This is a genomic window from Legionella sainthelensi, from assembly GCF_900637685.1.
GTDB classification, from domain to species: domain Bacteria; phylum Pseudomonadota; class Gammaproteobacteria; order Legionellales; family Legionellaceae; genus Legionella; species Legionella sainthelensi.
Genome location: NZ_LR134388.1, coordinates 1,704,215 through 1,761,885, shown reverse-complemented (window position 1 = coordinate 1,761,885; position 57,671 = coordinate 1,704,215). Strand labels below are relative to the sequence as shown.

The window sequence follows — 57,671 nt, the reverse complement described above, 5'->3', positions numbered from 1 at the left end:
TGCAAAACTCATTATTCTTTGCGGTCATGGGAGTACCACCGAAAACAATCCCTACGCATCTGCTCTCGATTGTGGTGCTTGTGGTGGAAATCATGGCGGAACCAATGCCAAGCTTTTAGCCAGAATCCTCAATAAAATAGACGTTCGAAGAGCATTAGAAGAGAAAGGAATTCATATTCCAATGGACACGCTTTTTTATGCTGCACTTCACAATACCACCACCGATTCTATTGAACTTTATAACTTGAACACAGTCAAAGTTCTTTATCCAAATCTAGTCAATCAGTTACGTGTTGATTTGGAGGAGGCAAAATCGAGCAATAATTTAGAGCGAGGTCGAAAATTAAATTCAGCTCATCCAGAACAAGACATTCAGCGAAGAAGCCAGGATTGGTCGGAGACACGTCCTGAATGGGGGCTAGCACGCAATGCTGCTTTTATTGTGGCGCCACGCTCCTTAACAAAAAACATCAATCTTGATGGCCGATGCTTTTTACATTCTTATGATTGGTCAAAAGACCCAGAGGGTAGTTTCCTAGAAACAATTCTCACTGCACCCATGGTGGTTGCCCAATGGATTAATACCCAATATTTGTTCTCAACCCTGGATAATGTGGCCTACGGAAGTGGCAGCAAAATCACCCACAATGTCACCGGTAAAATGGGCATCATGCAAGGAAATGGCAGTGATTTAATGCATGGACTTCCTTTGCAATCGGTAATGAGTAGTGATGAGAGCACCTACCATCAGCCGCAACGTTTGCTGACCGTAGTTTATGCACCACAGGAACTGGTATCAAAGATTATCGAGCGACAAGCTATTTTAAAGACCTTGTTCTTCAATGAATGGGTTCATCTCATTGTCATTGACCCCAGTGATGGTCGAGCTTACAAATTGAATCAAAATGGCAATTGGATTTTAGCACACTAAAAACGAGGAGAAAAAATGAAAGTTATTAAAGTTCAAGAACGAAAGGATATTGGTATTAACCTCCATCCTATGAAAAAAATAGAAATCATCGTTTCTGGCGAGCATGAACAGCTCATCAGCTCCATGATGGAAGAGGCAAAAGTTACCGGATTTACCTTATTCAGAAACATCTCAGGTAAAGGCCATAATGGATTTCATGAAGGAAAAATATTATTCAACGACAGGGCCTCACTGATTATGTTTCTTGCCGTAGCTCCGGAGGAAGCTATAGCAACTCTAGCCTTAGGCATGAAAACTTTATTTCAACAGAACTCTGGTGTCATGTTTGTTTCTGATGTTGATGTAGCCCGAATGGATTATTTCCACTCAGTCACTGGAGCTTAATCATGGACTATCGCAATCAGTCGGTTTTGCTTGCCTCAAAACATGAGAAAGAAAAAGCAATTGCTGAAGTATTTTTTAATAAACTCTCGTGCACACTGGATGTGCACGATTTTGATACCGACCAATTTGGGACCTTTACTGGTGAAATTGCAAGAACATTAAGTCCCTATGGCACCTGTATTTTAAAAGCAAGGAGTGCTGCAGAGCACTATGGTTATGATTTAGCGGTTGCCAGTGAGGGAAGTTTTGGTCCGCATCCCGCATTTCCCTTTATTCCCAGTGACCATGAAATCATGGTATTTTTAGATCGCAAAAACAAGTGGGTGATTGCAGAGCAATATACTACACCCAAAACAAATTATCGCATGATCACCATAACCCCAAAAACAGAGCTTGATAATTTTTTAGAAAAAGCAGGCTTTCCCGAGCACGCACTCACCCTGCAAACCAATAGTGATAAAAAGGTGATTGCAAAGGGGATTAGAGACGTCCAATCGCTCGAGACCGCCCTGTCCCTTGGTTTTCAACAGGAAAAAGAGCTTTTTCTCGCCACGGATATGAGAGCCATGATGAATCCTTTGAGGATGGAGGCGATTTCTATACTCGCTGAAAAATTAGTCAATCGAATTCAATGTTGTTGCCCCAACTGCTTCACTCCTGGCTTTGGGTTTAAAAAAACCTCAGGCAGTCTTCCTTGCAATGACTGCTCATCCCCGACTTCCTTATACCAACAAGAAGTTTGGGGCTGCATCCAATGTGATTATCAGGAGAAACACCCCAGAAAAGATGGTTTAGAAGCAGCTGAGCCTCAATATTGTGATTATTGTAATCCTTAAATTGAGATACAAAATCCCTAGTTGGCATCGTTATGGGCTATCAAAGTGATTGGCCAATACTTTGTGAGAGCGCAAAAACTTTAAATGGATTAGAGGTTAATTTTGAAACAGAAACTTGTATCGGCACATGGGACACCAGATAAACTCCATGACTATCACGGTTAACTTTCTGGTGACGACTATTCAGGGCTTAGTGTAGCTATAATATGCAATGTTCTTCGTGTTGATGAAATTGACAAAACAAGATCCACTTACATTCCCTGGACTTATAGAATAGGAAAGTTGGGGAAACGATCCCCAACTGCCCCAAGATTTCCTTTAATAAGGTTTTTTATTAGAGTCAGAAGACAAAGTAATTTCATCGGCAATGTCACTATCATCGGGGGAGGTTAACTTTTTAAGTGTTTCTCTCCAATTTTTTGCATTTTCGTCTAATTTACCTACCACTGTATCATCTTTAAAAAAGGTATCTTTACTCTTTAAAGCACTTAATTGCTTTTTTCGTTCAGAAAGAATCACATCTTCAACTATTTCTCTTTTCAAAGCAGGTCTTTTTAACTCTAGATGCGGATAACTTTCAATTCTACCAATTGTTTTCCCATTTTCATCTCGGTTACGAGCAATATGCATCAGTTTTTCTCTGTCGAGGTTTAATTCCTTTGGATCAATTCCAAATAACTCCATCACTGTTAAAGCAGCATCAGCGATTAACTCCGGTGTGCGCTCTTCAAGAGGAGGCAAATCAGTTGCCCAATAGTATTTATTATCATAAAAGGAGGTAGTTAATTTATTATATAGACTTGCAATAAAATTTGGCGTCACATTGTCGTAAAAATATTTTACTCGAGTATTTCTTGAGTCAATGTTTTGTCCGGATCCAAAAATTCCGCTGCGTAAGTTATTATTTTTCATACGCAAAGTTTCTATATTTTGAGGTTTGTTTTTAATCATAATTTCAAAAGGAGAAGGATCACCGGCTTTAAAAGAAAAAGCCTTTTTTAAAGTATCTTTATCAGGAGACAATGCAGATTCATGCAAAAACTCGAAATAAAGCGCTTTCATAATACTTCTTTTATTTATTTCTTGTTTTGACATATTGTCATCGATTTTTATTGAGGGAAGAATAATTTCCTTAATTGTTGTTGCAAATCGTTGATATGCTTCTTCTCTGCTACAGTTATGCAATTCACAATATCTGTCGTCAAAAGAAATCATTCTTCTATTATGATTAACATCATGAACCCAAAAATCTTTTGGAGTATTATAATAACCATCAGCAAATATAGTTTTTGTACTCATTCCTGTAAATGCTAAAGTAGGGTAAGCCCTTAAACTAATCAAGTCTTCTAAACTAAGAACTCTCGATGAAGGTATGACTATTATTCCATCTTTGTGTTTCATTGATAATTCATAATGGGTATATCTGTCTGCGTGATAGAGAGGGTTGTTATGATTATGTGCAATTCTTTCTACAGTATCAAAAAAGTCCATAGCTTTGGAAATAGCTTCTAATGTAGGCTGATAAGGATATCTACCTGTAGTAGGTGGTCTATGAGGATACCCTGCTTTAATCTCTTTCTCATCAAGTTCGACTTCAAGTGCTACATGGCGTAAAGCAAGTAATACTTGCGAATACTGGTTCTCTAAAGCACCGCTTAACGCTGAATTTGATGTGATATCATGATTAATTAAATCTTGAATGAAAGGATGATTTAAAGTTTGTATTAATTCTTGGACAACTTCTTCAAATTCAGGCATAGAAGCTAATGGTCCATCTTTATCCAATCTTTCTTTTAGGCGTCTATAAACCTTTGCCGGATCAGCAAATATTTCAGCTTCAAATTTATATTTATTTTGATCATTACTTGTCATTTTTTCATACTCGCATTTGTTAATTTTCTAGAGCGTTATCGAGAAGCGTTTACATAATTTACTCGAGTTATTAAATTTAAACTTATTGACCAAAATAATTCCAATTAATAATATTTATATGACATATGAATTTTACTTATAATGCATCAACCCTTTTCGAAATTGTTCTAAAGCGGCAGAAAAGCAATAAAAAATATTAACTTAGGTATGCTGGGAACAAACGTTGAATTATCTCCTAGAGCATTATCCTCATATTCAACATCCTGAAACCATAACCATCCTTTGTTCTTCTGATTTATTTGTTAACTTCAGTTAGAGTTATCAATTTTTTAATTCATCCAAACATAGCTTTTTTATCTAAATTTCTGGGTCGCTAGTCATATTAAAAAAATTGATATGAGATATAAATATTATCAATTTTACTTAAATCGATCTTTGTGAATAAAATATGTACACAATTTACAAATAGGTGTTGAAATGACTGGAATGAACAAACTACTAGATAATCAAAATGATTCACAATACATATTAGATCGAAAATTTAAATATATTTTTCGAGGCTATAACGAGCTGGAATTTCCTTTTCCAGAAATTGCTCCTACCTTTGCAGATATGCAAGAAGCAATTTCACAGCAATTGGAAAATATAGAAAAAACCTTAAAAAATCTTTCCCAGGATAATAAACATCACATGTTCTATAAATCAGTATTAACTGACAGCCAGGATAAATTTCTTCAAATCCAAAAAAGAATGATAGAACTAGCACAAGGAGTAGAGGTTAACAAGCAATCAGAAGTAGATTCCCCCGTCCAAAGAGTGACAATAAAATTTCCTTATGGAGCATGCATAAGACTTTGTGCTGAGTATAGCGAACTATGTGATTATTACTACAGATCCAATGAACGTTTCAATAAATTTGGCCCTTCTTCGCTTTATTTCCAAGAAGCATCTCTCAATACTCAACCCCTCAATGAAAAGGAGTATCTTAAAGTTTTGGAACAACAGGATTATATTACCGCATTTCATGAAGTCCTGGCTAAGGCGACTGACAAAGATAAAGAATTACTCATTGAAGCTAAAGCAAATAATTATAGCTTCCAAGAAAGAACTCCTTTAATAAAAGAAATTTATAAAGAAATGTCACTTCCATTTTTGTTTCAATCCGTTCGATACAAACATCACCTTGAAGAAGATCTCCTTCCTTTAGACATTATTTTATTTCCTACTATGAAACCATTGAGTATCGAGAACTTTTCTGAATTTCGCCCTTATAATTTTTATCCATTAGGAATTGTTCCTGATAAAATTTTTGCTGATGAATTTCATCTAACTGCTAGTGATTTTTTCTACCATGATGTAAAACATTCACTTGATATGGTTTCGAGAAATTGGACAGTTTACCTGGAGCATGACTTTAGTTTTACAGAAGCAAAACGACATTTTATTCAAACAAAAAAAACTTTAGATGATTGTATTCAAGAAGAATTAAACAATATTCAACTTAACGAAAAACAAACACGGGACTTAAGACATGCGATAAAAGCCATTCTTTTTGAAATTTATCATGAAGAAGGCTATGCCTATGATTACAACTCAATGATACGCGCTTTAGAAGAACCCAATCCCTTTTATGGTGAGCAGTTAGTTGAATTTTTAAAACAAAAGTTAAATGAAATTTACTTTTTTTTCCCTAAAAACTCAGTACCTGATGAAGAATTAAATTTTCCTATTGAGAGATTAGATGAAGCAAAAAAACTACTATTAACTTCATTGTATAAAGCTCAGGAAATTGCAAGCTCCAAAGGTTATGAGGTGCCTGAGTTTCGATGGGGGATTGCTCGAGGTAAAACACAAATAAACCCTTATCAAAAACTTAAAAATGAAGATGAATATAAAACAGTGCCAAAAAATATAGGAAATATATGTTTGACTAAAGAGAGCACCCCTCAATTAAGAAGTAAATTTTTCGAGATGAAGGACCGTTTAACCGCTTCGTCGAAAACTGAAAACGTTGATATAGTGTCTACACCGTATAAGAAAAACAATTAATGCTTAAAAAGAACAAAAGAATCAACTAAAATTTAACCTACCTCCTACGTGCCGCGGCTTGTCCGTGGCATCCAGCAGCACTCAATTATTGGTAAATTAGCTCATGCCATTCTGATTAAATTCTTCAATCACATTTGATTTCCATTGTCTTGGCCAATTTTTAAAATATTTTTCGCGACGAGCTGCGTCAATAAACAATACATGTGATTCATAATAGAGCAGCATGTGGATGTTATATTTGGCTGTCAAGTGAAGAATAAATTTATTTTGTGTTCCCAAGTGCGCTTAATAAGATCAGAGGTAGCACCTACATCAAGATGGCTTTTAAGTTGACTTGCTAGAATAGAAACAATCAATATCCGAATGCCCCATTTTAGAGTTGCTTTTTCTTGGGATAGCAGAAACAGATGATTTTTTCACTGCCGTCAATAAAGCGCTATGCTAAATCAGGCTCTTGTGGACGCGGTTTAAAAATATACATTAATTTGTTTTTAGAGAGCATCGATTGAATTGTTGATAAATCGAAAAATCTACCGGTAAGTCCCGCTAACGACAGCCTGCACGTATACGATATAAGATAGCCTCAACGATCGGGTTTATCATAAACTCCATGCTGAAGCATGGCTCTCCCTTAGTTTGAACCATAGCTCACGGTCTAAGCATTGCAAGCTCGTTTTATACTTGGTGTTGGAGCTGGTATATGATGAGCTTGCTCTTATATTTGTGGTTTAGAGGCCTACTTTTACTCGCATTCAAAACATCCCATTCGAGTTAGCTGAGTTTACAGGAATTGCTTGCGTTACATCCCAGTGCTCTACAACTTTTCCATTCTCTAATCTAAATAGGTCTACAATCGCATCACCCAGAGTCCCAGGAACTAAAATAGAATGTACATGAAAAAAAACATAATCCCCATCTGCTATCACTCGTTTAATCGTTACATGGGATTTAGGAAAATTGTTTTGTAAATATTCAATATAATGTTTTAAACCATCGGAACCGTCTTTGCCCTCAGGATCGTGTTCAATGTATACCGTTCCAATATATTCGGAAGCTAAATTAAAGTCTTTTTTATTCACAATCGCTTCAAAAAATGCTGTAGCAATTTCTCTATTGGTATGTGGTTTATTATGTGCATATGAGTCAGTGCTAAGAATAAAAAGTAGTGTTGTTATTATGGCTAAATAACTTTTAATAAGCATAGTGTCTTTCCTTATCGTTATAAAAGAATTTGAGCTTAAAATGAATTATGAAAGTGTGCAATTAGTTACCAAATAGTAACTATCATTAAAAACCTGCTGCTTATTATCTTAAAGATGTATAAATAGTCCTAAAAAAGCTGTTAGGGATTTTAATAGGATAGAAATGATCGCTCTTTGTAAAAACAACACTCCTGGAGGGAAAATCATGATGACTATGCTAAAGCGGAAACCTGCGTCTTATCAATTTTCTGTTGAAAATCATTCGCTATTCAGCTATTTCCGGAGGCATTAATCCTTTAAGGTTGGCCCATAATTCTTAATTAAAGTAGAGAGAACCTTTTTATTTATTGATATTCATATAGTTTATTAGCCAATTAGATGTTACAATAAATGGTCGGTATATTTTAAATATACCCTCTATTATCTTCTTATTGCCTATTCTAGGGAAATTCATTTTTATCCTGCAATTTTCTTTTTATTACCTCATAGTCATTAGGAGCAATTAGCTATTTATATAGGATATCTATGAGCTACCAAACGTGCCATTATTGTTTAGAAATTAAAAATGATTTTTCCTTAAGAGGTAAATCCCGAGCTAAAAATGGAAAATTCCTTTGCTATCACCTCTGCCCATCATGCACCCAAAAATTAATTAGTATTAATAGTTTCTCTGATAAAGAAGGCCGTCAATTGTTTATAAATACAGTAAAGGAAAACGCTCAAAAATTCCCTATATATATTGATGAATAATTCTTTTACCCTAAAAGGGTAAATATTTAAACAATACACTCATTTAAAGGGGTATTGTCTACAAACAACATGCACCGCTGTACAAAAATTAAAAAAGAGTGCCCTATTAATAAGAACTGGTTCGAAATTCCTTTTCTATCTGATTCGTTTTGTTATTAGTAATTTGGCCATTGTAATTACCAAATTCCCCCTTCTGCTGAGTGAGCATCCAAATAAAAAGAGAGTCTAAATTATTTCCAGAGGACTGATTAATTTCAATCTTATCAAAATATATTTTTGCAGTATAAGTAAACAGTTTATTCTCGATATGAAATTCAATAGGCGCACGATAAGTACAAACTAAGAAAGGTATAATATGATTAAGGAAAATAAGAAAATAAGAAAATAAGAAAATAATATGTTTATACAGTCCTTTGATTGAGTATAGCATAAATAGTTCAAGTGACCATGTTTAAACAGCACACCCTACAATAAGCTTGACTTTTAACCTAAAGAATAGTATTATGGTCTCAGCTAGAAAATGTCTATTTTATACTCTCCAAATCGTCGTTTTATTCATTTAATCCCTCGTTCTGTAGTTTTTAATTCTTGACCGGTTTCCGGCTAAATTCGCCTATACGGGCATTATAATAAACACTTAAGGATACTTATGTCTAAAACAGTAAACGGAGTCGTTAAATGGTTTAACGAATCTAAAGGATTTGGTTTTATTGAGCAAGAAGCAGGGCCGGATGTATTTGCTCACTTTAAAGAAATTTTAAGTTCTGGTTTTAAAACCCTCACAGAAGGTCAGCGAGTACAATTCATTGTGACGCAAGGAGCAAAAGGTCTTCAAGCACAAAATATAGTAGCTCTTTAATTTAAGTGGTTCATATTATTTACCACTATATCTCTCTGTAGTTGTAGTGGTTCTTGGAGGACACGACAGTGAGGCAAAATAAAATTTACGTAGGCAACTTACCCTTTGGAATTACTGAAGAGACGCTACAAGAAAAATTTGCTAAATATGGTAAGATAGCCGAACTTCTTTTAATTAAAGATCGCTTTACTGGTCACATCAAAGATTTTGGCTTTATAACCTTTAGCTCGCAACAAGAAGCTCAATCCTCTCTAGATATGAATGGTAAAGTGCTGGAAGGACGTCCATTAAGAGTAACTATGGCCCAAGAAAACTACACCCCACGTAAACGTCGTCGATAAATTGATACCAATGCATGCCCAAGCGTTTCATCCACTTTACTACCCTACCATGGCATTTCTTTCGAGTGTAGCCTATGTTTCCAGAATGCAGGATAAGCGCCGCTAAATCCTACTTCACTCTGGGGTGCGAACAAGAAAGATTTGCCGACCCAGCCCTACAGGATTAAGCATTTCCTACTAGCTACAGCATCACGATATTCGTCCACTGAACCAAGCATCCAAATGAGTGATCTGATTCACTAATTAAATAAAAATATCTTCCAAATAGTTTCCTTTGAAACTATTTCTTAGTAAACTAAAGTGAATTTCAAAAGGTAAAAACATGGAAAAAAAGAAAAAAATCGAACCTAGTCAATTAAAGTCGCATATTGGTTATCGAATGCGAGTCGTCTCAAACGCAGTCTCTCATTCATTTGCACGCAAGCTTGCGGCAAGCGAAGTAACAGTCGCTGAGTGGGTTATTTTACGGGAGATGTACTCGGGAGAAATCACGACTTCACCAAGTGCTGTTGCAGCCATCACTGGGCTAACACGTGGAGCCGTCTCAAAACTTATAGACCGACTGTTGGCGAAGAACCTTGTTAGTCGTATGGAGGCAATAAGAGATCGCCGATATCAAGAGATAAAACTCACTGCAAAGGCAATCAAGCTTATACCAAAACTAGCTGCTATTGCTGACGAAAACGACACCCATTTTTTTTCAGTATTAACATCACCAGAGAGAAAAAATCTCTTTGAAATCTTGAGTAAACTGGCTGATTTACATGAGCTCAATAAAAACCCTATCGAATAAAAAAGGAGAACAACAATGAATCAAATTATAGAAAAACTAACAGAAGCACAAAAGTATGCAATATCCATTCGTCCAAAGATTGGAGGATTTCCGGTACTTGCAGAGGTCCTGCGACAGGCTGGCGTTACAACGAATTACTGGGCGTTGCCTTCTTGTCAATCAATTTATATTATGAATGAAGGCGCAGTCCTTCAACTGGGTCCTCCTCTTGTCACGGGTACCCACAAAGTTCCGAAATTCGATCGAACTGCACTCATTGCAGCAATTAGAGCCGATCAAGAAGGTAAAAGTACCTTCCCCGAATTTTTACAGTCTGCCTGGAATGCCGGAGTGGTTAGCTATAATGTAGATTTTGTTGGACGCGAAGTCGTTTACTATGGAGTCAATGGTGAGAAATATATGGAGGAATATTCTGCCGTTGAGGTGAAAAGATGACATAAGATAAATATAGAATTTCAGACTCTAATGAACTGAGCATCAGAGTCAACCTCAAAGGTTTAAACAACATCGGCTCTAAGAAAAAATTTGTCTATTGCCTAACAACAATCACTATTGTAAAAGGCACAGGCTATTGAATCATCAGAATCATTTCCAATAACTAACCTCAGTTCATAAGAGTCACTTTTTCGCCAAAATGTGGCACTGAATCACCACGTTCTTGATTTATTTTAGACTGTGCCGAAATAGTAAAAAACAATACATGTTGTCTTAGTTGCCTGTAGTTATCTCCATAAAGGCAGAAAGGAATCGAAAGAAACTCCTTTTTCTGCTAGTAAAGGCTAGATTCTACGGATATATTCTTTTCTCTTAGGATAAGGTGGTGAATATAAGAAATTTGCATCAAGTTTTAAGTAAAAATTTTTATATTGACATTTCTTTAGAGATTCAATGAACTGTTCTAAATATTCTTCTGCCAATCTACTTTTATCCTGACTCTCTTCTAAAGACCTTCTTTTGAGGGTTTTTGTATTTAAAAAAATATGGCATCTTAATCGGTTTATCCAAACATCTTGATGTTTCATTAAATCTTGATATTTTTCTTCTGAATTTTTATATTCAGTGGATTCTTTATATTTAGTAAAAATTTCAAGTACTTCCATGTTAGGAGGTAAACCTCTTTGCAATACTCTTAGTACTTTTAAATTCCTGGTTCGCTCCTCTCTTCAGAATTTACTAAAGCCTGGAAAACAGTTTTTAACTGTCTTAGAGGTTTGGTGTTTGGACACGACAGTTTTATTGTTTATCAATCATAAAAAAATCAATAAATTACATTTAGAGAATATAGACTCTTTAATTCCTCAGGCCATAAATTTTTAGCTAAATAAATTTCATTATGCTATGTAAGCCTTCTGTGACTCCATTAAATTTACTAAAATCACACTTTCTAGTGACGCCATCTTCCTAAGCACCAAGACTCTTACTCAATGAAACCAAGTCCTTAAAACACTTTACTTCAATTCGATCAGCATGTTCTCGTTTATTGGATCGTTTTGCAGTGAGATTGTCTTGATATTCTATTTATTGATAACTACTATTAATAATAATTGATTTATTTTTAATTGTATTGGTGTATTTTAATACATAACTTAATACTTAACTTATGCGTGTAGGAGATTCCTCATGAATTCAGATATCGAATTAAATGCAATGGGAACAATCAATCAGACTTCAAGTAATGAGATGAATACCACTGAGCAAGAGACTCATGTAGATCCCCAAGATGTATCTAAATACAAAAAAATCAGTGCTTTCATTCCTAAATTAATTACAACAATCGAACAGCTGGAACAATTAGATCAAAATACAGAAATGAACATAGATTTAAAAAAATCAAGAAAACGATTATCTTCCATTGCAACTGAAAATCTAAATCCAAATGCAGACGATATTGAAGAGTTCATCAATGTCCTTTCAAGCGCTCTTTATGGGTTAAGCACGGGATTGCGTATCATCAATATAGAAGAAATGACCAAAGAAAAGAAAAATCAGGCCGTCGATCTGCTCGCCGATATCGCCTTAATTCAGGAGGATATTGCCAAATTAGCCAGCTAAGCAGAGACCATGTCATGAGCGCATATCTATTTATGGCATTATGGCAACTCAAATCCCATGATTTAGCCTGCCAATACAAGAGTTAGATGGGAGTGTTACCATGCCTACCGTAAAAAAGCTTGATTGGAACAAAGTAGCACGAGCTGCAAATAAGGCAGGAATGGCCGCAAGAGCAGCTCTGACATCCCCAATGATCGCTTTAGGCAATGCAGCCAATACAGCTTATGAGGGAACGATCGATGCATTAAGTAATGCTGCTCAATGGACCAAAGATACCGGTTGGCCCGCAGTTAAAAAAGCCGCCATTTCGGCCTATGAGGGTACCCGCGATGCATTGAGTCATGCTGCCCAATGGACCAAAGATACTGGTTGGCCCGCAGTTAAAAAAGCAGGAATAGCAACTGCGGCAGTAGCTGGGGCCGTGATTGCCGCTCCTTTTATTGCTGTAGGTGTTGCTGCTAAATGGACCAAAGATACCGGTTGGCCCGCAGTTAAAAAAGCCGCCATTTCGGCCTACGAGGGTACCCGCGATGCATTAAGTAATGCTGCCCAATGGACTAAAGATACCGGTTGGCCCGCAGTTAAAAAAGCCGCCATTTCGGCCTATGAGGGTACCCGCGATGCATTAAGTAATGCTGCCCAATGGACCAAAGATACTGGTTGGCCCGCAGTTAAAAAAGCAGGAATAGCAACTGCGGCAGTAGCTGGGGCCGTGATTGCCGCTCCTTTTATTGCTGTAGGTGTTGCTGCTAAATGGACCAAAGATACCGGTTGGCCCGCAGTTAAAAAAGCCGCCATTTCGGCCTACGAGGGTACCCGCGATGCATTAAGTAATGCTGCCCAATGGACTAAAGATACCGGTTGGCCCACAGTTAAAAAAGCCGCCATTTCGGCCTACGAGGGTACCCGCGATGCATTAAGTAATGCTGCCCAATGGACTAAAGATACCGGTTGGCCCGCAGTTAAAAAAGCCGCCATTTCGGCCTATGAGGGTACCCGCGATGCATTAAGTAATGCTGCCCAATGGACTAAAGATACCGGTTGGCCCGCAGTTAAAAAAGCAGGAATAGCAACTGCGGCAGTAGCTGGGGCCGTGATTGCCGCTCCTTTTATTGCTGTAGGTGTTGCTGCTAAATGGACCAAAGATACTGGTTGGCCTGCACTTAAAACAGCCGCCATTTCCGCCTATGAGGGTACCCGCGATGCATTAAGTCATGCCGCCCAATGGACTAAAGATACCGGTTGGCCCGCAGTTAAAAAAGCCGCCATTTCGGCCTATGAGGGTACCCGCGATGCATTAAGTAATGCTGCCCAATGGACTAAAGATACCGGTTGGCCCACAGTTAAAAAAGCCGCCATTTCGGCCTATGAGGGTACCCGCGATGCATTAAGTAATGCTGCCCAATGGACTAAAGATACCGGTTGGCCCGCAGTTAAAAAAGCAGGAATAGCAACTGCGGCAGTAGCTGGGGCCGTGATTGCCGCTCCTTTTATTGCTGTAGGTGTTGCTGCTAAATGGACCAAAGATACCGGTTGGCCCGCAGTTAAAAAAGCCGCCATTTCGGCCTACGAGGGTACCCGCGATGCATTAAGTCATGCTGCCCAATGGACTAAAGATACCGGTTGGCCCGCAGTTAAAAAAGCCGCCATTTCGGCCTATGAGGGTACCCGCGATGCATTAAGTCATGCCGCCCAATGGACTAAAGATACCGGTTGGCCCGCAGTTAAAAAAGCCGCCATTTCGGCCTATGAGGGTACCCGCGATGCATTAAGTAATGCTGCCCAATGGACTAAAGATACCGGTTGGCCCACAGTTAAAAAAGCCGCCATTTCCGCCTATGAGGGTACCCGCGATGCATTAAGTCATGCCGCCCAATGGACTAAAGATACCGGTTGGCCCGCAGTTAAAAAAGCCGCCATTTCGGCCTATGAGGGTACCCGCGATGCATTAAGTAATGCTGCCCAATGGACTAAAGATACCGGTTGGCCCGCAGTTAAAAAAGCAGGAATAGCAACTGCGGCAGTAGCTGGGGCCGTGATTGCCGCTCCTTTTATTGCTGTAGGTGTTGCTGCTAAATGGACCAAAGATACCGGTTGGCCTGCACTTAAAAAAGCCGCCATTTCCGCCTACGAGGGTACCCGCGATGCATTAAATAATGCTGCCCAATGGACCAAAGATACCGGTTGGCCCACAGTTAAAAAAGCCGCCATTTCGGCCTATGAGGGTACCCGCGATGCATTAAGTAATGCTGCCCAATGGACTAAAGATACCGGTTGGCCCGCAGTTAAAAAAGCCGCCATTTCGGCCTATGAGGGTACCCGCGATGCATTAAGTAATGCTGCCCAATGGACTAAAGATACCGGTTGGCCCACAGTTAAAAAAGCCGCCATTTCGGCCTACGAGAGTACCCGCGATGCATTAAGTAATGCTGCCCAATGGACTAAAGATACCGGTTGGCCCGCAGTTAAAAAAGCCGCCATTTCGGCCTACGAGGGTACCCGCGATGCATTAAGTAATGCTGCCCAATGGACTAAAGATACCGGTTGGCCCGCAGTTAAAAAAGCCGCCATTTCGGCCTATGAGGGTACCCGCGATGCATTAAGTAATGCTGCCCAATGGACTAAAGATACCGGTTGGCCCGCAGTTAAAAAAGCAGGAATAGCAACTGCGGCAGTAGCTGGGGCCGTGATTGCCGCTCCTTTTATTGCTGTAGGTGTTGCTGCTAAATGGACCAAAGATACTGGTTGGCCTGCACTTAAAACAGCCGCCATTTCCGCCTATGAGGGTACCCGCGATGCATTAAGTCATGCCGCCCAATGGACTAAAGATACCGGTTGGCCCGCAGTTAAAAAAGCCGCCATTTCGGCCTATGAGGGTACCCGCGATGCATTAAGTAATGCTGCCCAATGGACCAAAGATACCGGTTGGCCTGCACTTAAAAAAGCCGCCATTTCGGCCTACGAGGGTACCCGCGATGCATTAAGTCATGCCGCCCAATGGACCAAAGATACCGGTTGGCCCGCAGTTAAAAAAGCCGCCATTTCCGCCTACGAGGGTACCCGCGATGCATTGAGTAATGCCGCCCAATGGACTAAAGATACCGGCTGGCCCGCAGTTAAAAAAGCCGCCATTTCGGCCTACGAAGGTACCCGCGATGCATTAAGTAATGCCGCCCAATGGACCAAAGATACCGGTTGGCCAGGATTAAAAAATACTGCAGAAGAAGCATTTAAATCAGCCCGAGATTTTTTCAGTCGTAAAGCTTCAGAAATAAGCGATAAGAGTATTGAGTTATACAATAAAGTTATCGATAAAATAGATAAGTCTTTAGATGATTATTTAGCTGAGGATAACATAAACCTATCAACACCATCTGGAAGCACTACCTTAAGCAGCCCTCTTTCCAGTACTAGATCTGAAAGATCTACTTTAACAAGCACATCATTGCAAACTCAGGAAAGAGATAAAGATAGTGACAAGGAGGTGGGTAAAGATAAGGACAACGGTAACGATTTATTAACCCGAAGACTTGGCTAATTTCGCATTTTAGGCTAGTTAATTTGCACCTTCATCTTAGGTGTAATACTTCAACTTGATCTGGGTTTATTGAGATCAACAAAAAAATTAATGGTTCGATATAGGATAAGTTTTCTCCCTAAAAATTAAATGCACTCCCACAAGCACTCACATTTAGTTTCCCGACTTATTTTAATTAAGATACCAAGAATCTCGTTTCTTTATCCAATGAAGACAGTGGGATACTCTTCTTTCATTCAAGATGAGTTAATTAAATTCCGCCAGTATTCTCCGCTGGAGGAGCAGGTGCCTCTACAGGTATATTAGGTTTTTGAGCTTCATTAGATACAGAAGAGTAATGTGAATAATAATAAACAAGAATAATAGCAATAACTACAATGATAATAATTGAAATAATACCCCTGTATTCATTTTCCCTGTCTTTCTTTTTCATAATTGTCCTCAGAATCTACCAATTTTCTTTAATTATAGTATTGATTTGAGCAGCAACCATCACTTATTGAATAACCTCAATTCATCAAGTAATTAATCCTTTAGTCACCTAATATTATAGTTATAAAGAATAATTATTTTCTGGTTAAATATCATTTTTTAATTAAGGCCCCGTCATAAATTAAAGAACCAGGATAAAGACTACTTCATCCCCTGCACTCCCTATTACTACCTGCTAAACTCAACCTTAGCATGGTCTATTGAGTTTATTAAAATTTAATCTATTATAAAAATAAGGTTTATTAACATTTCGCTCTATGCCCTGACATTCTGAGGCTTGTCCAAATTGGAGAATAAGCATGGATGCATCAAAATTTTGTAGACATTGTGGAAATAACCTGACAGAAGATGCTCAGTTTTGCAGTAAATGTGGAGCACCAGTAGAAACTAACTCCTCTTTTCCTCAGATAAAAAAGTCATATCCTAACCAAGAAATCCATCAGAAATCACCTCTTCTAGTGCTTATTTTAGGATTATTTTTAGGGGTTATCGGTATTCACCGAATCTATGTAGGAAAAATATATACTGGCTTACTTATGCTCATTACATTAGGAGGACTCGGTATTTGGTATTTAGTAGATTTAATCCTGATAGTTACTAACAAATTTGAAGATAAAAACGGGAACTCGATTCAACTCACCCAAAATCCATCTTCATTTAAAAAAGCACTACTGGTAATGGGGGCTGTTTTTGCTTGGTTATTAGTGTTTGTTGGTACGATATTTATAATCGTATTACTCCTTACAAGTGGCTTGATTTACTCCATTAATCATCAACTCAACGCATTAAAGACAGGTGATATTGAAAAAGCATACTCCTATACTTCAAAAGATTTCCAAAAAGCGACCTCCCTTTCTGATTTTAAAAAATTTATCGATCAGTATCCTTCATTAAAAATAACAAGGGTGCATTTTTTAACGAACGAATTATTGAAAATAATGTGGGCTTTGTGAAAGGAACATTGACTGCGAAAGATGGTGCAAAAACACCGGTGGAATATCGTTTAATATGGGAAGATGGGGTATGGAAAATTTTAAACATTAAGGTAAGTTATACGGGAGCAGGAATAGATATAGATCATAATGTGCTCAAGCCTTCAAGCTCGTTAACACCTCAGGAATCCACATGGATCGATTTCGATAATAAAGCCAATAGATACTCACTTAAATACCCGAATAACTGGGAGTATATTAAATCAGGGAAAGGAACAGTTCTCTTTAAAGGTAAAAAAAGCTCTGATTCTTATCATACAACGATTACTATACGTACTCTTTTAACAAAAAAGAATAAAGGTCAATATTCAACCATTCAAGAATTAAAAGATGATTTAAAAACACTGGTTTTTAAGAATACCACAGAACCCAAATTATTAGATCAAGGGGTGATGGAACTACCTCAAAATCCTAAAAGATTTCATGGGGAATATTTATTATTCACTTACAAATATAAGAATAAAGAGTTCAAGCAAATGGATACAATCATTCTAAGGGACGATGGATTAGCATTTTATACTTGGAGTTATACATCACTAATGAAACAATATAACTCTGATCTTCCAATTGCTAAAAGAATGTATGAATCGTGGATTATTTATTGAGTTATCTCCTTTTTATATCATGCATGTGCATTGTTACTAGTTAATTCAATTTTTCCCTTATTGCAAACAAAAGCACTGTTGTGCTGCTACAAGTTTGTGACGCAAACTTTTATACAGTTCAGGTAATCGTATTTGTTAGTTGTGAGACATACCCTAATTCTGTGCCATACCTATAGCGATACCCATGCGCATTAACAATATTAGTGCCCATGAATGCCCTATTTCGTTGATGAGATATTGGAGTTTCTTCTGGTAATGGATTTATATGTTTCTCTACAGAGACTAATTCGCCAGTTAGAGGAGCTTCATTAATGATAGGATTCACCTGCTCGATTAGTCTTATATCGTGGGTACAGTATTATCTGCTTTCAGAACAACACCATCATCAGGAATAAGATTTTTAACATCGAAAATTTGCTCTTTGTGATTACTTATAATAGACCATTTAGGTGAGAGCATTTTTTAATGCTCTCAGAGTAGCCTCTGTTCTTAACTCCGGGATGAATCCTGGAACAGCTTTAAACGCCTCAATTTTATCAGAAAGATACAATGATAGAATGGTTGCTATTATTAAGAATTAAAATTAAAAATTTATAAATTGTCGCGCTAATATGGAATACCAATGTACTGATTCAGCATCTATAAGTTTATTTAAACTCCTTTTCATTTATTATTTTGTAAGGACCACTTTGACTTCGTATACTGCTAGTGCATGCCATTGCCTCATAATACGGTCTTTATTTCTGAGTTTTCAGCAGACGTGCGTGACCGAAGACAGCTCTTCTGTTTAGTCTATAGCCTTGAAGATTTAAAGAGGAACCCTATCATAAATGGCATAGATAAATTAGACTCCGTCAAACAATCGTCTAGGTACTGGCGAGCAACACGAACAAAGCGTGGACAAATCCCTGATGAGTGACAAGACGTCTGAAATTAGAAATCGTAATTTTGTGTTCGATCAACGCCTTGAGTATGCATGAGGCAAGATTAAAGCAGCCAATCACAAAAGGCTAATCCTTAAGAAAGAAGCGATGATTGAACCAAGCTAATGATTTCTTCTACCTATTCTTGAGACCGTTTAGTCACCTTTGGTAATTTTTTGCCTGGAATCATTGGGTAGCATGTATTTCTAAAGGATGGAAAAATTTAATAATTAATATAAAACCAATGGGTTACATGATAACTCGCTTGTTAATACCCTAAACTTGCTCCATAATTTTTATCTCATGTGAACTACCAATTTACTTTGCAACTCATAAAGAGCTTCAATAAGTCTTATCAAAATCAAAATCTGATCCTATCAATTTTTGATAGTTGTACAATTTCCACTTTGAATTAAAATTGACCTCTATGTTTTTTTAATTGAAGGACAACACTGGTTATGAATAAAATTAAAGAGAATTATCTTCGCTTTTTTGATAGTTCAATTCTTAACAAAGGAAACGTGGATTGGAAGAAAAACATGTATAATGTAGTAGATAATAATTCAGTTCATACAACAAGAAAAGATATTGATTGGGAAATTCTTATATTTGCAATCACTGATAAATTAGGTTATACAGAAAAAACTTTGTCGCGTGGCTCTCGATATTACTGTGAATCTAATAACTTTCAAATTGTTTTTGAATACTATGATGACTCTTGGAAAGGTTTTTTTTGTATAACTCAGATTAATAAATTTAAATTTCGTTCATACCTGTATATAGACGATCTATATGATGAAAACAACAATGAAATCAATCAATGTGCAGCTCAATTAATAAGAGTTTATGAGGAATGCTTTCCCAACAAAGAACTACCTTTATTAGCTAAAAGAGAACCTGAGCATCAGAGACTACTTTACAAGTTCTAACCCCATAACTGGTAGTATCTATTTGCCAAATACCGTTTCGGAAAACTCATCCTTATTTAGCGGAGAGAAGTTTGTTTTTTATTATGGGTTATTCATTATTTTATTATGATTTAACTATAATAAATTTACTTATCCTTCTTGCTAAAAGTTAAAGGATGCATTCAAAATTAATATATTTCGATGAAATATCTACATCAGGAAATAACAAATGGAATTTTTGCACCGCAAAAAGATACCTCTCTTGATAGTAATGGTTCTAATTTGTTTTTTCTTGATTGTAATACCGAGAACCTTGATAAAAGAACCTAAAATAATTCCGCAATCTCAACCTTCAACTGAAATAAAATTACCTGGTCCAGCATATACCAGCAAGAGTTCAATTGAAGAAGTATTAAAAAAACGTCGTTCGGTAAGACAGTATAAAAGTGAAGTACTAACGTTACAACAAGTTGCTCAATTACTCTGGGCTTCACAAGGTGTGAGCTCTAAAAATGGCTTTCGTACGAGTCCCTCAGCAGGAGCTCTTTATCCCTTGGAGGTTTATTTAGTCAGTGGAAACATAGATAAATTACCCCCAGGCATATACCACTACATACCAGCTAAACATGTATTACAAAAATTAAAAAATAATGATGTAAGGAGTCAACTGACTAATGCAGCATTTGAGCAGGAGGCTATCCAATTAGGGGCAGCTGATATTGTAATAACGGCTGTATTTTCTCGAACAACAAATAAATATGGCGATGAAGGGAAGAAATTTGTTTTCATGGAGGCAGGCCATGCCGCACAAAATATTTATTTGCAAGCTGTATCGTTACATCTTGGCACTGTTTCGATTGGTGCGTTTGATGCAAATCAAGTTAAGACAATCTTGGATATTAAAGAAGAACCTTTATATATTCTACCCATAGGTAAAATTTAAAAGAGTATCAATTATATCAGGATAAAAAAATAGATAGAGCCATCAATGCTGTATATCGTGATCTCAATGATGAGAAAAAAATTAATCTTAAAAACCAAATAATGAATGTTGAAATATCAAAGTTAACTAATTGATTGACTATTTTGATCGTGTGGTAATGAATAATATATTATTGATTTATATATTTATTTTATGCTAATTTCAAAAATATAGAGATCAATAAAGGTGCATACTCAAAATATAATTAACACCATGGTTATTGCAAATGATTTTTTGTAATTTAAGGGATGAGCTTTACAGGAGAGTAGAATGTTTGAATATATCATGCAGAAAGCAAAAATCACTTATCTGTATTTTTTTGCCTATAGAAAATATGAGTTTATCAATAGATGTAATGTCTTATTAAATCAGTTTTTTGACAAAATTCAAGAGATTGAGCCTGAGTATGTAAGCCATTTTAACTGGGATGAACTTAAAAATGAGTTTATAAAAGATATTTCTAATCTTATCTCTATTGATAACTGGACAATTTTTCATGATATTGTTGTTAATTTGAATGAAGAATCTTTAACTAAGATCACTGATTTTGCTGCAGAAACATTTGTAAAAGTTGTATTAAGGGCAAATGCCGCTGAAATTTTATCTCAGATAAAGGAAGGATTAGAACAAAAATTAGATAAAAAAAGCTTTATTGCATTAAATAAAATTTTCAATCTGTATTTAGAATTAAAGTCCCTGTATGAAATCAATACTTTTGAGTCTCCCAGTGAAGGCCTTATCATTGCCAAAACATTTTCAGAAGTGGTTCTAATGTCTTTCATATCAGAACCACTGGTGAATAAATGGCTAAGTATATTTCAAAAGCCTATTGTATCTGATGGATCTACTCTTCCGTTACATTTCAAATATCTTCAATTTGAAGGATATACCTTACAACCTACACCTCCTCATATTAAAAATGCAGCCATATACGAAAATCAAAAACAAGAGCAATTTATTTTTAAAAAACCTAAGCATTTAGAAGATATTTTAGCAAGCACGATTGCAAGCACTATTGCTCATCCACTTTGTTCAAACATATTACCGACTCAAACTGTTTGCTCAAATAAGGGCTGTGTGTTTTTAACTCAACCATTTTTGGCTAATTTAAAAACTATAGTTCCTAGACATCTAGATTTTATTACTTCCCGAAATTCCCTATTTCAAAGTGAACAATTATTTTCGAAATTTCAAAATGAAAATGATAAAGAAGAGAGTCAATTTTTAACAGAATTTTGTCATATTATTGCCACGAGTTTTTTAGTTTCGGATTGGGATTTACATCTTGGTAATATTGTATTGAATAAAAAAAATCTTTATAAAATTGATCACGATTGGGCTTTAGATGAATTAGGTCAAATTAAGATTTTATCATTTTTTGCAAGACGAAATATTTTAAATACTGTTTATCATGATCGCTTTCCCCCCAGCAATGCATTAAGAGATTATCAGTACCTCATTAACTACCATGAGTTTTTTGATGCATTGAGACATATTGCAGATAAAGCAGAGGAAACACTAAAAGCAACTCTAGTGAATGTTCATAATACATTGTTGAGTACATTAATCCATTTTACAGAAGAAGAAAAATATACTGCTTTAATGGGCTTGATGGTAAGGCTTGGTGGTCAATTTACTGAGAAACAGTATCAGTTTGACAATTGGTGTGACGATATTGTCAACACGATTGGCAAAGGCTTGCAACATCGTATTCATGGTATGAGGTTAATGGCAATTTGCTCAGAACTTTATAATCTTGAAGATGCTGCTGAAATTGAAAAACAATTGCATGTGATTCAGGAGTATTTGCTTCAAAATGATAAAGATCTAGCCCTGGGGTGTAAAATTATCCCTCTGGAAGCTCAAGGGCTAATTAGACAAGGGTTAAAAACGCTGGCGATGAAAGACTTGAAAACTGATTGTGATATTTTAGCTAAATGGTTTTTAGCAGATAATGTGCATCAATTTAAATTTTTCCAATCAGAAAAACAGTCTGAGGAGCAGTTAAAATCGAGTTATGGATATCAAATTAACTTATAAAAGAGTTTTGTTGTAATAGAAACACCAACGGCGGTTTTTTTTGGGAGTTAGGCTTACTAGCTCTTATGCCTAAGCTTTTCTTAAATGACTCAAGAAGCCTGCCGTTCCATTTTAACCTCTTTGATTGCGTCATAAGCCCCAAAACAAAAATTAGCTATTGTTCGAAATACTAACAAAAAACTACTGTTTGCATGAAAGATGGCATTAATGATGCCGAGGTATGAATCACCAGTCGTGTTGGTTCCTAAACCAACAAAAAAATATTCCGCCGTATGTATCAACGCAGGTATTTGGGTTTAGTTAAGGATCTGGAATAAACAATAAGGCATGTGGATCATCAATTTCTGATTTATTATCCTAATTGTTGCCAAATCCTTTTATAAACACTTTTTTCTGACGATTTATTTCAATCTAAACCAGCAATTTTGTCTTTAATTGGCTCTAACGCCAGTTTCAGCTTCTGAAGCGAGGGATAATTTGTGCACATGTGAGTGTGGCTATCGTTTAAATATACAGTTGCCCCTGCCAAACTGTAAGAGGCTAATAAATATTGTGTTTGAAGGATATATTTGCCCGAAATTAGTACCTTATTTTCTGCCACATCAAGATTGGATTGGCACGTTTTATCAGTTTCCTGAATTTTTACTTCGGCGATTTTTAGAGCTAAATTATCACATTCTTTAGCTAACGACACATTATCAATATGAATTGATGAAACAGCAAAGCTTGAGGTAGATACCAAAGCTACTACTGCAAAAAACGCTTTTGTTATCATTTTATTGTATCCGTATAATTTGAATGATGGGCCAATAGAATACTTAATATATTCATGGATATCAATGAATTAGAATATGAAAGCCATTTCTCTGAATCGGTGCTTGGCTATCGCCAGGTTATATGCTTTCTTAATATACTTTTGTCCAATTCCCTTATGGCTAAACCTCTTACAAAAAACTCCCTATTCATAAGGCTTACTCTGATACGGCTACTCGTGGCATTGAAGATGGCACATTAACCATAATAGATGGAGCAATTTGACCACTTAGTTGTGCCAAATCATTCAACTTGGGTTCATGATCTCTCCATCCAAAAATAATTGCCCTATCTCCTGGTTTCACTTTTGTCAAAGATCCCAAATGTACCATCATTGCATTCATGTTAATTTTTCCAACGATAGGATATTGCTGATTATTGATACAGACCATCATCCCATGTTGCCATTCTCCGAGTGTCTGAGCTGTTCGCGGTACTCCTTCAGCCCATCCCCCTGCAAGGGTAGCTATCCAAGCACCATCTTTAGGCGCACGCCAGTAACCACCGTAAGATACAGGCTCCCCTTCCTCAACATAAAAAACATTGCGTACTTGTAAATCCATTTGCACGACTGGGCGAAGTCTAGGACTATCAAAATGTAAATCCTTTTCAAGCTCCATGCCATAAAGCCCATGCCCCACTCTTGTGTATAATCTCACATTAAATTCTTTTGAAAATTTTTCAAACTGCAACGGCCATTTCTCAGCAAGAAGTGCAAGTCCCCCGCCAATGTGGATCAAAGGTATATGAATGTTTTCTAAAAAAAGAAATTTTATAACTTCTTTCAATCTATGGAATTGTAGAGAACGAAAATTAATAATTTCATCTCCATTATAATCTGTGCAACGATAACAAGCTAAATGAGTAGCCAATCCTGCAAACTCCACTTGATGAGGATCAAGAAGCTGTAGTTTTGAAATAGTTTCCATCACTGAATCAGGTACATTACTCTCATAGCCACCATCTCGACGTAAACCAGTATCAACCATGATATGGACTTTTAACCTTCCCAAAATGCGATGCTTATTTTGCAGCCATTTTGCAATCATTTTTATAGATGCTGCATTTTTACTAGAAGGTAAAATAACTTCAATTTGATTAGCTGCATAGGTACTAAGATCATATATCATAGGAGCTTCAAAAGTCATGAGACGAACAGAGCTAGGAATCCCAGAGTTTCGCAGTGTGATTGCTTCTTGCAATTTAGCAACAGCTAAAAAATCAATACCTGCTTCTATCGCTAAATCTGAAACTAATTTGGAGCCTAATCCGTAACCATTACTTTTTATCACCCCAATTATTTTTGAATGTGAGCAATGTTTACCAAAAGAAATGATATTTTCGATATTTTTCTTTATCGCTTTCGTGTTAATAAATAAAATAGAACTCGTTTCGCTGGTTTTTGAAAAATCGGTTGAAAGATTTTGATACTCATCTAAATAAATTTCATATTGTTCATTACCAGTATAGTGAATACGTTTATTATTGTGGAATTCCACCACTCTTCCTTTTATTAAATATTGATATTGAATCCATGGTTCTAATGGCAACAAAGGTCCTTTGTTAAATTCACAAGATATTATCTTATTCCAATAACTTTGATAATTTGAAGCAATTTCATCAAAATCATAATGATATTCTTGCATTGAATTGATTAACCCATCGACAGCTAAAAATCCACGCCCAACGCTCAAACCAAATTTATAATCAGTACTTCCGGCACTATCTCCAAGAAAAAATATAGGAACATGAAATTCTTTTTGCCATAAAATTTTTATTGCAGTCTGATTCCAATAATATTCGCAACGAGAGGCATAGAAGATTTCTATTTTTTCTAAATCGGTTGGTAGTTTAATTCCATATTTATTTGTTTGATTAATAACTGCTTTTTTATATTTTTCTAACCATTTTTTTGAATTTTCAGATAACCCTCCTCCAGTCATATTAAGTCGATTAGATAAAGAGTTATATTTTGCACGTTGAATAAACTCATCTGGTATTTCATTTAATACAGAAGATAATTCACCAGATGGATAAGTATATAGTTGAACATCATAGTTGCAATTATTAGATGCAGCATATGAAACACCATTTTCACCTAATTTAGTATATAAAATAGGATTAGAGTTTCTCAGGTAATTCTCTATTCTTTTATTTTGATAGATTAAATAAACACCATGACCTTTTGGCTCAGATATTTTCCCATCGAGAAGATTTAATTCGCTTCTTAACGATTTTGCATAGGTCCCGCAAGTACAATAAATTGCAGTTATATTTTCTATAATTTCTGAATGATTTATTGAAAGTATTTTTTTTATTTGTGATTGGTAATTTATTGTCTCGAGCTCGAAGTAAACAGGAATGAAAAAGAATCGATTTTTATATTCGTTATTATTTTGAAGAAAATTTATCATACTTTCTTGAAATAAACCAATATTGATCCATGGCCAATAAGGATAACCTGGCTTTGGCCAAAAATTTTCATCATCTGCTTGATGTGTATTAAATATTCGTAAGCGTGTTTCTTCATCAGCCCACATTATATTTTTTACATATTCAGGTAAATTTTTAGCAACGCAGAAAGGAATACGAATAACTTGTGGCCGTTCAAAAGTACGACCTTCAAGTATAAAAACACGCGCATTTTTTTGACTCAATAAAGTATAAGCTAAATAACACCCTATGGGGCCGCCTCCCATAATAATATAATTACGCATAAAATCCGTACCCATTTTAGTACCATTCATTTAATGATATCCATGTCTCATTTTTCATCTTTCAGTATTTTCTTTTTTTCTTTAAGTATTTGTAAAGAGAATGGAGGCTAATATCAGAAATATTGCAAATTAGGCTACGACATTTTGTGCTCGTTATACCGATTTTACGCTGTTTAAGAGATATTTGATGTTTCTTTCAATTGAAAAAAAACAGTATGACTTTGAAATATGCTTTGATTTTCATCGTTACAAAATAAGTCTACTCAATAAATTGATTACCAACATTAAGATATTTTCATGGTCTGTAATCAGAACTTTTTTTGTTGATGGCTACTTACTTTTTGGTACAAGAATATTAGGCCTTTCTTGATTTACTTCATAGCGATCTGTTCTCAACTCTTTGCCCTCTAAATGCCCTATCCCTTCCTCTTGTCCTTTTTTAAATCGTTTTTCCAATAATTGTTGTAATACTTCTAATGATTCTTTATTTTTATGAATATAATCAGAAAGCCATTCCGGTGATCTCGATTTTACAGACTCATCTTGTGCCTCATCAACGATTAAGCTCCAAATACTCCGCATGTTTCTTGCATCTGGGCTGCCTAGGGTTTTATAAATATCAGAAATATTAGCCTCTTTTTCATTGGCCCCTAGTAAGAAACGGGTCGCTTTTTGTTGCCAGACAATTAAAACCCATTGTAATGCATGTGTGAATTCACCATGGGTCAGGCCTCTGAGGGTGCTGTCTTTAAATAAAAAGCCATGCGAAAGTATCCATTGAAAATCTTTATTGGATAAACCTTTACTGCCTTTTGTTTGACAAAAGCCTGTCGCAAAACCAGCCTCAGCTAACTCTTTTTCGAGGAAGGATCGTAATACTTTTACAGCCCCTTTATCTGAAATGTTTAAATTTTTTTTATTTAACTCTTCTGAAACTTTCCGGTTTAACTCTATAAGCTGTTTCAGAACAGCCTCTTCATCCATTAAAAAAGCACCAATTTTTGCGCAATTTTTGATAAAATTACTGTCATCTACTAAACCTCCTGAAACTCTTTCATTTTTTATTTGCTTTTCAAGGGTTTCTACATCCTGGACATTTGGCTGCCAAGTTTTTTCAAAAGTCATTTATGTCTCGTTAAATAATTTTAAATAATAATAGTATAGTAGAAAAACACAAAACATGAGGATGTTTCACAACTTGTAATTTATTAACCCATGAACGCACCGCCCCATGAGGCTTTCAATCTGTGTGTTGGTGAAAATTTAACCTCAAACCTCTATGAATAAAGACAATATTATGGAATAATTATTAGCCATTTTTGATAATATTAGTCTACTTATATGAAAATAAAAGCAATGTCTTTAATGATCTCTATTTTATTTCCTGTCGCTTTATTCGCAAGTACCGCAACTTGTCCTTTATCAAGCGGAATCAATGTGCACACCACAAAGCGAATTTTGAATATTTGTAAAAACGGCACCGTAATTAAAACCTTTAAAGTAGCACTCGGAAACAAAGGTGTTGGTAAAAAAAAGGCAGGGGATAATAAAACTCCAGTTGGTTTATATGGGTTAGCTCATCCAAGAAAATCCAACCAATTTAAAGTCTTTATTCCAATTCTCTATCCAACTACAAAGCAACGAGCAGCAGGATATACAGGTAGAGATGTAGGGATCCATGGACCAACTCAGTCCTCGAATAGGTTTAGTTGGCTAAACAATTTACCCTTCTCAACGCGTGGATGTATTGCTGTGGGTAATAACAACTATATCGAGTATGTGGCTAATTGGGTAAAAGCTAATCCAGGGGCTAAGGTTTTAATTATCTAAATTGAGACGAAATTCGAGATTGCATCTTTCTTATCAGAAAAAAGTGAGTCCGTATAATTCCGCGATTTAAACCTAAGTAAATTCGCTCCTGCCAAAAAATCTTTTAGGCAATGGTGAGCAAGAACCAACTCCTGATGATGTTGTGCATACAGGTCAAAGGTCTATTTGGAGGTATGTGACGTCAAAAATCGGCACGTATAGGTGTATCTATCAGCCACTTCAAATCGTTTAGATAAACTTTCAGGGTTGAGTCTGTAGGCCTAATCCTGAAAGTTTATCATATCTTACCCGAAATTATTGGCCGAGTTGAGAACTTCTAAAATAACCCATGGTGTCTAATGAAATATGAATTAAATTCATATGATAAATCAAAATATTCAATTGGCCAATAATTGCACATAAAGATTATCATTAGGAGTAATGAATTATGTGGAGTTAATATGATGGGTAATGGTTCTGTTATCGTGCAAACATGGGGAACTAATAGTAAAAGTCATTTTGGTGTTAGGAGGCTTGCAGCTACTCAATATCGTGCTGAAAATGTTGGACATGCATCGATTGAATTAAGACTGCCTGTCAATGAAGAAAATACCCAACTTATAAATAAATATTGCCAAGTTCAAGCCGGAACGAAAATCCCATGTGTTACAAAGTTTGAGTTAAATAATGATGGGACCTATGAGAGTGTCTATGTAGTTCGATTTAGTTTCATACCTTCTAATAATGGAAGATTGTTTCATCTGAACCCTACTTATACAGACGATACTAATTATGAGAGAGCCGGCCATCACACTACAGAAAGACATTATTTAGAAACTGCAGATTTGGTAGCAAGACGAGCTCATAAGCGAGTAATTAATTTATTTCCTTCTTGCTCATTAACGGAACATGGTCGTGCTCTTGATTTTTCTTCTGCTAAGGGTAAGTACATACTTAATAAAAAAGCTATTGCTAATTGTGAGGATTTACTAGACACAGCTGAATTAATTAAAAATAAAATAGCAGGCTTAGAAGGTAATCCCTCCGAGATCGATCTGAAGCATCCTAAAAATAAAACAATTTTTCTTGCTGCCAAAAGACTAGGATTAGAATTACCCAAAGAAAACAAGATCTTAGTGGATCAATTATTATCTCAATTATCAGTGTTTAAAGAAAATACAACGAAAGAAATTAAAGAATTAGTAAATAAATTAATACCATTAAAAGACATGGTAGAAAATAAGGAAGAAAATACTAAATGCCGCTTACGATTGGCTGAAATTACAAAGATACAAAATTCACTCCCAAAAATTTCTAGTTTTGAGGACTTTGCTGCATGGTATAGTGATAATCCAAATACATCTAAAGAAATTAAAGAAAAAATCGATGCTTTATATCCTGGTGTTGCAGAAAATAATTTTGACAACTTTATAGCAAACTTACGGGATGAACTATCCAAATTATATGAATTTTACCGCACGATCATATCGAAAAATGATTCTGAGGCTACACTATTTTACCAAAATGAAGATAAATATTTATGCTATGGCCGCCCTGCTGATTCACAAGTACGACTTCCCATAGGCTCAGGTCAATTTGAGCTCAATGCTGCATGCATGTTAGAGCAAATGAGGAAAATAGTTGATTCTGGTTTTGAATATGATTTGCACACTCACAATTGCTCAAGCACGGCTCTTAGTATATTAAAAGCGGGTAGAGAGGGCAAAGTAAAAGAAGTTTCTCCGGCAAAAGTATTTGCTACAGTTACACCTCAAATTGTTTACAACACGGCAGCTGCGTTTAGGGATAATGCGTGTGGCATCTCTGCAAGCCAATCTCTTATAAATTTAGATATTTTTTATATAGATAGATCTCAAAATCACCCATTGACCGTTAAATCTAGAAAATGTGCAAATGTACATGATGCAATAGTTCGTTTTGCTGTAGATAACATCTTTCCAGAGGAGAGCGATGAAAGAGATAATGTATTTTATATTTTTTCTAAAGAAACTAAGAAAGCCATTTTAAAAGAAGCAAGCAAACCTATACCTACTGAACTATTACGCGATCTGTGGGGGATTATTCCTGATAGGACTTTACCTCTTTCGACAAGTACATCACATATTGCCGTAATTGATCAAAACATGACCATGAGGCAACTTATCCAAGGATTAACTGTTTTAGCCCAGATTAAAGCTGAGGAGCGGCTTCAACACACTTGCAATTTAAATTCAGAAATTATCAGAGAAGAAATCATAACTGATAAGAAAATAAATACACAACCAAAACTATTTTTAATGGGGTTATTCGCGGCTGCAGGCTTAGCAATTGGAGTAGGCATTGGAGTTGCGTTAGTTTCTACCGGGGTATTTGCTCCTTTTGGAGTTGGCGTTTTAGGCGCTGTCGCTGTTGCCGCAACATTAGGAGGTGGTTTGGCTTTGATTAGTGGTGCATTAGGATTTGGTGCTGCAAAATTGACTGGGTCTCCAACCAATATTCAAACTGGGGGAACAATAGTGAGCCCAACGACCGACGATTCAAGTTTAAGATCTTTGAAATTATTAGCTCAATTAAAATCTTCCTCTTCTGAACAACCTGCAATGAGCAACACTAACTCGCCAAGCAGTGAGAATTGTCCTAATAATCCACTTCTTAGACCTGACAACGTCTGTGATATTAGTTTTCAGGATCAGACTGAGGAAAATGATATGGATTTGATTCTTTCAGAAACTGCAAATTTGAGACCTTAGGGTCTCTCAGACACATTGCTAAAGGTGCAGCAACGGCTCTCATACAATAAAAGCAAGTAGATTACTCTATACTTTAAATTAAATTGATACATTGAGAACTCCATGTTTACTGCACAAATATTGCTTTTTGATTCTCTCTTACAACGCTATTATTCATACTATATTTATGAAGATCCAATAGCACAAAATTTGCAAAAAACGCACTGCACCCTTGATTTATCCGCTCTGGAAAAAGATTTTTCTGTATGGCAATCGGCTATACCAACGTTAGCAAACAACTCCAAAATTCAATATCTATGGTGCCAAAAACTACCTCAAAAAAAAGTAACTGGCGAGTTTATAAAGCTCTTAACAACTGCTTTATCTCAAAATTCACATTTAAAAGCTTTAAGCTTAAGAAATAATTATATTGGAAATGCCGAAGCTCCTTATATCGCGAACCTCTTAAAATCTAACTCGACATTAAAAGAAATTGATTTAAGTTATACTGCTATTGACGACGTCGGAATAAATACAATTACTCTTGCTCTTCAAGAAAATAGAAGTCTAAAAAAACTAGATCTGGAGGGTTGTTACATTGGAGGAATTACAAACTATTTATTCCAAATATTAAGTACACATCAATTCATACAAGAACTTAACGTCAAAGATTGCTCTTTACAATTTTATACGGGCTTAACTCAGCTTCTAAGTGAAAGCACGTCTTTAAAAAAATTAGACCTGAGCATGAGCCAATTGGGTGGTTACAATTTAGAATACTTAACAGATGGTTTACAAAAGAATAAAAATCTAATGAATTTAGATTGTTCCTCTTGTGCATTAGATACCTCTACTCCAGAAAAGCTACAGGCATTTGCAGAAGCTTTAAGTAATCATCCGTCCTTAACTTACTTGAATTTATCTTCAAATGGACTTGACTCTAAAATATACCCACTAGCTACTGAAATAATTAAAAATAATTCTTCTATCAGATACTTAAACTTAACTGCCAATTACATGGGCGATGAAGCGCTTCAAAATTTGGCAAATACCCTTCCAAATAACAACTCGCTGACTACTTTAGTTTTACGAAAAAATCGAATTAGTAATAATGGATTAAAGCATTTGAGCGGAGCACTTGAACAAAATAATACGCTGGTCCATCTTGATTTAACAGAAAATGATTTTGATTCAGTTCAATGTTTAGGTGACTTTTTGCAACATAATATCAGCATTACTTCGATTGATTTTGACAAAGAAAAAATTTCAGATAACAGTTTCGTAGAAATAGAAAAGTTACTAAAAAGGAATCAACAAATAAAAAACTCCTATCTTATTTTTTTAAAAAATGCGGAATCCCAAAATGATCTCCATGGAATGTTTAGGGTGTTGAAAGAGATAAAACAAGATTTTTATAATCACGATAAAAGAATTTGGAGCCCGAGCCAACTAGAAATTATTTATAACTCCTCACTAGACCGTATTAAGTTCAAATTAGGAGAAGAGTTCACTCTAAATAAAAATCCGGAACAAAATTTGTTATATTTTATAGATACTTATATTAAAGCAATTCCTCTTTTAAATGATCTTAAACCGCGACTCTCATCCGCTGTAATAAATTACATAAATACTACAGCCCTAGAAGAAGAAATTGCGTTATTTAATAAATTACGAGATATTCTTGAAAAAAATAGAGATGAAGATGACTCGATAAATGAAGAAAATATGGAGTCTATTAAACATGTTTTGGATTTTTTAACCCAAAAAATTGTTTCTCATTATGATGCAAAAGAACGAGAACATAGCTCCATCACTCCTACTACCCAAGTAAAAAAGCATTACAATCAGGATGATTTTATTGTAAAACTAAGAGAAGATAATAATTATCAAGCACTTAATAGGGCTCGTCTAAAATTTTCAGGTCTTTGTGAATTAATTTGTAATTATATAATCAGAGAAGATTTAATGGGGTTATCTTCCCAGAGTGAATCTTCAGGTGATTTTAATGAAATCTTACCCCAAAATTTAAATGATATTCATTTATTGGCAGGACTTTATCAATTAAACACTGACTGGGTCTTAGGTAGCCACATTCTGGATACCAGTAGCAATCTTGAAAAAATAAAAGCCTACCTATTAAATAAATATCCCTACTCTCTTTTTTCTCCATCCGATGTAAGTAAGGACAGTACACAACTGGATGCCACTTTATTCGCTAAAAAATTAGATGAGCTTGAAGTGGGTTGTTATATAAAATTTATGGCGTTTACTAAATCATTTGGGAAAATGGAGGGACACTCCATGCTAATAAAGAAGAACCAGGATAATACGTATTCATTTTTTGATCCCAACAAAGGAGAACAACTTAAGTTATCCGCATCTGAGCTTTGCCTCAAATTAAACAAATCATTGAAACTATATAATGCAACACATATGACTTTTCTCGATGGCCTAAAATATATAAAAAGCTTAAACCAACCCGCATCTAATGAGTGGAATGCCTCTTTATCAAAAGTACATCTTAATGTGATGAAAATTGACCCTCTGCATCGACGTGCGAATATAGAAGCTGTTTATAATTTATTAGCTGATCCATTATTTAAGAATGAAGATAATACTTCTCCTCGCTATATTAATGAGTTAAAAAATATTCTTAGAAAAATAGATCCTGATAACGAAGTGAATATTGTAAAAAGCATCCTTGAAATTAAGAGAATTTCTAAAATGGAACCTGAACCGGATGAAAATATCCACGTTCATTCACTACGATCTGTATTTAGTAACCCTACTTCAACTACCTTTGCAACTATCCGATCGAATTTATATAAAGACTCACAAATACATAAAATTATGACTAAGCCTGAATTTCATGAGTCAACTAAGCCACATAGGAGTATTTAAAGAACGAGGGCCATGTGCAATTAACAGATGGGAATATTTCTTGAGAGATTTGTTTATTTAGATGATTGAACCAACTTATTATACGCTATAGTATAAACAACAATACATAAGAGAGAGTACTCGAATGAACGTGATTAATCTTAATAAAAAAAGAAAGACGAAAAATCGTTTAGAGAAGGAAAAAAAAGCCTCTGAAAATCGTATTAAATTTGGAAGAACTAAAAAAGAAAAGCAGCTAGAGAAACAAGAAAATGAGCGGAGTGAACGATTTCTAGATGGCCACAAGCTCGAAGAAAAGGAGAAAAAATAAAGGCGTCCGTAGGGTAACATCCCTGAAGTTTTCATGCACTATAGCCCATTAAATTATTCACCTAAAAATGGTTCTCATTATATTTTCAAAATACTCACTGCGAGAATACTGAGAATAAGGGCTCCAATAATATTGAATATAACTAATAAATGTTCTGGTATTTTTTTTGCTATTCCCATACCCACTATTGTTGAGAATAAAGCCCAACCTCCAATTGCAACCAGGTAAGGAAATAAGGGTTTATTTGAAACACCTAAACTCACCCCAACTGCTAGAGCATCTAAGCTTGTAGCGATCGCAACAATGAGTAGTTTATTAAAACTATGAAACTCTATAACCTGAGCACTATCATTGCTGTTTCTCCAAGTTCGAAATCCTTCATAAAACATATGGATTGCAACACAAAACAATAATGAAAAAGCAATCCAACGAGTCATTGAGGTAAACTGTGAAATAATGGCTTCTCCAGCAACTGCTCCTGTTAAGGTAGCAAATAACTCTGCTCCACCCGATGCAAAGGCAAATTTTAAAGAATCACTAAATCTATGAGGCCTAAGACCCATAGCTATCGCGGCTGAAAACGAATCAGCACTTAAAACCATTCCTAATAGTATGGGTTCGATAATACTCATATTCTTTTCCGTCTACTGGATGCTTTAGAAAAGAATTTTATTCTCAGTTTAAATGGCTCACATTGCAAGCCATCAAATAATATTTAAAGGGAGAACCTGTCTTTAATAGAATTAAGAGTGGAAACGATATTTCCTCCTTCTGAGATAGGTTTACATTTAATCTTTTTTCCTAACTCCTGAATTCTGGCAATACGCTTCTCCTTAAGATATTTAGCATTGATACCACAAGTATCCAAGTTGATTTTTCGAACTTCACCTCACTTGTGCATCCCAGCAAGTGATTTGGATATCATCGAATTATGTATTTGTTCTGAAGAAATTGAGATTAAGTGGTGTTCCTAATGTGTTATTTACATGTTGCCATGCTAAGAGTAGTCCTTTGCCCGAACAGGGTCTCTATTTTCATAGTTCCATCTATCAGCATTCGCCAAGTATTTGCTGCAGACAATCGTTTTTTTAGAGAGTTTGCAATCTTATCCAAAGTAAAACCTACAAATAAAAGCACAAATGTCACACAATAAGTTCAGTAACAAGCAAATAAATGTCTCTTATCTTAAAACGTACTTATTAAAGAGCTTATTGTTTCTAAATATCAAAGACAATAAATCTAAATCACCTGCAGATATTTTGCACTATAATATAGCTAATGATGGCTGAGGAGAGTGAACATGGCACATATCTATGAAGATGAAGGCTCTGTTAACAAATTGGTTCGAAAAAGAGCCATAGAGGCAGCGCTTCACGAAACTATGGAAGGAATTATTAATAGAAAAAAAATCCCCGATCATGCACCATCAGTCAGAGCCATTGCAAAACTTTTAAACAAAATAGAGTCATATGACACAAAAAATGGATTTGATGACGGAAACAATACTGCATATCATGCACAACAAATGGCGATAGGTTTTGAACGTGAACTCAGAGCTTTTTTGAAAGATACTAAAGACATGGAAAAGAGTAGCCATGATTATAACCAACGTGTAAGTACTTTTAATGACAGTTGTCACCAAATTATAGGACAAAATATAGAAGGAGTATCTCGGGAGCCAACTTTCTGGAATTTTATAGCACCAGCCATTAACGCCTTTTTGAAACTTGTTGGGGCTGAACCGTATAAACTTGATACAACCAGTTTTGCCAAAAACCTGGACATTAGAGAGGGACTTAGAGAGTTAAAAGATACTGGAATCGGAAAAGATAGAATTGAAGAGATTGATAGGGGAAATGAATATACTGGCCCCGGTTAATAAATATGTCTTCACGTTTGAATGTTATTAAACCCAAAAAACTGAGCTCTGGATCGAATTGCGGCGTTAAATAGCGATAAAACGCCAAAAAGTGAGTATCACGAACAAAAAGAATAGATCACTTTTAAATCAATGATCCAGCAAATATAAATTCTTTATCTCTGTCAATGAAGTCATTAAATATTGATGGAATAAGCTATTCAGGAAAACCGACTAAGCGAGAAACTCTCTAGGTCGACTTTCCCTCACAATACTAATGCAAAAATCCTAAGCCTAAAACACCAGCAATAATCAGATAAATAGCAACAATGTAATTTAATAGTCGGGGTAAAAGCAGTATTAAAACGCCCGCAATTAATGAAATAATTGGGGTGATATGAACAGTAAGCATATTTTCTCTCCTCCATGAGCTCAATATAATTATTATAGCAGTAATTCCAGTGACCCCGAAAATGGCTAAAATAGTGATCCATACAGTCTTTTGCTGTAAATATTGCCGAGCGGAATAATGCATTCGACACATTCATGCTCATATAAGCCAGCGTTAATCTTGAACAAATAAAATGGAATTATAACTAGTAGGTTTAATTAAGTATGACTATTTTAATAGTTACGATAAGAAAGAAATCATGTATATCGAGATAAATAAATTAATAGAACAATGATACTTAACGTTTAAATGGCAGCGAATCAGTACCGCAGCGAGAACTCACATTATATTTGATGATTGATTAGGAAAGGTTGGCATGATTAATGCGACTAAGATTTTTGTTGCAAATCTCATTATAACAGGGCAGTAAAAAACAAACGTTATTAACCTTTGGAGGTCCTATTATGAAAGAACTTGTTCTACTCCCAGAGGACAAATACAAAGGCAACAAATTTATAAAGTCAGTCAATGAAGATATTAAGAAATTAAACAACTTGATAGCGGAATATAATAATACTTCCCTCATTGAAAAAAATGAGATTTTAATAGAAATATATTACTATCAGAAAGATATTACTGATAAATATCCCGCAAGCTATAACCTGAATTATCCTGACTTTTATCAATCATTCCAAATTGAACTTTTCAATGAAATGAAGAAAGAATTTGGCTTTCTTGGCAATTTCTCAATGAGCAAAGATGCAGTGAATGAATTTGATTTAAATAATAAAACTCAAATCACAATGAACAATCAACACAAGGACATACAATTACAAACATTTTGGGCTGCTGTTAACTTAACTGATGACTCTGAAAAATTGTTCTATTTAAAACAGAAAGTTAGAAACCTTATTGTTGATGAAAATTTAGATCTAGAACGAAAAAAAGAATTCAGAAATGTTGTTAGAGCAATTAATGCAAAACTAGCAGATCTACCAAGCGTCACTCACGATGAGCCTTTTTTGGAATGGATAGCCAATATGGAAGCTCATCAGGTTATGGAATTGATCGAAATTTTAAGAGATCACAATGGAGTACCACAAGAAGAGTGGAACAAACTTTCTTGCCTTAAAGGTTATGAGATCACATTTTTGGGAGGAACTAATTCCAGAAATTTTGCTGTCAAAAGCCCATTTGGAGAAATATTCACATTAAAGGTAGATATTCGTTTTGATGCACCTAAGGATATGGAAAAAAAGCTTTCTGAACACCCATCATTGAGATATACGCTCATGCCTCCCTTAGTCGATAGAGTAGCTGTGGTTGATTACGGTGTGACGAAACAAGGCATACCTCTTAAGAGTAGTGGTTTAGTTATTACTGAATATTGTTCTGGTGGAGATGTTTTTTCCTACAGAGAGTCAGTTGCTCATTCTTCTGATGAACTTTTGAATTCTGCCGCACATATTTTTAAACAAATGGTTGAAATTTTAATAACTATGAGAAATATGGGTGCCGTATTTTCTGATGCTAAAAACACTAATTGGTTAGTTGACAACAAACTAAATGAAAATCTTAAAATAATGGATGGCAAGTCGATCCGTCCAGCAGGAAGTAGCGATTGGTATCCATTCCTGGTTACTGCAGGAATGCAAGGTGATGCTGTCTTTATAGTTGCTAACAACATATATCAATATTTAACCGGATGTGACCTGCAAGCTCTAGAAAATAAGGACTTTAATCAACCTATATTTCATACAGAAAAAGGTCAAAAATTTGGGGAGATCATTAACCACTTAACAAATCCAAACCAACACATATCTTTGGAAGATGCATTATTCACATTAACTAATCTTGACGAAGAACTGAATGATACGGATATTAATACTCAAGAGGCAACCTCTCAAAAGGCCCCAAAAGAGTGTTTTGCTTTAGTTGATAAAATTCGTCAGTTTCCAATAAGCAATAACGATAAACAAATAGTAGATTTTATAAAGTTTATATCGATATGTATTGATGTTTCTGATAACGCACAGCATTTAGGTTCTATTAAACAGGAATTAGAGCTGGTTCTTCTAGGACAAGAAATAATGCAAAAAATTAAAAATGAAATCAATAAATTGCGCGATGAAGATAAAAAAGAGTTCTTTTCTATTAATAAAGGAGCTAAGGCAGATAGAATTGAAACAGCATTAAACTACGTATTAAATACCGTTCCTGTACAAAAACGACACCTTATTATGGATAGTCAAGAGGGAAAACAACTCCGAGATGCACTGGCATCAACCCGAACTTTGCCGGGAAAAGTAAAGCATTTTATTTATAATGGAGAAAATAACAAAGGAGCAGCTACATTTTCAAGAATTAAAAAAGAATTAACTGATATGAAAAAAGAAAATGATAAACGCGAATTACAAAAGCACATAGGTCCTCAATGAAGACCGTACTCTCGAATTAGAAAAATAATAAAGATTAATCATCACTCACTCTGACTGTAACATGTAACAATCCCAACAATCGATTCAACTCATGAAGACTCAGGTGGTTATACACCGAGATGATTGACTATACTCATATTGCGAAACCAGCTATTGGCGTTCTGCCGAGGGCGCTGGAATTCCACGGTATCTTTTTTGTGTAGGGTGATTCAGTAACGGTGGGTGTTCGGGATAGCTACATCAAGCACATTCAGCTTGAAATACATTATTCTTAAGCTTTAACCCTTTAGTCCTTTGGTGACAAGAAGTATCTCTGCCAATCATCATCTATTGGGCTTAATTAAAGTAAATTAAGCCCCAAAAGCAGTGGATCAAAGCCCCTTACTGCAGTCCATGCAAGGATTCATTAATGTTATTGTAATCAAACTGGAATCCACTCTCGAGTAACCTTTTCGGTTGCACTCGCTCAGAGTCGGTTAATATAACAGAGGATTCGCCGATTAGTAGTTTTAATACAGATTCGGGAAGAGGCACTCCAGGTGCCCATTTAATTAATCGCAATTCTCTCAACATTTCAGAATTACTACAGGGTTGCGGGGCGGTTATGTTTATGGCGCCATCAGCTAGCGTATCATTGTTAGCAATAAAGGCAATTGCTTTCGCTACGTCTTTGATATGCACAAAGGGAACAAATTGATTCCCCGAACCAAATCGACCTGCACAAAAAAAACCAGAGAAACGATAATAGGGTAAAAGACCACCTGTATTAGATAGAACATGCCCAAGTCTTAAATTAACCACATTACAATTTGCTTTTTTTGCTCTTTCTTCAATTTCTTTGCACACCTCCACTCGGAATTTTGTTCCAGGATCCCTTCCCACAATGGGTTCACTGTCTTCAGTCAAAATCGTATCGCCAGCATTTCCATAAAATCCTGCTGCAGAAGCTTGCAGGTATTTTAATGGTTTTTCTCGCGCTCTATCTATATTCTGAATTATAGTGTCAATTACTTGGAAACGTGATCCGGCTATATCTGATTTTATTGAAGAGGTCCATCTATTAGCACCCGGGTTCGATCCGCTTAAATTTAATATAAGTGTATTTTTGTCAATTAAATCAGACCAATCTTCATTCATCGCTCTGACTTTGACTCCATCAATATTGAGTTGTGTCTGTGCAGACCGACTTAAGCAATAGACATCATATCCCTTTCTGATAAACTCCAGGCAAACCTCTTGGCCAATCATTCCAGAACCACCTGCTATAATAATTCTTTTATTCTTTACAACATCCTTTTTGTCAATTTTGAATTGGCCATAATAATGCAATAACGTACCAATCATAGGAAAAGAAATTTTGCCATCAAATTTCCATCCGTCTTTTGTCGGTTTTTCGATCCACTCTGATTTCGGCAATAAAAATGAGGGCAGCGGTATTTGGAATGAATCAAAGAATGTGAGCCCCTGAGATTCATATTTTAGTGACTGATCTGATTGAAGTTTTATTTGGTAAATAAATCGAAATGCTTTATCTAGAAAACCACCGACACCCTCACTTAAATACATTTTTTGGTTAAATCCACGATAAAGAGCATGTGTAGTTGAATATGTTTTTTGTTGGGAAGTGTTATAGCCAAATACCCTACTCCAACGTTGGACCCCTTGGGATAAATTGACCACTTGCGCATGAAATGGTTGCTCATTCATATCACAGGGGAAACCTGCAAAAGCACCTACTATCTTTGCAAAAGATGACGGTTTTTCTACAGTAACAATACCGGTACCACTGCCGCCAATATTCGAAGTTTTGAACTCTTTTACATGATCATCCAATTGATTGGATTCAGGGAAAACGCTGCCAAATACAGAAGACGATGTATCATCAGTTATCGATAATCCAGGGGCCTGCCAATATCTTAACTTCGTCGAGCCACCTAAGCTAAACGATACAAAATATTCAAATATACTTCGCTGTAGCGAAGGAAAAAAACTATTTGCAGTCCGCATTACTCCGTTTCTTAACATTTTAAGTAATGGATTTTGGACTTGCCCTACGGACGCAATCAAATCCGCAACGCTTTGCACTGTTTTAGCACGTGGTTTTCGCTCTTGTTCGTACTCAGGTATACCTTTTAAATAATCAATTCGGTTCAGTTTAGATGCCAAGCATGCAGCATCTTCGATACATAAGCCAGCACCTTGAGCAATATTTGGCGCAGTAGCATGAGCAGCATCCCCCATCAAAACAATCCGATTATCTTGCGATGTCCAAGGAAATTGTTCAACCCCTTGAATTTTGGAAATATCCGTTCTTAGGATTTTGTGCGTAGAATTAATTAACTCTTCATAATCAACTACAATTTCACCAGAATCTGTGCGAATAGGCTTCCAATCTTTAACCAATTCTTTCAAAAATTCTTTGGTGCCCTCATTAACCACTTGAACATCGTTAATTGGTGATAAATATTTGTGATCCTTTTGGGTTTTAACCGCGATAAACCAGAAAGCATTTGGTGGCTTTAATGGAACATAACCAAAACGAATTTCATGAGTTCCATATTTTTTAGAGTCGCCATTTCCCCATGTTTCAAATGCTTGAGACCACCATTTATATTGAGTCTCGACAGGAAGTGAAGTATCTGCACGAAAATAAGTATAACCAAGATCTGTCTCGAGGACTGGAGGCAGCTTTAACTCAGACATCAGGCAATTTCTGATTTTCGAGTGAATGCCATCACAAGCGACGAGTAAATCACCTTTATATTTAATACCATCAACATTCACTACTACTTGATCATTCTCTCGTTCGTATCCGTAAATTTTTTGTGACGTAATAATTTCTACATCATCTCGATTTTTTACGCCTTCTAACAGCATATTGATTAAATCATCACGGTTTAAACACTGAACAGGAAATCGGTCGCTAAAATCTTCATTTGCTCTTGCCAATATTTTGCCATCAGCATCTCGGTAGCTTGGAAATGGCATGATATAACCAAATTGCTCTATAAATTTTTGGTAGTCGGGTATATTCTTTAAGACAGTCTGGCTTGGAGGCCAAATACCTATTCCTCCACCGATGCTTTGCTCGTTACTATTGCAAAACGTCCTAGATTCGAACATTGTAATATGAAATTTAACATTTTTATTACCATGGATTAATAAATTAGCCAAGGTCAATCCCGAAATACCACCACCGACTATTAAAACATGAACTGATTTAACCATGTCTTTATCCTTCACTATGAAGCCAATTATTGTCTATAAAATAGACATAAATTAGCATAATTTGCCCATACGTTAAATGAAACGGGTTATTTTTTGCAAACATGTATAAAAAATCATTAATTTTGCTAATGAATAATGTAACGTGATGATATCATTTACTGAGTAAAAAATATTAGTTTTAACCAAATCCACTCATTCCAAGCTGTCATGTCTAACTCTTAGCCAGCGCCTATTGTCGACTCACTCTAATACTTTACAAATAAATTTGCTTCTCTGATGCCACAAATAAATGGGAAGAGAGCCGATGCGAAAACACAAGATGTATTTGAATGTACATTCGAAAATCGGCAATATTCAATTCTAACTAATTTGTAATCTGTAAATGCACTGCGTTTTAGCATCGCAAGAAATGTAGGCGAGCTTAAATTACCTGGAATCAAACTTTAAGTCTGTTAACAATTACCCATTGTCACTCGTTATGCATAATATCTAGTTTTCCAATAGGATGCTTCTTCAAAGTTCTTTTAAAGAAAGATTAAAATCAGATTCAATTAATAAACTATGATTTCTGGGAATAATTTTCCATTCAAACCCTTTTGTAGAAAGTTTTTCAGAGGCAATAATGACATATTCTGAAATAGACTTTTTATCCCTGCAAAAATACATCGTTTCAGGTTTAGCCTTAGAAGAGGTGCAATATCGAAACGCCACTACATGTTTTCCATCAGTAATACAAATATTAAAATAGCATACGGCTTTTTGATAATTTTTCTTTACTAAGTTATTAATAAGAGTTAAGGCTTCTAATAATACCGCGTGGATATCCTGAGAGTTTTTAATTTTTACTTGTTTTGACAATTGCAAAAATAAAGCAAATATCAATTCTGAATCAGTAGTTCCTTTTATCCAATTATAAATATCATCCTCCAGCAAATGATGGATTTGACGTTTTATCTTTTCAAAATGGGGAATCAATCCATTATGCATGAATAACCAATTTTTATAGATAAATGGATGACAATTAAAATGAGAAATGCCTCCAGTACTTGCGGCTCGTACATGAGCAAAAAATAGTGATGATCTTGTTTTGTTTGCCAAATAAGATAGGTTTTTATCATTCCATGCGGGAAATAATGACGCAAATAATGCAGGATTTTTATCAAATGGAGTATACCACCCCAGTCCAAAACCATCTCCATTAGTCACTGTATGTGATTCTTGAGAAATAAGGCTTTGTTTTACAAGGGAATTTTTTGGTTTAATTAAAAGATCGGATAATAAAATATTTTCCATCCCTGTATAGGCAACAAATCTGCACATTTTATTTACTCAAAATAGGTATATAAGTTATTTTAGGAAATAAAAATTAGAATAGCGAAAATATATAGGAAATTGGGGAGCATATTTTTCAAAAATAATTATTCTTTTAAATTTATTAATTTATTTCTCATCTAAACTGTATACAAGCAATAAACAGTAGCGCCAATTTTCAGAGGTTAATTTCATTATCTTTTGAGGGACAATGATGAAACAATTAGACTTTAATAAATCCTCAGAAGTCACAATTGGAGTTGAATTAGAGTTTCAAATTATTGATCCTCACTCATTTTCTTTAGTCTCTCGTGCAAACGATGTCTTAAAAAATATTCAAAAAAGTGAACATAAACAAAAAATTAAACCTGAGTTGACGCAGAGTATGATTGAAATTAACTCTTCTGTTCATCATGGGATTAATGAGTTATATCAGGATTTACATCAATTATATGATTATTTGTTGCAGATAGGCTCTCAGTTGAACATTTTTTTCTGTGGTGGAGGAGTTCATTCTTTTCAAAAATGGGCGACGCAAAAGATATTTCTTAAAAAAAAAGAATATAAAGATTTTGCAAAAAGATATGAATTTCTTGCAAAAAGAGCCACTGTATTTGGTCAACATATGCATATAGGGTGTAGGAATCCAGAAGATGCTCTTTATCTGGCACATGCGCTTAGTCGTTATGTTCCTCATTTTATTGCTATTTCAGCATCCTCACCTTTTTATCAGGGAATTGATACAGGATTTGTCTCTTCAAGATCTACTGTGTTTAAAGCTTTTCCTTTCAGTGGCGCAATGCCCTTTTTAAAAAATTGGAACGAATTTTCTCTCTATTGTTATGAAATGAATGAATTAGGAATTACAAAAAATATGAATGATTTTTGTGGGATATTAGAATACAACCTAAGTTTGGAACAGTAGAAATTAGAGTATGCGATACGCCTTTAACATTAAAAAAGTAGTGTTATTAGCTGCTTATCTTCAATCCTTATCTCTTTATCTTTTGAAAGAGCGGCCCATAAAAATGAGTCAAGATTTATATTTTTTATATAATTATAATCATTTTCAAGCAAGCAGATATGGATTTAATGGACACTTGATTGATGGATCAAAGAAACGAATTAGTGAAGATATACTAAGCACTATAAAAAAAATAAAAAAATATACACAACGATTACAAAATGACGAATTTATTAAACTGCTCATCAGCGTAGTGAAAAAGAAAGATTATGACGCTAAAAATTTAAGAGCTATTTTAACTCATACCCAATCTTTTCAAGAAGTTGTTTCTGTTCAATGTCAAGAATGGGCAAAATTTTCTGAGAAGTTAGAACTTATGTTATTAAGCTGCAAATACTGAAACCATTTTGGACAAAACTCAGTTTGTAAATATTATCATCGATTTGCGACTTTTATGATTTATTGTACCGATTAATATGATAATTAAATTAATTTTAATGCTAAAAAATTCATAATTATCTCCCCAGATTCTTCAATTAAATACTTAGAGGTATCAATAGCAATGTGCGTACTTTCCCAAGGCTCATAATTACGATCCAAAACGGCTTGCCAAGTAGGGAGTTTATAACCCTCTATATCTGCAATGCGTCCTTCGATTCAATTTTTATCTAGCTTTTTTCTAGAACAAATAAGTTCAATCTCAATAAAATCAGATTCAGTTTGTTTCGCGACTTGTTGCCAGTCTTTTCGTGTTATCGCAATTGGATTAACCGAGTCAGCCACAACATTTAAACCTAAGGTTAAATTTTCTCGAGCAAGTGCATAACTAATTAAATAACCTTCTGAACCCACGATTAATGAACCAGGATAGCCATCTAAATTAATTAAAGCCTGCTCGATAGTGCCTACTCTTAGATAAACAGCTTTTAAACGCTCGGCTATAATTTTAGAAATTGCCGTTTTTCCTGTTCCAGGTAACCCAACAAAAATAATTAACATTGCAAGATTTCCTATTCTAAATTCTCGTATAACTTTTTATCATGTTCCTGTGTTCTTAAAATTGTACACTGTTTATCGCGGAGCAATTTTAAAAAATATTCACTCAAAGGAATTTATCTTTTTATGTTTCTAATTAATATTTCAATATATTACACAGTAACGATGATTTACCATGGATTCATTTTTGAAAATGGAGAAGGATTAAAGAGTTCTAGTGCCTCATTTCTCTCTTTATTTTGTATTATTTCATCTTGTACATTAGGCGTACTTTTAACAGATAGCTTAGGTTTCATTGATAAAGGAGTTGGGACTGAATTTTTACTTTCCGATTGCTCCTCCTTCGTTTGTAATTTTTGATTTTGTGGGGGCAGCAAATTATTAGCCAATTCCTGGATAAATTCATTATATAGCTTTAATGTAGGTAAGCTAATGCGAAGTGAAAGTATATTTCCTTCTTCATCTTGAATCAAATTGATGCAATCATTTGATAATTGATGTTGTTCTTTAAACGCATCAAATTCCCTGATGATAGCGCTTATAAATTTTTTTAACTCTTCTTTCTGCTCTCTTGATAATGAATTAGGAGCACACTGCAAAGTGATTCCCAGCGTCAATGATTCGCGGTCAGTAGAAACAATTAATAACCCTTTAATAACTAACTCAGCAATTACTTCTGGATCATAACTTTCTTTATCTAACTGAGACTCTGTGCCTGCCCCCTCATTACCCTCGATTAAACCGAACGCACCGCTTAAGTCTTCATTATCACCAACTGATTGATAGGTCCTGATCAGAGATTTAGCATCACCCTCGCAGGTTTTTTCTTTTGATGTGTTACTGGAACCAGTCCCTTCCCCACCACCACCGCCACCTCCATGTCCGAAACAACGAGGAGTTGGAGCAGTTTCTTTAAAACAAATCTTACAGCGTGCTTTTGCTGATTCAGCAGCAGCTTCTTTTTTTTCTGCCTCTTTTCTAAATCGTTCTAATGCTAATGAGGTAGAAGATTCCTTGGACTCTATTTTAGATATCATGGCATCCTTTTTAATGTTTTCTATATCAAAGTCTGCTTTATGGGATCTACTGTTTAATGAATTTAAATTTTCTAAAAGTAAGGCTCCTAGTTTGCCAACTGTTACTTTCATACTTTGCTCCGACTAAGTTACTGCATAATAACTTCATTATATCGAAATAAAAATCGTCAATTGTATAAACTTTGTATATATACTGTGATTTACGTATTTCTTTGCTTGCTCTTAATTTGGGCTTTACTTAGAATCAATAAACTATTAATACTTGATACTTGGAAGATCGCGATGTCAATCTGGAAAAAATTTAAAGAGTTTTATACTGCTTCAGCAGAAAATAGAATAGGATTTTATACTTTTCTCGGCTTTCTTGTTATTCCCATCTTAGGAATGACAATTCTGTATATTGTAGTACGGTTTTTTTGGATAAAAGCATAATCTATAATCAAATGGGTTTTCCAACCATAAAAATAGAACAACCACAAAAAATTGATGTCTTATTTCCCCAGTAAAATGCTTTCTTTTGATATCACAGTTGGCGATAAAAAGGCTTTTTCAGCGAACCAATGAGCATATGCTTCAATATTAGGAGTTAAAAAAGCTTTAAAGTCCCATTCCTAATTCGTCATGATTAAACGGCCCTAATTCAATATTTTTTGCTTTAGCTAAACCTCTTACCATCCATTCTACAATTGCAGAATTTCCTCGACCAACAGGTTGCAATCGCGCAAGCCCATGTGCAATTTTTCCCGCATTATTAAGGAACTCGTGGATGCTGTCAGTAGAACTCCAATGACAACATGACTCAAAATAAGGTTGAAGTAATTCAAATTGAACTTGAAAATAACTGGTTCTACTCGTGTAATTTTCTGCAAAAGGCGTCATGCAATGATCAATGACAACAGTTGTTCGATTGTCTTCCTTGCCGTAATCATGCAACGTAATTGTAAGCGCCACATCATCTTCAATAAACGGGAAAAGAGAGTCCTTATTTTTTTCATGTAACTTAGCACGCTCATCCTCAGATAATTTAATGCAAATAATATATCTGGTTTTCCCCTCATGCTCACTTTTTTGTTCGGTTACTTCAATGTTCTCTGTAGGTTTATTGATTAACTCGTGAATATGCGCGTAGATCTCATTTTTTTGTGAAGGTAAATCTCTACTTAAGTTAAATTCATCTGTGGATGCAAATCCAGGTTTATTAAATAACCCAAATTGATGTCTTAAGGGACCATGTTTTAAAATTTTAGCTACTTCTCGTCTTTTATTTGCTAACCAAGCAAACGTACATCCTATTTGGGTGGATAACAACTCCTCGGGGCAACGAAGATCTTTTTGAGTTACTGGAGGTTTCTCCGGAAAAAAAGGAAATAGATCACCTAACTCATTAATAATTGCGTCGGTATATACTAACCATGTATTCTGTTTTGTTGCATCAAAATCTTTTAAACGATCTGTAGAAGAGGCTGTTGAAAATAGACCATTAGGACTACTGCTTATTTGCAATTCCTTACTCTTGTCTTTCATAATAAATCTTTTTATATCGAACCTTAATATAAGTGTGGCGTACCCCAAAAAACACTCTGAAAAATGAAGCAGCACTTCTTAATCATTAATTATCACAAGGCGTTCGACAATCTATAAACAGACTTATCCACAGAAAATGTGTATAACTTCGAGAAATAAATTTCATCTAAAAATAATTGGGGTCTAGTTAAAACAAGGAAATATTAAGAAGTTAGGCAAAAAGTTCAACCCATTACTTGAAGAAATATCCACAGACTTGAACATTTTAAAAGAATTAAAACTTTGCTAGTTTAAACAAACAAAAATAAAAAAAACAGTCTTGACTTTGAACTATTTTATTTATTGGTAAAAATTATACCAGCGGAACATGCAAACGATATGACAGATGACTTGTAAGATTTGGTTTTATTAAATTTGCCCCTTATGCGAGTTAAGGGGCAGCTAATGTGATTTTCTTCTATTTGCTAATAATGACTATTTACTGAAAAACAGATCGGGTTTCTGGAATCACTAATGCTGTAGAGGCTTTATTTTGTTCATACAACTCAAGCTTCGCCGTAATATAATCTTTGTAGGTTTGTGTTGCAAGCGATGCTTGGAGCTCCGCTAATTTGGTTTTGCATCTTTTTTCTGCCTTTGGGTATATTTCCATTGTTTTAATGAGGTAGTCAACGATTCTTTTTGAGAACAATGAATCATTTTCCATTGGATTTGGGTGATTTTTCGCAAACATCGATTGTCGAAAACCAAATATCCCCTGGTGGGTATATGCAAAACGATGAATATTTTGATGTAAATCCATGTAGAGTTGGACCATCCGCAGACGAGCTTCTACGCCGCTGGATTCAATTTGTCCATTTAATTGGTGAATATAGCTATTATCAAAATGATTATCGCGTGATTGTAGACGTTCATTGGTATAGGAATATTTCATCTTTTCAAATACTTGTTTCTTGAATTGATGAACAGTTTGCTCATCGGCATAGGCTGGATCTAGAAACAAATACGCTGCTTTATAATAAGAAAAACTATCCCTAAAATTTTGTCTATTAAATTCACGGTTCCCGCTTTCAACCAAGTTTTCAATTAATTTATGAAGACGTTGAGGAGTGTTCTGAGGTTCCCTATCAAGCAAATCAATGAGATAGTCTAAATTTTTCTTATCTTTAAACGCTTGAGGTACAGTTAGACCGTGAATATCCTTTAACGCTAAAAGCCATATAGGATGCTTGTTGCTACCTTTAGATATAACATTTGCATTTTGAACAATACTCTTACACTTATCATTAAAATGTTTTTCTTGAAAGTGATTGTCAGGACTAACCAGCGATTGGCATATGTCAAAAGCATTTTCACATTCGTTCCGCATAGCTAATGAATGAGTGCAGAGCTCATTTAAAACCTCTGCTGCAGTATATAGATAGGGTCGAGTAAAGATTGAATGCGTCTTAGGATCATTAATTGTACACTCTTTTCCTATGCGATCATCTCTCATTGTAATAAGTGCAGTGGTTAAACTACCATGTATTAAAGAACGATCAGCTGCTTCCATGCAGATTAAATTTTCCAGTGAATCATCAAACATCTGATTCTCTAAATAGGGATTTTCAAGCTGAATTTGTTTATACCCCAATCCTTTTTTCGTAATTTCATATATTGTTGGCGCTAAGTCTTCTTCATAGGAGCCTTGATACTGGCCTATTCGTGCACTATTCAAAGTACCATTAGTGCTATTGGTAATTGATTTTAAATAAGCCGCTGCATTTTCTTTTGAGTGACGTGGATCCATGGTGGATAATAAATCGATGATTTGTTCTTTAAGGAGCGCGTTTTCTTGATTCTGCTCGACGACTTGTTGATTATATTGCTCAGTAAGTTTTTTAAGTGGTTCCTGATTTGCACTACTATTGATAAAAAATTCTCTGAAATCTTCTAATGCCTTTTGCAATCCAGGAACAGTCTCGTATAAAGCCTGATTACCCGGCGTATTCTTTATATTATACAAAAATGCAACACCATTTCTTTCAAAATGAGCCATCTCCTCTATGCGAGGTTTCAACTCAGCATAACGTGTATTAGCTTGCTCTTGTGTAATACGACCTCTATCGAGATTTTCTTTGATCTCAATCAATGCACGTTCAACTGGAGCAATCATGTCTTCATAATATCGTCCTGGCCCTTGACCCCAGGCAATGTCATAAGTTGTGTATACTTTAGATATTTTTCCTGCTTCTCTCCATTCGTTTATCGCACCCGTGTAGACAAATTTTTTAAATTGCGCTAAAGAAATCTGATTATCCATAAGAAGATTGTAGGTCGATCCCTTTGCCCCACCATGGGTAAAAATTGAGACTTCCTTATAGCATGGGAGAGCAGCCAGGGCAAAGACTGCTGGATTATGAACTACACGAGGTGGTTCCCCGGATCCAATCGTTCCATCATTGTCAATTAATAATCTTATCATAAATACTCCTTTAAGGATTTCAAACTATATGGAGTCTGTGGTTTAAAAAATAGCAACTCACTCTAGTTATAAAAATAATTGTTTCTTTTCTTCATTAGTTGTCTGAGATGAAAAACCTTAATGATGAGGAAGGAAAAAAGTAGCTCATAAAAAATAAGTCAATTATGAAGCACAATGTTGTTTTTCTTCATCAATAGTCCTTCAATCAATAATTATTTTATTACAACAGTCTTATCTAAATCTGAGCATGAAATTACATTTGGTGACTGCCTATTCCATATAGGAATGAGCATTAGTTCTTAAACTTTCGCATTGGTTAATTTCTAACAGCATTTCTAGATAACGTCATACTCATTAAATTTACTTTTAATTCTTGGAAAAATATGGCATCTATCCTGACGTATATTCAAAAATAAGTTTATACAGGTTGGAAAATAAGCAAGTTGCTTTCGATCTTTAATGTATTGCGCAAATTATGAGCGATAACGAGTATAAAAAGGAGAATGATAAAAATATGAATCTTAAAAAATTTAGTATTCAAGCAATACTGGCAAAAGATGCAAATCTAAAAATAATTCAACAAGAATTTGAAGTAAAGGGAATTTGCAAAAGCTCTCTTATTACAAGTTCAAGCCTTCATAAACATAAAAGGAAACAACCCTCATGAACGAGAACAATGCTCAAAAACAACTACGCTCAAACGAAGAACTCATTCATTTTAGAAAAAAACACTTTTTACCTACCGCCGGTTTTTATCATAAAGATCCAATTCAGCTTGTCAAAGCACAGGGTACTTATGTATGGGACTCAGAAGGAAAACGTTATTTTGATGCTATAGGTGGGATTGTTTGTATCTCTGCCGGCCATAATCATCCTAAGATCAAAAAAGCACTTATTGAAGCACTCGAAGATGATGTAATTCAACATACAAGTCTTCTTTATTTAAATCAAGCCCCTGTCGAAACTGCCGAACGTTTGCTGGAAGAGGCACCAAATGGTATGGACAGAGTGTCTTTTACTAATTCTGGTTCAGAAGCTAATGAACTTGCCATAATGGCCGCACGTCATGCAACTGGAGAAACGATAGTAGTGAATGTACGCCACTCTTATCATGGAGGTACTTCTGCTGCACTGGCCTCATGCGGCCATTCAATCTGGCGATTCAGAGGACAGCCCGTTAGCAGCGTAACATCGGCTCTTGAACCATATTGTTATCGCTGTCCGTTTAAACAAAAACCTGAAAGTTGCAATCTGGAATGTGCAAAAAATGTTGAAACAACCATTCAAAATTCGACACACGGAAAAATAGCTGCTTTTATACTGGAACCTGTAATGGGCGTAGGTGGTTTTATTACTCCTCCTGATGACTATTTCACCGAGGTCGCCCGAATTGTTCATGACTACGGGGGAAAATATATTAGTGACGAAGTACAAACTGGTGCAGGTCGTGGCGGTGGCGATCTTTTACTCACCAAAACCTTGCAAATCGATGCAGATATGGTAACTATGGCAAAAGGGTTAGGCAACGGTGCTCCCGTAGGGGCAATACTTATGAAATCGGAAGTAGCCGAAACCATGACTGGAAAAACGTATTTTAATACCTTTGCAGGTGATCCATTGCAAATGATCCAATCTAAACTCACATTGGAAATTATAAAAGAAGAGCATCTTGTTGAAAATGCACGCATCATGGGCAATCTATTAAAAGATGGTTTTTATCAATTACAAAAGAAACACTCCCTGATTGGGGATGTTCGTGGTCGTGGTTTGCTTTTAGGAATTGAACTTGTCAAAGATCCCATAACTAAAACGCCAGCACCTGATGAAGCATTTCAGTTAATGGATTTGTGTAAGGATAAAGGGCTATTAGTTGGAAAAGGAGGACAGTTTGGGAATGTTTTCCGAATCGCACCACCTTTGACAATTAATCGGGATCAAGTGAATTTTATACTTACAACAATCGATCAATCTTTATCAGAATTAGCACGTTTGTATACTCTATAAAAATCAATGTTAGGTCAAGAAAACCCAAGATTGATAACCCGGCTTGTTTTGTAGCCGGGGAGATCAAAATTTAAATATTTAACTCCCATCAATCTTTAAGTTCAACACCAAGACAGATAGATCCGTTTGTTCTTAATAGTGAAACTCTAGCTCACATAAAATAGCTTGTGCTGAATAAAAGCCTGAAAACCAATCATTGCCTGGGTAATTTTGTTGCGATAAAACAGCAATTGATTTATTTTCAATTAGATTGTTTGAAATACACACTATATTGCATTAATATTTAATTATAGTGACCACTTGAATGTAATAGAGAAAAGACTTTTGCCTTGATAGTAAGAGCTAGATGAAAAGGACTGCCTGTCACATGTCGCCAAGTTATTCATTCAGTCAATAAGGAGTAGAATATGAATAAACAAATTCCAAATAAAATACCAAAAGAAAACTTGTTAACCAGAAAGGAGATAGAACGAGTTAAAAAAATAGATCAATACTTTAATGATATGGTTGACGAGTACCTTATATCTCACCCACCTAGAGACATAGCAAAAATTAAGAAAGATGAATAGCGATACAGGGCGTTATTGAATAAATTAAATTAAGCTCAATGTCACTACAACCGCAGCCAAGGAAGAGAATAAGGAGCGCGAATAGTAGCCGCGTGTGAGCCTAGACCGGTAGGGTCAGTCTTCATGGTAGCACTATTTTTAAGCCCCTTCCCGGAACTTTGAGATCCTGGAAGGTTTCTTAAAACTGTAGGAACGATTGTGTATCTATACGTGCTCTTGACTTCAGCGCCAAAAGTCCATAATCATGCAATACAACAAGCTTGAGGGATACTTTCTTGATAGTTAATTTTATATTGGGCACTGTCACTTACTCTTGAAGTAAACTCTTCTGACAATGTTCTTGGTTTCTGAAATAAGGAAGAAGGAGAATAATCTTTAAAATCATTAACATGATATCCCTCTATTTTAATTTTGGGTGTACTAAAAACAGAACATTTATCAATATGAGCTTTATGATCATCAAAAAGCGTGCAATGAACCACATCCTGCTCCAAATCAAAACTCTTAGCTATTTGTTGGGCCAAAAACTCAGGTTTTCTACCATTATCATTTATTGCGAATAAAGCAGGTCTATCGTTATCCTTAATTCCAAAGGCTGCTGTCATATCTTTTCTGGTATAAATTTTTATTTTATCAAATAGATGGTATGTATCTGGCTCAAATAATTTCTTGAGATGATCGTCGGTATACCTAAAATTGGCAGTTAAGATCCAAATGTCATCGCCTTGTTCTAAAGCACGGTTCATTTGCTCCCTAATGTTTTTTATCTCAGAAGGACTTTTAAATACAGGACCATCTTCAAGGAGTAACGATTTATCTTTAATTAAAGTATCATCTATGTCAAAAACAAATAAAAATTTTTTCATAATTCACTCAATTACAATTATTAGGATGCTAATTTATAGCCAATGTCAAGATAATCACAGGAGTTAACAAGTCCCATACCTGGCATTAATAACACTATCATTGCCATTGAGTATGAGGCCATAAAATCCCCTATTAAATCAGGGTTTGATATTCAAATGCTTAGCCATTCGCAATTTGACTCTACGCATTTTTGTGTAGATTGTACAATTTTACTTCATACAAGGCAAGCGTATCTCTTGTTCCGTTCATTTTGAAAAAACCTTTAAATATACAATTCGATTAAATTATGTTATAATTTGAAAGGTAGCCCCCTTGGATATCTAAAAGGTTGAAATAGCAAATACACAGATAGAAGATGAGTTCTAACCAATCATTCATTAGGTAGATATTTTGGAGAATAATATGACAGAAAGAACAAAGGATGCATCTAAAAAAAGTACCTCCACAAAAACAGATCGATTTATTGATGTAATGAATAAAATAGAAAAACAAAACAAAACTAAACCCGAAATAGAAAAGAAACCCAATGATACAAATATATATGACAGTCTTGCAGAAATCGCGCCTACGATAGATGATGAACTAGAACGTTATTTTAATGATGAAGAGCATAACGCAAATAAGTCTTTTAATCGTAGATAGCAGCTCATCCAGACTTTTGTAGTAACCCTTATTTTAAAAGGGCTATCTAAATGTTGCATGAGCTTAATTTTAGAGCTTTATGGCTGAATGGAACTATATAATTTAGCGAAGCATGAATAATAAACAAAAAAATGCACAACTAATATCTAAAAGATTTAGCACAAACAATGGCAACTTATTAAGCCACATTTACCAGAGGAAAAGATGAGAGGCGGCTGAGAAAAACCGATTTTCGTATAGTGATTCTAAAAAACGAACGTTCAGGACTCAATCAAAGCGCGAGAGTCATTTTATCTTTTCTATTGTTGCCACTTTTCGTTAATTTTTAACTGTTTCCCTAAATTTGGCGCATCTCCTCAAGGCATCAGAGTCGGGTTTTGATCGATAAGGTCTAGAGAGTTTTTTAATTCCATTAGTGTCGGTCGTTTCTTGGGATCTTTTTCTAAGCAACTGCTTATTAAAGATTGTATCTCAGAAGATGGATTTTCTAATAAATCATACATCAGTACCCCTAAACAATATATATCCATTTTAGGAGTAGCTGATATAGCAGTTGGTTTTACTGACCAACATTCTGGCGGGATATGCCAATATTCCTCTTTGTATTTTTCTACGATCTCTTGATTTGATTTCTGAAAAGCTAAAGGATCGATAGTAGTTCCATTAGGTACTGAAAGACCTCCATCAATTAAATAACTTTTTTGCGTACTGGAATCGTAATAAATATTATCTATTTTCAGATCTAGCACGATTAACCCTTTATCATGGCAATCCGTTAAGGCTTGGATAGCGGAATGAAAAAGGATTTTTTGTAATTCTGGAGTATCAATTATAAGCTTTTCATATGGAACACATTGAATATAGGGAACAACAAGCCTGTAATCCGACCCCATCGGAAATAAATGAGATTGCTTATCAGAATAAACTGTTTTGAAAAATCTGTGTTTCACAGTGGCCTCGCCAATATCTCCAGGTACCGTAACTGGATTTAAAACAGCAACCGATTTATTAGTGATAGATTTAAACAGTCTAACCTGAGCATAATCACCATGTCCAAGAGGTTTTATGGGAGAATACTCTGTTCCTCCATCAGATTCATACCCTGATTCATAACCACTATCTTCTGATTTTTTTTTAGTCTTGATTTTGTAACGCGCCATGAGGATAATCTCACAATAAGTTTGCTTGATAATATAAATTTGGCCGATTAAGTCAAAGAAAAATATACACGTTGTATATTTAAATGAAGATGCATTTTAGAGTACCTTAAACATTTTCACGGCCACTCATTCCTAAATGTGTTTTTTAAAAAGTCACTACCACCTTCAGTGTGGTTATATTTTTAAACATAAAGAATATATTTTACTATTTATATGCAAAAAATGCAAAAATAAATCGAAATATCAACAATGATCCTGAAAATTTCACGAATTGCAAATTAACAGCCAGAGCTCCTCTTTAGCTTAACTCGTAATTCTAACTTAAAAATAAAATAGATGCGGATCTGAAGGTTAGGTAATGTTAACGGATTATTTAGGTACATGAAGCCCCTTAACGGTTTACTCCTTCCATGACATAAAATGATGCGATTCCACGCGAAAGCGTAGCGCTAAAATTTGATCTCAAAATCGCGTGGACTATCTAGATTAAATCAATAACCTTAGATGCCAGATAATACTAAACTTTAAATTGGCTGTCTTTGGGTTTAGGGGGTTGATCCTCCTTAAATTTATGTAATTCACTTTTCACCAGTTTACTTTGTGTCATTTTTAAGTGATCCACAAAGCTTTGTATTTTTCGAACATATTCTGTATCTTTTTTATGTGTTTTATGGGCTAAGTATTCTTCGGCAGATTTAATTGCCTGCTTCGGATTTGTTTTACTTAATTCTTCAAGTTTCTGCGCTACCTTAAATATAGGAACAGCAACACTTTCGAACCCCATATCAGACAATACTTCCCACATTGGTTTTTTCTTGGTAGATACTTTAGGTTCAACAGATTCTTTCATGTGTTTGGGTTCAACATGTTTTTTCATTGATTTTGGTTCAACATCTTCTTTCATGACCGATTGAAATGATAACTTTGAGGCATGAGGATCTTTTGCGAGCGTTTCATTGATATCGTTTATCCATTCAGGGGCCGTGGTTTTGACTTTTTCATCATTAAATAAATCGATTAATGAATCTTTTTCTCCCTCAAGAATTTCAGCTTGGAGCGCATTATTGTGTAGCTCGGTAAATTTGTCTTCTTGCTCTTTTGGCATTAACCGCGCCAATAGAGTCAAGGCTTCGCGAATGCTTAACGTATCAATAGAAAGGCCAACCTTACCCAAAGTTTCATTAAATTCACTCACGTAATCCTCACCAATCTGCTTCAATAACTCATCTCTAATCTCAGGAGTTTTTTCTATACTAATATCTTTAAGATGTGGATGAGAAGACATGGAGGTGATAGCCACTACGTTTGCTCCCTCTTGGTGCGTTGCAAATGCATACACAGTGGAAGAAACACCGCCGGCATTGATGTGATCGTCAATAAGCAATACGTCTTGGCCTGCTAAAGATCCCTCTGGCCCTGGAGGGGGAGTATATTTGTATATAGGTTGTGTTAAGATTCGTTCTGAAGCACTTGCTGTGGTGCGATTAGCCTCATACGTCTTCCCTACATTCACAACCAGGGCTTTTTGGAAGAGCGGTTCCTTAGGCTTTTCTCCAAGAATGCTTTCGTGGTACTGATTCAACTGATTCATTATAGCAGCCGTATTGACTAAAGCTAAGAAGTTACAATTATTACCTGGCGTATACTGATCCTTCACGGGGTTCAATAAATAGATAGGCCCCTCTCCTTGACGATTTTTCATAACCTTGTCATACAAGTCAGGAATAAAATTATCATTATAAGTCTCGTTATAGATAAGTAGAGCCGCATCAAGACGAAGTTGCATCCACTTATTCTTAGTGACTGGCATACCTTTTTCATCTATATCAGTGCTGTCAAGGTGAATGTCTTTGATCTTGAAATTGTCTTTCATTGGACCAAGTGAAGTCCCTTTTTTAGCAATATGACGCAGGTTAACCAGATACAATTCCAGCAGACTATTAACCAGCGTGCACTCTGTTTTTGTGTTTAGGGGGTTACTAAATATTTTAGGCATGGTTATATCTTGTTCTTTTAGTTTACTATCCAAACTCTCTACAAACTCAGAACTAAGTTTCTTTCCAAGCTTAGCAATTTCTTTATAATTTTCAGCATCATATTCTGCTTTCATTAAACGCATGCATTCCTCAAATATTTCGACATCATCGGGAAAAGTACTTTTTAACTTTTCAACCTCGCTGAGTGCACGTTGAAATGAAGGAAAAAATTTATCCAAGTCAGGTACTTCAGCTGCATGAGTTGCGGTAATTATTTCAGTGTTATCTTTATCATAAGTTTGACGCCGTACCGCCCTTACCTCCTCTGTTTCTTTGTTCGCAAACATAATCTTTCTCCAGAGTTTATTAAATTAAGTACTATAATAAATATGTCATATATGTATAAAATATATA

46 protein-coding genes and 1 pseudogene (1 of these 47 cut by a window edge) are annotated in these 57,671 nt (G+C 35.4%); 27 read left to right on the top strand and 20 right to left on the bottom strand.

What is annotated here, in order from left to right; translation table 11 throughout:
- The 3 genes in view from EL220_RS07745 to EL220_RS07735 are tightly spaced (at most 15 nt apart) and all read left to right on the top strand, a layout consistent with a single transcriptional unit that may run on beyond the window.
- Nucleotides 1–931 carry the end of a DUF2309 domain-containing protein gene (locus tag EL220_RS07745; protein WP_027272248.1) on the top strand. Its footprint begins 1,355 nt before the window's first position, so 931 of the gene's 2,286 nt are visible here — the last part of the coding sequence; its start codon lies beyond the left edge, outside the window; it ends in the stop codon at nucleotides 929–931.
- A gap of 15 nt (nucleotides 932–946) precedes the next feature.
- Nucleotides 947–1,315, top strand: a complete 369-nt coding sequence (locus EL220_RS07740; RefSeq protein WP_027272247.1) for a P-II family nitrogen regulator — start codon at nucleotides 947–949, stop codon at nucleotides 1,313–1,315.
- Nucleotides 1,316–1,317: 2 nt separating this feature from the next.
- Complete coding sequence (locus tag EL220_RS07735; RefSeq protein WP_027272246.1) at nucleotides 1,318–2,151, top strand: DUF6671 family protein; 834 nt, start codon at nucleotides 1,318–1,320, stop codon at nucleotides 2,149–2,151.
- 318 nt (nucleotides 2,152–2,469) lie between these two features.
- Here EL220_RS07735 and EL220_RS07725 read toward each other — a convergent pair whose 3' ends face one another.
- Nucleotides 2,470–4,023 (bottom strand): hypothetical protein, encoded by a 1,554-nt coding sequence (locus EL220_RS07725; RefSeq protein ID WP_027272245.1) that lies wholly within the window; start codon nucleotides 4,021–4,023, stop codon nucleotides 2,470–2,472.
- Nucleotides 4,024–4,500: 477 nt separating this feature from the next.
- On the opposite strand from EL220_RS07725, the gene EL220_RS07720 reads away from it, so the two are divergent.
- The gene (locus EL220_RS07720; protein ID WP_027272244.1) at nucleotides 4,501–6,072 is read left to right on the top strand and encodes a hypothetical protein; all 1,572 of its coding nucleotides are present in this window, start codon (nucleotides 4,501–4,503) and stop codon (nucleotides 6,070–6,072) included.
- Nucleotides 6,073–6,168: 96 nt separating this feature from the next.
- Here EL220_RS07720 and EL220_RS18810 read toward each other — a convergent pair.
- A pseudogene (locus EL220_RS18810) lies at nucleotides 6,169–6,437 on the bottom strand (GIY-YIG nuclease family protein).
- 387 nt (nucleotides 6,438–6,824) lie between these two features.
- On the bottom strand, nucleotides 6,825–7,274 hold the full coding sequence (locus tag EL220_RS07710) for a nuclear transport factor 2 family protein (RefSeq protein WP_027272243.1): 450 nt from the start codon (nucleotides 7,272–7,274) through the stop codon (nucleotides 6,825–6,827).
- A gap of 1,399 nt (nucleotides 7,275–8,673) precedes the next feature.
- Between EL220_RS07710 and EL220_RS07700 the strand changes: the two genes are divergently transcribed.
- From EL220_RS07700 to EL220_RS07685, 4 genes are all read left to right on the top strand, one after another.
- Nucleotides 8,674–8,883 (top strand): cold-shock protein, encoded by a 210-nt coding sequence (locus tag EL220_RS07700; RefSeq protein WP_027272240.1) that lies wholly within the window; start codon nucleotides 8,674–8,676, stop codon nucleotides 8,881–8,883.
- A 68-nt stretch (nucleotides 8,884–8,951) separates the two neighbouring features.
- Nucleotides 8,952–9,224: an RNA recognition motif domain-containing protein gene (locus EL220_RS07695; RefSeq protein ID WP_027272239.1), complete on the top strand. Its 273-nt coding sequence runs from the start codon at nucleotides 8,952–8,954 to the stop codon at nucleotides 9,222–9,224.
- Nucleotides 9,225–9,546: 322 nt separating this feature from the next.
- A complete protein-coding gene (locus EL220_RS07690) occupies nucleotides 9,547–10,017 on the top strand; it encodes a MarR family winged helix-turn-helix transcriptional regulator (RefSeq protein WP_027272238.1) in 471 nt (156 codons plus the stop codon).
- A gap of 15 nt (nucleotides 10,018–10,032) precedes the next feature.
- Nucleotides 10,033–10,452 (top strand): DUF1398 family protein, encoded by a 420-nt coding sequence (locus tag EL220_RS07685; protein ID WP_027272237.1) that lies wholly within the window; start codon nucleotides 10,033–10,035, stop codon nucleotides 10,450–10,452.
- 344 nt (nucleotides 10,453–10,796) lie between these two features.
- On the opposite strand, the gene EL220_RS07680 is transcribed toward EL220_RS07685, so the two are convergent.
- Complete coding sequence (locus EL220_RS07680) at nucleotides 10,797–11,117, bottom strand: hypothetical protein (protein WP_027272236.1); 321 nt, start codon at nucleotides 11,115–11,117, stop codon at nucleotides 10,797–10,799.
- Between the two features lie 520 nt (nucleotides 11,118–11,637).
- Here EL220_RS07680 and EL220_RS07675 point away from each other — a divergent pair.
- Nucleotides 11,638–12,069, top strand: coding sequence for a hypothetical protein (locus tag EL220_RS07675; RefSeq protein ID WP_027272234.1), 432 nt, complete (start codon nucleotides 11,638–11,640; stop codon nucleotides 12,067–12,069).
- A gap of 100 nt (nucleotides 12,070–12,169) precedes the next feature.
- Nucleotides 12,170–15,607 (top strand): hypothetical protein, encoded by a 3,438-nt coding sequence (locus tag EL220_RS07670; protein ID WP_128130854.1) that lies wholly within the window; start codon nucleotides 12,170–12,172, stop codon nucleotides 15,605–15,607.
- Nucleotides 15,608–15,857: 250 nt separating this feature from the next.
- Here EL220_RS07670 and EL220_RS07665 read toward each other — a convergent pair whose 3' ends face one another.
- Entirely contained in the window at nucleotides 15,858–16,040 is a 183-nt protein-coding gene (locus EL220_RS07665) for a hypothetical protein (RefSeq protein WP_027271961.1), read from the bottom strand.
- A 358-nt stretch (nucleotides 16,041–16,398) separates the two neighbouring features.
- Between EL220_RS07665 and EL220_RS18805 the strand changes: the two genes are divergently transcribed.
- Entirely contained in the window at nucleotides 16,399–17,052 is a 654-nt protein-coding gene (locus EL220_RS18805; protein ID WP_232002697.1) for a TM2 domain-containing protein, read from the top strand.
- Entirely contained in the window at nucleotides 17,049–17,696 is a 648-nt protein-coding gene (locus tag EL220_RS18800; protein ID WP_232002696.1) for a PsbP-related protein, read from the top strand. Before EL220_RS18805 ends, EL220_RS18800 begins: the two co-directional genes overlap by 4 nt.
- Before the next feature lie 118 nt (nucleotides 17,697–17,814).
- Here EL220_RS18800 and EL220_RS07655 read toward each other — a convergent pair whose 3' ends face one another.
- Nucleotides 17,815–18,021: a hypothetical protein gene (locus tag EL220_RS07655; RefSeq protein WP_162162577.1), complete on the bottom strand. Its 207-nt coding sequence runs from the start codon at nucleotides 18,019–18,021 to the stop codon at nucleotides 17,815–17,817.
- A 1,056-nt stretch (nucleotides 18,022–19,077) separates the two neighbouring features.
- On the opposite strand from EL220_RS07655, the gene EL220_RS07640 reads away from it, so the two are divergent.
- The 3 genes from EL220_RS07640 (at nucleotide 19,078) to EL220_RS07630 (ending at nucleotide 22,549) form a co-directional block, all read left to right on the top strand.
- Nucleotides 19,078–19,548 (top strand): hypothetical protein, encoded by a 471-nt coding sequence (locus EL220_RS07640; RefSeq protein ID WP_027271962.1) that lies wholly within the window; start codon nucleotides 19,078–19,080, stop codon nucleotides 19,546–19,548.
- 208 nt (nucleotides 19,549–19,756) lie between these two features.
- On the top strand, nucleotides 19,757–20,470 hold the full coding sequence (locus tag EL220_RS07635) for a SagB/ThcOx family dehydrogenase (protein WP_027271963.1): 714 nt from the start codon (nucleotides 19,757–19,759) through the stop codon (nucleotides 20,468–20,470).
- Nucleotides 20,471–20,779: 309 nt separating this feature from the next.
- Nucleotides 20,780–22,549 carry a hypothetical protein gene (locus EL220_RS07630; RefSeq protein ID WP_027271964.1) on the top strand — a complete coding sequence of 590 codons (1,770 nt, stop codon included), beginning with the start codon at nucleotides 20,780–20,782 and terminating at the stop codon, nucleotides 22,547–22,549.
- Between the two features lie 406 nt (nucleotides 22,550–22,955).
- On the opposite strand, the gene EL220_RS07625 is transcribed toward EL220_RS07630, so the two are convergent.
- The 3 genes from EL220_RS07625 to EL220_RS07615 all read right to left on the bottom strand — a co-directional run bounded on the left by EL220_RS07625 (nucleotide 22,956) and on the right by EL220_RS07615 (nucleotide 27,204).
- Nucleotides 22,956–23,324, bottom strand: coding sequence for a hypothetical protein (locus EL220_RS07625; RefSeq protein ID WP_027271965.1), 369 nt, complete (start codon nucleotides 23,322–23,324; stop codon nucleotides 22,956–22,958).
- A gap of 196 nt (nucleotides 23,325–23,520) precedes the next feature.
- Complete coding sequence (gene alr, locus EL220_RS07620; protein ID WP_027271966.1) at nucleotides 23,521–26,109, bottom strand: alanine racemase; 2,589 nt, start codon at nucleotides 26,107–26,109, stop codon at nucleotides 23,521–23,523.
- 300 nt (nucleotides 26,110–26,409) lie between these two features.
- Entirely contained in the window at nucleotides 26,410–27,204 is a 795-nt protein-coding gene (locus EL220_RS07615) for a LirA/MavJ family T4SS effector (protein ID WP_051544771.1), read from the bottom strand.
- Nucleotides 27,205–27,420: 216 nt separating this feature from the next.
- On the opposite strand from EL220_RS07615, the gene EL220_RS07610 reads away from it, so the two are divergent.
- The 4 genes from EL220_RS07610 (at nucleotide 27,421) to EL220_RS07595 (ending at nucleotide 33,828) form a co-directional block, all read left to right on the top strand.
- Entirely contained in the window at nucleotides 27,421–27,909 is a 489-nt protein-coding gene (locus tag EL220_RS07610) for a L,D-transpeptidase family protein (protein ID WP_027271968.1), read from the top strand.
- A 440-nt stretch (nucleotides 27,910–28,349) separates the two neighbouring features.
- Nucleotides 28,350–30,638 (top strand): hypothetical protein, encoded by a 2,289-nt coding sequence (locus tag EL220_RS07605; RefSeq protein WP_051544772.1) that lies wholly within the window; start codon nucleotides 28,350–28,352, stop codon nucleotides 30,636–30,638.
- 102 nt (nucleotides 30,639–30,740) lie between these two features.
- Nucleotides 30,741–33,518 carry a leucine-rich repeat domain-containing protein gene (locus EL220_RS07600; protein ID WP_027271969.1) on the top strand — a complete coding sequence of 926 codons (2,778 nt, stop codon included), beginning with the start codon at nucleotides 30,741–30,743 and terminating at the stop codon, nucleotides 33,516–33,518.
- A 124-nt stretch (nucleotides 33,519–33,642) separates the two neighbouring features.
- Nucleotides 33,643–33,828 (top strand): DUF4169 family protein, encoded by a 186-nt coding sequence (locus tag EL220_RS07595; RefSeq protein WP_035906409.1) that lies wholly within the window; start codon nucleotides 33,643–33,645, stop codon nucleotides 33,826–33,828.
- A 77-nt stretch (nucleotides 33,829–33,905) separates the two neighbouring features.
- Here the strand turns inward: EL220_RS07595 and EL220_RS07590 are convergent, their stop codons facing one another.
- A complete protein-coding gene (locus EL220_RS07590) occupies nucleotides 33,906–34,460 on the bottom strand; it encodes a manganese efflux pump MntP (protein WP_027271971.1) in 555 nt (184 codons plus the stop codon).
- Nucleotides 34,461–35,128: 668 nt separating this feature from the next.
- Between EL220_RS07590 and EL220_RS07585 the strand changes: the two genes are divergently transcribed.
- Nucleotides 35,129–35,707, top strand: coding sequence for a flagellar basal body rod protein FlgC (locus tag EL220_RS07585; RefSeq protein WP_027271972.1), 579 nt, complete (start codon nucleotides 35,129–35,131; stop codon nucleotides 35,705–35,707).
- 253 nt (nucleotides 35,708–35,960) lie between these two features.
- Here EL220_RS07585 and EL220_RS07580 read toward each other — a convergent pair whose 3' ends face one another.
- On the bottom strand, nucleotides 35,961–36,098 hold the full coding sequence (locus tag EL220_RS07580; RefSeq protein WP_081779087.1) for a DUF3096 domain-containing protein: 138 nt from the start codon (nucleotides 36,096–36,098) through the stop codon (nucleotides 35,961–35,963).
- Nucleotides 36,099–36,541: 443 nt separating this feature from the next.
- Between EL220_RS07580 and EL220_RS07575 the strand changes: the two genes are divergently transcribed.
- Nucleotides 36,542–38,515 (top strand): protein kinase family protein, encoded by a 1,974-nt coding sequence (locus tag EL220_RS07575; protein ID WP_027271973.1) that lies wholly within the window; start codon nucleotides 36,542–36,544, stop codon nucleotides 38,513–38,515.
- 381 nt (nucleotides 38,516–38,896) lie between these two features.
- Here EL220_RS07575 and EL220_RS07570 read toward each other — a convergent pair whose 3' ends face one another.
- A complete protein-coding gene (locus EL220_RS07570) occupies nucleotides 38,897–41,743 on the bottom strand; it encodes a TIGR01777 family oxidoreductase (protein WP_027271974.1) in 2,847 nt (948 codons plus the stop codon).
- 513 nt (nucleotides 41,744–42,256) lie between these two features.
- Nucleotides 42,257–43,063: a class II glutamine amidotransferase gene (locus tag EL220_RS07565; protein WP_027271975.1), complete on the bottom strand. Its 807-nt coding sequence runs from the start codon at nucleotides 43,061–43,063 to the stop codon at nucleotides 42,257–42,259.
- A gap of 202 nt (nucleotides 43,064–43,265) precedes the next feature.
- Between EL220_RS07565 and EL220_RS18795 the strand changes: the two genes are divergently transcribed.
- Entirely contained in the window at nucleotides 43,266–43,979 is a 714-nt protein-coding gene (locus EL220_RS18795) for a YbdK family carboxylate-amine ligase (RefSeq protein WP_232002695.1), read from the top strand.
- Nucleotides 43,980–43,989: 10 nt separating this feature from the next.
- A complete protein-coding gene (locus EL220_RS18790; protein ID WP_232002694.1) occupies nucleotides 43,990–44,418 on the top strand; it encodes a glutamate--cysteine ligase family protein in 429 nt (142 codons plus the stop codon).
- A 257-nt stretch (nucleotides 44,419–44,675) separates the two neighbouring features.
- Here EL220_RS18790 and EL220_RS07555 read toward each other — a convergent pair whose 3' ends face one another.
- A complete protein-coding gene (locus EL220_RS07555) occupies nucleotides 44,676–45,017 on the bottom strand; it encodes a P-loop nucleotide/nucleoside kinase family protein (RefSeq protein WP_197720980.1) in 342 nt (113 codons plus the stop codon).
- Between the two features lie 167 nt (nucleotides 45,018–45,184).
- Nucleotides 45,185–46,162: a hypothetical protein gene (locus tag EL220_RS07550; RefSeq protein WP_232002693.1), complete on the bottom strand. Its 978-nt coding sequence runs from the start codon at nucleotides 46,160–46,162 to the stop codon at nucleotides 45,185–45,187.
- Between the two features lie 171 nt (nucleotides 46,163–46,333).
- On the opposite strand from EL220_RS07550, the gene EL220_RS18335 reads away from it, so the two are divergent.
- Entirely contained in the window at nucleotides 46,334–46,483 is a 150-nt protein-coding gene (locus EL220_RS18335; protein ID WP_187326704.1) for a hypothetical protein, read from the top strand.
- A gap of 165 nt (nucleotides 46,484–46,648) precedes the next feature.
- Here EL220_RS18335 and EL220_RS07540 read toward each other — a convergent pair whose 3' ends face one another.
- Entirely contained in the window at nucleotides 46,649–47,575 is a 927-nt protein-coding gene (locus tag EL220_RS07540) for a hypothetical protein (protein ID WP_269147466.1), read from the bottom strand.
- Between the two features lie 478 nt (nucleotides 47,576–48,053).
- On the bottom strand, nucleotides 48,054–50,039 hold the full coding sequence (locus EL220_RS07535) for a hypothetical protein (RefSeq protein ID WP_027271978.1): 1,986 nt from the start codon (nucleotides 50,037–50,039) through the stop codon (nucleotides 48,054–48,056).
- Between the two features lie 663 nt (nucleotides 50,040–50,702).
- Between EL220_RS07535 and EL220_RS07530 the strand changes: the two genes are divergently transcribed.
- A complete protein-coding gene (locus EL220_RS07530; RefSeq protein ID WP_027271979.1) occupies nucleotides 50,703–52,043 on the top strand; it encodes an aspartate aminotransferase family protein in 1,341 nt (446 codons plus the stop codon).
- Nucleotides 52,044–52,450: 407 nt separating this feature from the next.
- On the top strand, nucleotides 52,451–52,612 hold the full coding sequence (locus EL220_RS18170; protein WP_164480585.1) for a hypothetical protein: 162 nt from the start codon (nucleotides 52,451–52,453) through the stop codon (nucleotides 52,610–52,612).
- Nucleotides 52,613–52,854: 242 nt separating this feature from the next.
- On the opposite strand, the gene EL220_RS07525 is transcribed toward EL220_RS18170, so the two are convergent.
- Nucleotides 52,855–53,478, bottom strand: coding sequence for a hypothetical protein (locus tag EL220_RS07525; RefSeq protein WP_027271980.1), 624 nt, complete (start codon nucleotides 53,476–53,478; stop codon nucleotides 52,855–52,857).
- Nucleotides 53,479–53,881: 403 nt separating this feature from the next.
- Here EL220_RS07525 and EL220_RS07520 point away from each other — a divergent pair, with 403 nt between their 5' ends.
- Nucleotides 53,882–54,121 carry a hypothetical protein gene (locus tag EL220_RS07520; protein WP_027271981.1) on the top strand — a complete coding sequence of 80 codons (240 nt, stop codon included), beginning with the start codon at nucleotides 53,882–53,884 and terminating at the stop codon, nucleotides 54,119–54,121.
- Between the two features lie 356 nt (nucleotides 54,122–54,477).
- On the opposite strand, the gene EL220_RS07515 is transcribed toward EL220_RS07520, so the two are convergent.
- Entirely contained in the window at nucleotides 54,478–55,281 is an 804-nt protein-coding gene (locus EL220_RS07515; RefSeq protein ID WP_027271982.1) for a protein kinase domain-containing protein, read from the bottom strand.
- 517 nt (nucleotides 55,282–55,798) lie between these two features.
- Nucleotides 55,799–57,604, bottom strand: a complete 1,806-nt coding sequence (locus EL220_RS07510) for a hypothetical protein (protein WP_027271983.1) — start codon at nucleotides 57,602–57,604, stop codon at nucleotides 55,799–55,801.
- Nucleotides 57,605–57,671 lie beyond the last annotated feature (67 nt).

Bases quoted from the DNA above. Each gene is read 5' to 3' on its own strand.
- EL220_RS07740 (WP_027272247.1), top strand. From the start codon at position 947: ATGAAAGTTATTAAAGTTCAAGAACGAAAGGATATTGGTATTAACCTC.
- EL220_RS07735 (WP_027272246.1), top strand. From the start codon at position 1,318: ATGGACTATCGCAATCAGTCGGTTTTGCTTGCCTCAAAACATGAGAAA.
- EL220_RS07725 (WP_027272245.1), bottom strand. From the start codon at position 4,023: ATGACAAGTAATGATCAAAATAAATATAAATTTGAAGCTGAAATATTT.
- EL220_RS07720 (WP_027272244.1), top strand. From the start codon at position 4,501: ATGACTGGAATGAACAAACTACTAGATAATCAAAATGATTCACAATAC.
- EL220_RS07710 (WP_027272243.1), bottom strand. From the start codon at position 7,274: ATGCTTATTAAAAGTTATTTAGCCATAATAACAACACTACTTTTTATT.
- EL220_RS07700 (WP_027272240.1), top strand. From the start codon at position 8,674: ATGTCTAAAACAGTAAACGGAGTCGTTAAATGGTTTAACGAATCTAAA.
- EL220_RS07690 (WP_027272238.1), top strand. From the start codon at position 9,547: ATGGAAAAAAAGAAAAAAATCGAACCTAGTCAATTAAAGTCGCATATT.
- EL220_RS07685 (WP_027272237.1), top strand. From the start codon at position 10,033: ATGAATCAAATTATAGAAAAACTAACAGAAGCACAAAAGTATGCAATA.
- EL220_RS07680 (WP_027272236.1), bottom strand. From the start codon at position 11,117: ATGGAAGTACTTGAAATTTTTACTAAATATAAAGAATCCACTGAATAT.
- EL220_RS07675 (WP_027272234.1), top strand. From the start codon at position 11,638: ATGAATTCAGATATCGAATTAAATGCAATGGGAACAATCAATCAGACT.
- EL220_RS07670 (WP_128130854.1), top strand. From the start codon at position 12,170: ATGCCTACCGTAAAAAAGCTTGATTGGAACAAAGTAGCACGAGCTGCA.
- EL220_RS07665 (WP_027271961.1), bottom strand. From the start codon at position 16,040: ATGAAAAAGAAAGACAGGGAAAATGAATACAGGGGTATTATTTCAATT.
- EL220_RS18805 (WP_232002697.1), top strand. From the start codon at position 16,399: ATGGATGCATCAAAATTTTGTAGACATTGTGGAAATAACCTGACAGAA.
- EL220_RS07640 (WP_027271962.1), top strand. From the start codon at position 19,078: ATGAATAAAATTAAAGAGAATTATCTTCGCTTTTTTGATAGTTCAATT.
- EL220_RS07635 (WP_027271963.1), top strand. From the start codon at position 19,757: ATGGAATTTTTGCACCGCAAAAAGATACCTCTCTTGATAGTAATGGTT.
- EL220_RS07630 (WP_027271964.1), top strand. From the start codon at position 20,780: ATGTTTGAATATATCATGCAGAAAGCAAAAATCACTTATCTGTATTTT.
- EL220_RS07625 (WP_027271965.1), bottom strand. From the start codon at position 23,324: ATGATAACAAAAGCGTTTTTTGCAGTAGTAGCTTTGGTATCTACCTCA.
- alr (WP_027271966.1), bottom strand. From the start codon at position 26,109: ATGAATGGTACTAAAATGGGTACGGATTTTATGCGTAATTATATTATT.
- EL220_RS07615 (WP_051544771.1), bottom strand. From the start codon at position 27,204: ATGACTTTTGAAAAAACTTGGCAGCCAAATGTCCAGGATGTAGAAACC.
- EL220_RS07610 (WP_027271968.1), top strand. From the start codon at position 27,421: ATGAAAATAAAAGCAATGTCTTTAATGATCTCTATTTTATTTCCTGTC.
- EL220_RS07605 (WP_051544772.1), top strand. From the start codon at position 28,350: ATGATGGGTAATGGTTCTGTTATCGTGCAAACATGGGGAACTAATAGT.
- EL220_RS07600 (WP_027271969.1), top strand. From the start codon at position 30,741: ATGTTTACTGCACAAATATTGCTTTTTGATTCTCTCTTACAACGCTAT.
- EL220_RS07595 (WP_035906409.1), top strand. From the start codon at position 33,643: ATGAACGTGATTAATCTTAATAAAAAAAGAAAGACGAAAAATCGTTTA.
- EL220_RS07590 (WP_027271971.1), bottom strand. From the start codon at position 34,460: ATGAGTATTATCGAACCCATACTATTAGGAATGGTTTTAAGTGCTGAT.
- EL220_RS07585 (WP_027271972.1), top strand. From the start codon at position 35,129: ATGGCACATATCTATGAAGATGAAGGCTCTGTTAACAAATTGGTTCGA.
- EL220_RS07580 (WP_081779087.1), bottom strand. From the start codon at position 36,098: ATGCTTACTGTTCATATCACCCCAATTATTTCATTAATTGCGGGCGTT.
- EL220_RS07575 (WP_027271973.1), top strand. From the start codon at position 36,542: ATGAAAGAACTTGTTCTACTCCCAGAGGACAAATACAAAGGCAACAAA.
- EL220_RS07570 (WP_027271974.1), bottom strand. From the start codon at position 41,743: ATGGTTAAATCAGTTCATGTTTTAATAGTCGGTGGTGGTATTTCGGGA.
- EL220_RS07565 (WP_027271975.1), bottom strand. From the start codon at position 43,063: ATGTGCAGATTTGTTGCCTATACAGGGATGGAAAATATTTTATTATCC.
- EL220_RS18795 (WP_232002695.1), top strand. From the start codon at position 43,266: ATGATGAAACAATTAGACTTTAATAAATCCTCAGAAGTCACAATTGGA.
- EL220_RS18790 (WP_232002694.1), top strand. From the start codon at position 43,990: ATGCGATACGCCTTTAACATTAAAAAAGTAGTGTTATTAGCTGCTTAT.
- EL220_RS07555 (WP_197720980.1), bottom strand. From the start codon at position 45,017: ATGTTAATTATTTTTGTTGGGTTACCTGGAACAGGAAAAACGGCAATT.
- EL220_RS07550 (WP_232002693.1), bottom strand. From the start codon at position 46,162: ATGAAAGTAACAGTTGGCAAACTAGGAGCCTTACTTTTAGAAAATTTA.
- EL220_RS18335 (WP_187326704.1), top strand. From the start codon at position 46,334: ATGTCAATCTGGAAAAAATTTAAAGAGTTTTATACTGCTTCAGCAGAA.
- EL220_RS07540 (WP_269147466.1), bottom strand. From the start codon at position 47,575: ATGAAAGACAAGAGTAAGGAATTGCAAATAAGCAGTAGTCCTAATGGT.
- EL220_RS07535 (WP_027271978.1), bottom strand. From the start codon at position 50,039: ATGATAAGATTATTAATTGACAATGATGGAACGATTGGATCCGGGGAA.
- EL220_RS07530 (WP_027271979.1), top strand. From the start codon at position 50,703: ATGAACGAGAACAATGCTCAAAAACAACTACGCTCAAACGAAGAACTC.
- EL220_RS18170 (WP_164480585.1), top strand. From the start codon at position 52,451: ATGAATAAACAAATTCCAAATAAAATACCAAAAGAAAACTTGTTAACC.
- EL220_RS07525 (WP_027271980.1), bottom strand. From the start codon at position 53,478: ATGAAAAAATTTTTATTTGTTTTTGACATAGATGATACTTTAATTAAA.
- EL220_RS07520 (WP_027271981.1), top strand. From the start codon at position 53,882: ATGACAGAAAGAACAAAGGATGCATCTAAAAAAAGTACCTCCACAAAA.
- EL220_RS07515 (WP_027271982.1), bottom strand. From the start codon at position 55,281: ATGGCGCGTTACAAAATCAAGACTAAAAAAAAATCAGAAGATAGTGGT.
- EL220_RS07510 (WP_027271983.1), bottom strand. From the start codon at position 57,604: ATGTTTGCGAACAAAGAAACAGAGGAGGTAAGGGCGGTACGGCGTCAA.